We start from the raw sequence: 57,671 nt of genomic DNA, 5'->3' as shown, positions 1-57,671 counted from the left end.
TCGACGCAGCCGACGGCGGGGGGTATCACCTGCTGGTGCACGGCCATCGCCGCCTTGATCAGGCCAGCCACCCCGGCCGCGGCCTTGGTGTGACCGATCATGCCCTTGATCGAGCTGATGGCCGCCAGTGACGCCCCCGGGTCGGCGGCCCGCCGGGCCTGCGAGAGTGCCTTGAGCTCGGTGGCGTCGCCGACCGGGGTGCCGGTGCCGTGCCCCTCGAACAGCGGCACGGACTCGATGCCGAAGCCGGCCCGCTCGTACGCGCGGCGCAGGGCGAGCTGGTAGCCGGCGACCTCGGGCCGCGTGATGCCGCCTTTGCCATCGGAGGAGATGCCCCATCCGGCAACGGTGGCGTAGATCCGGTGGCCGGCCCGCAACGCGTCGGACTCGCGCATCAGCACCACCATCCCGCAGCCCTCGCCCGGCCAGAAGCCGTTGGAGCCGCGGTCGTACACGCGCATCTCGCCGGTGGCGAGCGCGCCGGTGCGGGCGAAGCCGATGATCTCGAACGGGTCGATCGACAGGTCGACGCCGCCAGCGACCGCGACGTCCACCTCGCCGTCCACCAGGGTCTTGCACGCGGTGGCCACCGACAGCAGTGAGGAGGAGCAGGCGCCGTCGACGGTGTAGCCGCCGCCCTTGAAGTCGAAGTGGTTGCAGATGCGCCCGGCGATGGTGTTGGACAGGCCGCCAGCCAGGGTGTCCTCGTCGATCTCGGGGAACGGGTTCTTGAACGTCGCCTCGAAGCCGTCCAGGAAGGAGCTGAGACTGTCGTCGTCCCAGTCCTGCTCCTTGAGCGCGGCGGCCACCATGCGCCGCACGTACGGCCAGCGCAGCCGCAGCTGGTTGGCCCGGGAGAACTCGCCGGTGAGGGTGTTGCCGACGACCACACCGGTGCGTTCGCGGGGCAGCCCCTCACCCATGGGGAAGCCGGCGTCGGCGAGCGCCATCGCGGCGACGTCCAGGGCCAGCCAGTGGGTGAGATCCGTGGAGCGGTAGGTGCTGCCGGCGACTTTGTAGGCGATCCGGTCGAACTTGTAGCCTTCGATGACCGCCGCGTTGCGGGCGTAGAAGCGGTCCGGGGTGCGCGGGTCCGGGTCCCAGTAGTCTTCCAGGCGCATCCGGACGTCCGGCAGCCGGCGGAACGCCCGGCGGCCCGCAAGGGCGTTCTCCCACAGCTCTCGGGGTGAGGTGGCGTCCGGGTACCGGCACGCCATCCCGACGACAGCGATCCTGCTCACAGCTTTCTCCTTCGGTACGCGCCGGTGTCGATCCGGCCCACTCGGCGGCGGACGGACGGACCTCTGGTTCGGCGGCTGTCCGGACGCGAGCCCGGACGGGGCGGCGAGGCGACGCTCTTCAGCGCCGGTGCCGGAACTCCTCGGCGATGGCCAGCCGCCACGATTCGTAGGCGGGGTGGGTGGCGCTCGGCTGGGCGCGCGACAGCGCGGCGTCGGTCACCTTGGCCGCCTCGGTGGTGCTCATGCCGCAGAAGACCGAGGTGGCCACCTCGTTGTGCGGGACGAGCAGCCCGGCGCGCACCCGGGCGCCGGCGGCGAACGCGCTGCCCTGTGCCAGTTGGCCCTGGTGCCGGCCAGCCGCGTAGTGAAAGCGGACCAGTTCGGCTTCGGTCGCCCCGCCGGCGTAGGTGGCCGCGAGACCGGCGCCGGCGTACAGGTCGGCGCGCCGCTCGGGGGCGAACCCGCCGATCAGCTCACCGACCCGGTCCACGTCCGTGCCGCCGACGAACCACAGGGCCCGCCCGATGCCCTGGTCGATGGCACGGGCGGCGTAGCCGGTGCGGTCGTCGCCGGGCCACGGGAAGCGGGCCGGCTGGTACGCCGCGTACACGTACCGGGCGGTGCGGAAGTACGCCTGGTGGAATCCGTAGCCGTCGAGGACCAGCCAGCGCAGCAGCGGGTCGGGGGCGTACAGCCGGTTCCACCGGAACCGGGGCAGCCGGGCCATCGCCCAACCCACGCCGACGTAAGCCATGTAGGCGTGCGCGTCGCCCCGCCCGGCCAGCAGGTCGGCGACGTGCCGCGGGCGGCCGACGCGCAGCCCGTCGCGCATCGCGAGCGCCATCGCCGCGCCCTCGTACGCGAATCCGCGAAATTGCGTTGGAACGGTTTCCAGTCGAGGTTCTGCGGCAGCGGCGTGGGGTGCCTCAGCCGCGTATCCGTAGCCCTCGAGAAACGATGACCCGACGGTTTCCAGTAAGCTCTTCGCGGCATCGTTCGTCACGGTGAAGCCGCGCACTTCCATCCTGGTCTCGCGCACGTTCGGCGTCAGGATGCGGCGGCGCAGGGCACGGAGAAGACGCATGTTTTCCCCCAGCAGAGTGGGTGTGACAAAGACGCGAAAACGTCAATCCTGATGGTGGCAAAAAGGGAACGTGAGGTCTTCTTCAAAGGTGCGGACTGAAGGCCCCGCCGGCCGGGTCCGGGCCGACCGACGACCCGGTCGCCACGGATGGCGGCCGGGTCGTCGGCGGGGACCGGGGGCTCAGTCCCTGGTGGACAGCGTCGCCGGCGCGAACCGGGAGCGCACCGCTCGCCGCCACGCCTCGTACGGCTCGACGTCGCCCGCCCGGTCGAGGGCGGCGGCCACATCGTCGGCGAGGGTGGCGGCGGCCTCGACGGAGCAGTCGCCCAGCGCGGTCATGGCAGTCCGAGAGTGCTCGGGTACGTGACCGGCGTGGCAGCGGGCCTTCGCGGCGAACGCGGCGCCCTGGGCGAGGTCCGGGGCGTACCGGCCGGCGAGCCGGCGCAGGGCGGCAAGCGCGTCCGCGTCGGCGCCGCCGGCGAACGTGGCGGCCAGCCCGACCCCGCTCCAGAGGTCGGCGTGCCGCTCCGCGGCGAAGCGGTCCACGGCTGCCGCCACGTCGTCGGGGCGTGCCGTGTGGATGAACCACAACGACCGTCCGATCCCCTGGTCGACAGCGCGCGGGAAGTAGTCGGCCCGACCCAGCCAGGGGTACGGCGCCGGGCGCTCCTGCCGGCGCACGTACCGGTCGATTTCGAAGTAGGCCCTGTCGAAGCCGTACCCGTCGACGGCCAGCCAGCTCATCGTGGGGTGGTACGGCGACCCGGTGAGGTCGGGCAGCACCGCGCGCCAGCGCATCCGGGGCAGCCGGGCCATCGCGAACCCGATGCCGATGTAGGCGAGGAACAGGTGCGGCGCACCCGGGCCGAGCAGCAGGCTGCGGGTGCGCCCGCCGCGCCGGGGACCGATCGCGTCCAGCACGGTGCAGGCCATCGTCGCGCCCTCGTACGCGAAGCCCCGCAGCTCCTCGTCGACGAGGCTGAGCCGCCGTTCCAACTCCCACTCGTCGCGGGTGTCGATGCCCCATTCGAAGCCGCAGATCACCGACTGCGGGATGGCCTCGAGTCGTCTGGTCACCGGGGCCGGCCCGACCGGGAAGCCCCGCCGGGCGAAGGTCACCTCCGCCAGCGACGGTGCCAGGACCAGCCGCCGGAGGGAACCGAGTGTGGTGGGCATTACTCTCCCCCTGTCTGCGATGGCGTCCGCATCCCGCGCGGGCGGACGCCGATTCGGTGGTGCCGGGACGGCCTGGCGGGACGGTCAGCGACCGGGGGTCCGGTCACCACCGCGCGGCGGCCCGCGCCGACGCCCTGCCGGCAGCAACGCGACCAGTGCGCCCAGCACGAGCACCAGGTCGACCAGGGCCAGGGCCAGGTTCCAGCCGTCCCGGCGCAGGTGCTGGTGCCCGGCCGGATCCGCCGGTGGCGCGGGTGCCACGGCGACGCCCGTGCCGACGACGAAGCCGGCGTTGCCGGTCACCTCGCGACCGTCGGTCAGGCTCACGTGATATGCGTACCGGTAGCGGCCCACACCACCATCCACTGTGGACACGATGAGCCGACGGCCGTCAACCGTTGGCGGGCCCTGGCTGACCGGACGGCCGTCGGGGCCGATGACGGCCAGATGCACCGTCTCTGTGGACAGGTCGTCGCTGAAGGTGAGCGACACGCTGGTCGGCGCGACACGCAGCGGTGTGTCCTCGCCGGGCTGCGCACCGACCAACCGCAACTGCGGCTCGCGACCGGCGGCCAGCAGCACGGCGATCCCGAGCACGACGGTGAGCACGACGGCGGCGAGCACCCGGGCCGGGGACAGGGACGGAACCCGGTCAGCGACCGGCGTCGCCCGGATCATGCCTGCGCCGCCACCGGGCGGCAGGAGCAAACCATCAGCCGCTGCTCCGCCGGGCTGGGCCGCAGGTGCAGGTAGATGGCCACGATCATCGGCAGGAAGACCACAGTGTTGTAGAACAGGTGCAGCTCGACCCGGGGCAGCACCAGTTGCAGGATGCTGGTCGGCACCGAGCGGCCGAACAGGTGGTGGCCGGTCTGGGCCTGCAGAAGCAGCAGCAGGTGCTCGATGTGGTGCCAGAACTGGATGACCAGGGCGGCCGTCCACCAGCTGCGGCTGCGGCCGACGAAGCCGGGGCGCAACACCCAGAGGCCGATGAGCATGACCAGGGCGTAGCCGTAGTGCAGCCACTCCGAGGTGACCAGCCAGGGGTAGGCCAGCCCGAGCACCCCGCGGGACTGCGGCACCGGCCAGCCCAGCACCCAGATCTGGTATGCCTGGGACAGGTGTTCGGCCCAGTGACCGATGACGACGACCATGAACGCGTTCAGGGCGAAGCGGTGGTGGGCTCCGTTGAGGCCCCCCGGACGACCGTCGGTGTCCGTGAGGGCCACTCCGTAGCTGGTCATTCTGCCTCCTCTGGGGATCGCATACGTCACCCGCACGTGACCCTGCACGAGTGCCTTCCCAGACTGCGGGTCGGGCCGTCCGTACCGCGTCTTCGACCGTGCTCAGGTCCGGGACGCCCGGCGGCGACGTGTCGGGCGCCCACCTCCTGGGCCACCGCGAAACTGGCCCACGCCACCGCCTCCACCAGGCTGCGGTCGTCCGGGCGGTGCCGGCGGAATTCGCCGATCACCTCCTCGTCCACCTGGTGCGAGGCGAACGCGGTGAGCAGGGCGAGCCGGCCGGCAGCGCGGTCCGCCTCGGGCAGCCCGTCGACCAGCAGCTCGCACCAGCGGCGGCTCAGGCCGGTGTCCTCGCCGTGCCAGCCGGCGAGCCGCTCCTCGATCAGGTTCCGCACCACCGGGCTGAGCGCCCGCTCCCCGGCGGCCTCGAAGGCCGCGTAGGCCCGGCCGGTAGCGGCGGCCACGTGCGGGTTGCCGGCCGCCCAGCCGGCGGAGGCGGGCAGCGGGGCGTGCGGCAGCAACGGAACCGACCGGCCGGGCTCACGCGGGTCGTGCAGCGTCGGGTGCAGCACCCGGCTGATGCCGCGCTTCAGCCGGCGCCGTGCCCGCGGGTTGAGACCGGGCGGCAGAAGGAAGTTGGCCAGGAAGACGTTGACCATGCGGCTGATGTAGTGGAAGCCCACCACCACTCCGACCAGCTCGGGCCGGGCGGGCTCGTCGAACGGGAACGGTGGTGGGTCGGCGGTGTGCGCGGATCGCGCCCAGCGCGCCGCGAGGCGCAACTGGTCGTCGGCCAGCTCCTCGACCCGGTCGGCCACCACGGCCTCGGCGTCGGGCTCCCCGGCCAGGTCGTACAGGCCGACGCTGTGCATGTCGACGCAGTACGGGCAGATGTTGGCGACCGACACGGTAGCGGCCACCGCCTCCTTCACCGAGCGGTCCACCACGGTGGTGGGCAGCAGCGGCTCGCGGCTGAGCATCCAGTACGCGGCGAGCAGCTCCGGGACGATCGAGTGCGGCAGGGCCGGCGTCACCACCAGTCGCATCTCGTCCGCGATCTGCGCGTAGGTCTCCGCCACCAGCCCGCTCGCCTCGGTCGTCGGCACCGGATCGACGTACTTGACGTGTCGCCGAACCACCGACGACGCCACCCGCCCCACGATCATCTCGCCTCCCGCGTCACCTGGCGCCGGCTCGGGGCCGGCGCGGACGACGCCGCGTCAGGACGGCGCCACAGCCAGTATTCGGCGACGGACCCGGGCCGCAAACGCCGCGCGCCTGATTGCGCACGCGGCAAGAAGGCCATCTCCTACGTGGACAGCACCGCAACGTCGGAGGTGCGGGGCGATCGACCCCGTCGGCAGGATGAATCCGCACATTCACGCTGGTCGCCGTGTCGGCAGGGGCCCGCCGCGACGTCGACCCGTGTCCCTTTCCGTTAGCGGCGCACGCCGGCCCGCACATCGAACCGGGGTACGCCGCCCCCGACTGCCACAGAAAGAGGGCAGCTGTGCACGCCGACACCAACGACTCCGACCAGGTGCGGGTCATGACGATCGAAGCGTTCGCCGACACGATCGTGCCGGGCGAGCGACGGTGGCCGGATGACCGGGCGGTCTCCGGCGCGGCGGCCGGCGGCGGAGCCGTCGCGGCCGGCGCGCTGGAGCTGCTGGAGCATCCGGCCAGCGGGTACGCCGCGGTGCTGGAGCCGCTCGCCGCGGCGCTGAACGCCCACGCCAACCGCTACGCCGAGGAGCGGGGCCACCGGCTGGACCCCGAGGTGCCGCCGTTCGTGGCGCTCGCGCACGAGGACCGCACCCGCCTTCTCCAGGAACTGCTGGCCGTGGGCCATCCCGAAAAGGAGATGTGGGTGGGCCTGGCGCTGTTCAGCAACATGGCCTTCGACAGCGCGGCCCACACGAACACCCACGGAGCGCTGGCCGCCGGGCACCCCGGCCTGCTCACCATCGGCTACCACCGGCCCGACGCCGACGGCCTCTGGCGATTCCCCGAGTACTCGTACGGACGCCCACTCGCGTCGCTGCACCCGCACACCACGTCCACCGGGAGCCCGGCATGAACAGCACCGAGAGCACCGACGTCCTCGTGATCGGCAGCGGCTTCGGCGGCGCGATCCCCGCGTACCACCTCGCCGCCGGCGGCGCCCGGGTGGTGGTGCTGGAACGAGGGCCCTGGCTCAGCGGCGACGAGTTCGACCAGGACTTCGAGCTGGGCTCCTCGTACACCCGGGTCTTCGACTTCGTGGTCGGCGACGGGATGAGCGTCCTCGGCGGCAACTGTGTCGGCGGCGGCAGCGTGGTCTACTTCGCGACCATGCCGCGGGCGCCGCGGTTCGTCTTCGAGCGGCGCGGCGGGATCGGGCGCCCGATGTGGCCGGCGGCGATCAACCGCGACACCCTGGACCCCTGGTACGACCGAGTCACCGAGGCGCTGCCGGTCACCCGGTACGACTGGGACCAGGTCCCCTACGCCGGCGGCCTCTTCGCGGCCGCCTGCGCGCACGCCGGCCGCACGGCCAACCCGGTGCCGTCCGCGATCGACCTGGAACGCTGCACCAACTGCAACTGGATGATGGCCGGTTGCCGCTTCGACGCGAAGCGTTCGCTACTGCTCAACTATCTGCCGGCGGCGCTGGCGCACGGCGCGGAGATCCGCCCGCTGCACGAGGTGCAGCACCTCTCCCGCACCGACGACGGCGGCTACCGGGTGCACTACAGGATCGTCGACGACGAGGACTACCGGGTGCTGCACGACGAGGGCTTCATCGAGGCGAAGGTCGTCATCGTCGCGGCGGGCGCCGGTGCCACCCCGGTCCTCCTCCGCCGCTCGGAGCCGGAGCTGGGCCCCATGCCGCCGGCCGTCGGCCGGTACTTCTCCGGCAACGGCGAGCGGCTGAACACGGCGGTCTTCGACGAGGACCGGGTCCGGACGGTGCTGGGCCTGAGTCGGCCGGGCGGGCAGGCGTACGCCGCGAACCAGATCGGGCGCGGCCCGACCGTGGCGAGCTGGGACCGCCTCGACCCGGATCTGCCGGAGTTCGACCGGTACTCGCTGGAGCAGCTCTACTTCCCGCCCGGCCTGGGCACCATCCTGGCCCAGGTCCCGGACGCCACGGGTCCGACCTGGTTCGGTGCGGAGAAGAAGGAGCTGCTGCGCCGCTGGCAGTCCTGGCTGACGATCTTCACGATGTCCGAGGACGACAATGAGGGTGTCTTCGGGCCGCCGCCGGCCACCGGCAACGCCGAGCGGATTTCCCAGCAGATGCTGGGCCGCGGTCCACTGCGCTACGTGCCGACCGCCAACACGCTGCACGGCTGGGCGGCCGCCGACGCCGACGTGCGCGACATTCTGGAGCGCGACGGGCTGGCCCGGGTCATGCCGTGGACGAACGACGTCGTCGGGGCGTACACAGTGCACCCGCTGGCGTCGTGCCGGATCGGTGACGACCCGGAGACCTCGGCGCTGGACGACCGGCACGAGCTGCGGCGCCACCCGGGCGTCTTCGTCACCGATGGTTCGGCGGTGCCCGGCGCGCTGACCGTGAACCCGGCGCTGACCATCGCCGCCCTCGCCGAGCGGGCCATCCCGGGCATCGTCCGGGCTCTGCAGGAGCGCGGCGTGCCGGTGACCTACCACGGTGGGCTGCCCGAGGGCTCCACCGTGTCCGCCCGCCCTCCGGCGCTGCGCGGCTGACCGACGACGGCCGACGGCCGGGGCGGACGGACCGTCGCCCGGCGGCGGAGAAGGAGAAGCGATGGGAAGACTGCTCGCCCGGGCCATGGGGAACCCCGGTCTCGCCCAGGTCCAGCACATCAGGCCGGTCAAGCCGAGCGCCGCCCGCGGAACTGTGGACGAGGTCTACCGGCAGGTCGTCGACGACTTCGGCATGCTCGCACCGCCGATCGCCCTGCACTCGCCCGCCCCACCGGCACTGGCCGCGAGCTGGCTGATGCTGCGGGAGACGCTGCTGACGGCCGGGCCCGCCGAGCGGGCGGCACGGGAGGCGGTGGCCGCGGCGGTGTCGCACAGCAACCGCTGCCCGTACTGCGTGGAGGTGCACGGCGCGACGCTGACCGGGCTGGTGGGCCGGGCGGGAGCGCCGGCGGTCGTCACCCGGGGCGCCGTGGGGTTGGCCGACCCACGGCTGCGCGAGCTGGCAGCCTGGGCCGAGGCCAGCGGCTCGCCCGACCCGGCCCGCCGCCCGCCGCCGCCGTTTCCCGCCGCCTGGTCCGCCGGGCTGATCGGGGTGGCGGTCACGTTCCACTACCTCAACCGCATGGTGAACGTCTTCCTCACCGAGTCGCCGCTGCCCGCACTGCCCCCGGCGGTACGGGCCGGCGCGCGGCGGGTCGCCGCCGGGTTGTTCGGCGCGCTGGCCCGCACCGACCGGCCGCCCGGCCGCTCACTGGCGCTGCTTCCGCCCGCCGCCGCCACCCCACCCGACCTCGCCTGGGCGGCGGGCAACCCGTCCATCGTCGACGCACTGGCCCGCGCCGTCGGGGCGGTCGACGGGTGCGCCGCCACCGCCGCGCCCGAGCCGCTGCGCCGGCTGGTGCGGGACCGGTTGGCCCGCACCACCGACGGGACACCGGGGCCGATCGGCCGGCCCGAACTGGACGCGCTCGTCGCGCCGCTGGCCCCGGCGCAGCGGCCCGCGGGGCGCCTGGCGTTGCTCGTCGCGCTCGCGTCCTACCAGGTCACCGACCGGCTGATCGACGAGGTCCGGGCGGGCGGCCACGACGACGCGGCGCTGGTCGCGCTGAGCGCGTGGGCCAGTCTCACCGCGGCCCGGCAGGTCGGCGTGCGGCTGCACGAGGATCTCCGCCGGAGCGGCGGCGGGCAGAGCACGTCGGGAGAAGACACGACTGCCACGCCCCCGCCATCCTGGGACTGACCGCGCCCGTCCCGACGGTCCGGACGCGCTGGCCACCGGTCGCGCGCCGGACCCCGACCGAGAGGAACGAACAGGTGGCTGAGCAGCAGGATGTGATCGCGGCCCTGGCGGCCGACGGCGACGAGATCGACCAACTGGTGGCGGACCTCTCCGACGAGCAGTGGCAGTTGGCCACACCAGCGGTCGGGTGGACGATCACGCACCAGATGGCACACCTGACCGCCACCTTCCACCTGGCCGGGCTCGCGGCCGCCAACCCCGACGGGTTCACGGCGATGGCCGGCGGGCTGGGCCCGGACTTCAACGCCAACGTCGTCGCGGCGATGGCGCCACACCTGCACGACACCCCGGCCGAGCTGCTGGTGAAGTGGCGTCGGCAGCGCGCCGAGACCGAGCGTGCGCTGGCGGCGGTGCCCGCCGGGCAACTGGTGCCGTGGCTGGTCCGCCCGCTGCCGGCGCCGGTGCTGGCAGCCGCCGGCATGATGGAGCTGTTCGGTCACGGCCAGGACATCGCGGACACGCTCGGAGTGCGCCGCACCCGCACCGACCGCCTGCGGCACCTGGTGGAGTTCGCCGTCCGGACCTGGGACTTCGGGTACCACGCACGCAAGCTGACCCCGCCGGACACGACCTTCCACTTCGACATCGTGGCGCCGTCGGGCACCCGCTGGCAGTTCGGGCCACCGGACGCCCCGAACTCGGTCTGGGGTCCGGCCGAGGACCTGTGCCTGCTGGTCACCCGCCGTCGCCACCGCGACGACCTGGGGCTGCGGGCGATCGGGCCGGAGGCCGACCGCTGGCTCGACCTCGCCCAGGCGTACCGGGGGCCGGCCGGCACCGGTCGTACCCCGGGGCAGTTCGCCGTCTCGGCCGCATGACCCCGGCCGGGGCGACCCGGTCGGCCCGACCTGTCACAGCCAACGAGCACATCGAGGAGGCAATGGTGTTGGCGACCGGTGTCCCCACCAGGGAGGAAGTCGTCCGGCGGGCCACCGCCGCGACGCGGGCGCTCCGCGATCGGGCGGAGTGGACCGAGCAGAACCGGCGGTTGCCGGAGGAGACGATCGAGGTGCTGGCCGAGGCTGGTGTCTTCAAACTGCGGGTCCCGGCCCGTTACGGCGGCTACGAGGCGGACACCCGCACGCTGGTCGACGTTGCCGTCGAGCTGGCCCGCGGCGACGGCGCGGCGGCCTGGGTGGCCTCCGTCTACTGGATTCCCACCTGGATGACCTGCCTCTTCCCCGACGAGGTGCAGGACGAGGTCTTCGCCACGCCGGATGTGCGGATCTGCGGCACGCTCAGTCCCACCGCGACGGCCAACCGCGCGGACGGCGGCATCGTGGTGAACGGCCGCTGGGGATTCGTCAGCGGAGCGCTGCACAGCCACTGGCAGGAGATCATCGCCGTCCAGATGGACGCCGAGGGCGGTCCGATGCCGGTCATGGCCCTCGTGCCCATGTCGGCGCTGACGATCGTCGACGACTGGCACACCGCGGGCCTGCGCGGCACCGGGAGCGTGAGCACGATCGCCGACGACCTCTTCGTGCCGGCCGCCCGAGTCCTGCCGCTGGGCGCGGTGCTCCAGCAGCAGTCCGCGAGCCGACGCAACGCCGAGGCGGCGATCTACCGTCCGCCGCTGCTGCCGGTGGCGTCCGCGTCGTCGGTCGGGTCCGTGGTCGGCCTGGCCCAGGCCGCCTGGGACATCTTCACCGAGCGACTGCCCGGCCGGAAGATCACCTATACCGGGTACGACGCACAGGCCGAGGCGCCGGTCACCCACCTGCAGGTCGCGGACGCGGCGCAGCGCCTCGAGGAGGCCCGACACCACGCCCACCGGCTCACGGACCTCGTGGACGGCAAGGCGAACGACGCCGGCGAGTGGAGTGTGGAGGAGCGTGCCCGGGCCCGCGCCGCGCTCGGCGCGGCCTGCCGACGGGCGCGGGAGGCGGTCCGGATCCTGGCCGACGCCAGCGGCGGCTCCTCCGTCTACGACTCGGTGCCGATGCAGCGGGTCCTGCGCGACGTGCAATCCGTCAACCTGCACGCCCTGATGAACCCGGACACCAACGCGGAGCTGTACGGCCGGGTGCTGTGCGGCCTCGAACCGAACACGCTCTACCTGTGACGGCGACGCACGCGCCCGCCGCCACCGACCATGGAAGGGAGTAACGAGATGACCTCCACCACATCCGAGTCGGCCGCTCCGTCGGACGCCGAGCAGGCCGCCGTCGCCGCCGTACCCCAGCGCATCGTCGAGGCCTGGGCGGAGCACGACGCCGACGCCTTCGCCGCCCAGTTCGCCGAGGACGGCACGATGATCCTGCCGGGTCTCTACTGCAAGGGGCGGACGGAGATCCGGGACTTCATTGCCACCGCCTTCGCCGGGCCGTACCGGGGCACCCGGGTGACCGGTCAGCCGTTCGAGGTGCGGTTCCTCTCCCCCGACACCGCGCTGCTGCTGACCGAGGGCGGCGTGCTGGCCGAGGGTGAGTCCGACGTCGCGCCGGAGCGGGCCATCCGGGCCTCCTGGCTGCTGAACCGCCAGGAGGGACGCTGGTTGCTGGCCGCCTATCAGAACAGCCCGGCCCAGCCCGGCTGACCGGCACGCACCAACACCGACCGGGGGCGTCGCCATCGCGACGCCCCCGGTTCGCGTCCTCTCCCGCCCGCCGCCCCGCCCACGACGACACCGCGCCACCCCGCCGGGTCGGCGTGGTGGCGCGGCGGGGACGGATCGTCAGGACAGCGATGGCACCGGCGCGGTCAGCCGGACCGGCAGGCTGCGGTGCCCGTTCATGATGAACGTGGGCAGCGGGCTCAGCTCGTCGGGAGCGACCGCCAGGGCCATCTCCGGGAAGCGGTCGAAGAGGCTGGACAGGCCAACCGTGGCCACCAGCCGGGCCACGCCGGCGCCCAGGCAGTAGTGCGGCCCGTGCCCGAAGGACAGGTGCTCCTTGTCGGCGCGGGTCACGTCGAACTCTCCCGGGGCGCCGGCGTGCAGGGCCGGGTCCCGGCCGACCGCCGCGTAGTTGACCAGGATCGGATCGCCGGCCGGGATGGTGACGCCGCCGAGGTCGATGTCCTCCACGGCGTACCGCAGCGGCAGGTGCGCCAGCGGCGACTCCACCCGCAGCGTCTCGTCGATGACGTCGTCCCAGCTCACCTCTCCGGTGCGGACCAGGTGCAACTGATCCGGGTGGGTCAGCAGGGCGGTGATGGCGTTGTCGAAGAAGTTGATGGTGGTCTCCGAGCCGGCGCCCAGGATGGCGAAGATGGTGTCGGTGAGCTCCGCCTCGGTGAGCCGGGTGCCGTCGACGTCGCGGGCCGCGATCAGGTCGCTGGTGATGTCGTCGCCGGGGTTGCTGCGCTTCTCGGCGATCAGCTCGACCATCGCGGCGCGCCAGTCCTGGAGGATCTGCTGGGCCTGCTGCGGCGACACAGTGGTGTCAACCATCATGTCGATCGCCTTGGCCGTCTCGACCCGGGCCTCCTCGGACATGCCGATGAGATCGGCGACCAGCCGGGCCGGCAGCGGGTACGCGAACTCGGCTCGCAGGTCGACGACCTCGCCCGGCGCACGGGCGGCCATCCGGTCGATCAGCTCACCGGTCAGCTCGACCACGCGCGGGCGGATCAGCTCGGTGCGCCGCGGGGTGAACGCCTTGCCGACCAGCCGGCGCAGCCGCACATGATCCCGCCCGTACGCGGTGACCATGTTCTCCATGGCGATCCAGCTGATCATCTCCCAGTCCGGCGGGATCTCACCGTTGATGAACGCCGGCCAGTGGTTGCGGGCGCTCTTGGTGACCCGCGGGTCGGTCAGCACCCTCTTGATCGTCGCGTAGCTGTTGAGTGACCAGGCCAGCACCCCACCCGGCAGCTCCACGCGGGTCGCCGGGCCCTGTGTCCGCAGGGTGTCCGCCTCGGCGTGGATCCGACTTCCGGTGGTGTCCAGCCTGACGGGGCAGCGCTGTTCCATGCGTTCCTCCATGGTGTCCTCCGTGGACCTCGTTCGACGGGGCCGGAGCGGCGGAGGCCCGCGCCGCTGCGGCAGGGTCCCGGCCACGGACGGCCGGCGGACCGGCACCCGGGTCAGCGCAACGGCCGGAAGAAGGCCCGGATGTCGCCGACCAGCAGGTCGGGCTGTTCCATGGCGGCGAAGTGGCCGCCCCGGTCGAACTCGGTCCAGTGGGAGATCGTCGGGTAGTCCCGCTCGGCGAACCGGCGCACCGGCTGGAAGATGTCGTGCGGGAAGACCGCCACCCCGACCGGCGCCCGCACGGGCGGCGGAGGCGCGCCCGCCGCCGCCGCGCGCACCGCCGCGGCACCCTCGTAGTAGAACTGGGCCGACGAGCCGGCCGTGGCCGTGAGCCAGTAGGTGGAGGCGACGGTCAACATTTGGTCCCGGTCCACGGCGTCCTCGGGCGCCTTCGCCGAGTCCGTCCACTCGCGGAACTTCTCCACGACCCATGCCAGCTGCCCGACTGGCGAATCGGTGAGCCCGTACGCCAGGGTCTGCGGGCGGGTCTGCTGGATCCGCATGTAGCCGGAGAGCTCGGTGTCGAAGCGGCCCAGCAGCGCCAGCCGCCGACGGTCGGCCTCGTCCAGGTCGGCCAGCTCGGCCGGGTCGCCGGGGAACGTCATCAGCATGTTCACGTGCGCCCCGATGAGGCGCTCCGGGTACAGGGCGCCGAGCACCAGGGAGATCACCGAGCCGGCATCGCCGCCCTGGGCGGCGAACCGCTCGTAGCCGAGCCGGCTCATCAGTTCCCCCCAGGCGGACGCGATGCGCGGCACATCCCAGCCGGGACCGGGCAGCGGCCGGGAGAAGCCGTAACCGGGCAGGGCGGGGATCACCAGGTGGAACGCGTCGCGGCGGTCGCCGCCGTACGCCGCCGGGTCGGACAGCGGCCCGATCACGTCCAGGAACTCCGCCACCGACCCCGGCCACCCGTGCGTGATCAGCAGCGGCACGGCGTCGGGCTCCGGAGACCGTACGTGCAGGAAGTGCACGGGTGCGCCGTCGAGGTCGGTGCGGAACTGCGGGTACCGGTTGAGCCGGGCCTCCGCGGCCCGCCAGTCGTACTCGGTGCGCCAGTACTCGGCCAGCTCCCGGAGATAACCGAGCGGGACACCCCGCTCCCAGCCCACGTCGGGCAGCTCGTCGGGCCACCGAGTGGCGGCGAGGCGACGACGCAGGTCGTCGAGGTCCGCCTCCGGAACGGCTATGCGGAACGGCTGCATGTCTCCCCCATCTCCTGGTTCGCGGTCGAAGGGTGTCCCCGGCGCTCGCCGGCGGCACTATCGGATTCACGGGCCACCAGGTAGCGGGCGATGGTGGCCAACTTTTCCCGGGTCTCGGTCAGTTCCCGCGCTGGCAGCGAGGTGCCGACGATGCCGGCGCCCGCCTGCAACCAGGCATGGCCGTCGCGCTGGTACACGGTCCGCAGCGCCACCGCCGCGTCCATCGCGCCGTCCGCGTCGTAGGTCAGCACCGCGCCGCCGTACAGGCCACGGGCGCACGGCTCCAGCTCGTGGATGACCTCGTACGCGGCCCGCTTCGGCACACCGGAGGTGGTCACCGCGGGGAACAGCGCGCCGAACGCGTCCCAGGCGTCGCCGGCCGCCGCCAGCGGGCTCCGGACCGTGGAGGCGAGGTGCTGCACGGACCCGCGTTCGCGGACGGCCATGAACTCCGGGACCTCCACCGGCCCGCCGCGGCACAGCTCAGCCAGCTCGTCAACCGCCACCTTCACCGAGATCGCGTGTTCGTAGACCTCCTTGGGGTCGGTGAGCAGCTCCCGGCGCAGCGACTCGTCGAGCTCCCCACGGCCGGTGCGCGCACGCGTGCCGGCGACCGGCTGGGTGGTCACCCAGCCCTTTGAAACCTCGACCACCGTCTCAGGGCTGAAGCCGGTGGCCTCCAGACCCCCGAGGCGCAGCAGGTACGAGCGGGCCGGCGTGTTCGCCCGGCGGCCCAGCTGGTAGGTCGCCGTCAGGTCGACCGGAAAAGTGACCGCCACCCTGCGGGACAGGATGACCTTCTGCAACCGACCGGAGCGGATCGTGCGGATCGCCCGTTCCACCGCGTGCCGGTACGCCTCGGTGTCCCAGTCGTCCACCGGGGTCGGACCGGCGGGCAGGCGGACCGGCGCGGCGCTCTCCAGCTCGGCCTGGAGCCCGTCCAGGTCGGCCACATCGAGCGCCCGCAGCAGCGTGCCGGTGGTCTGGAAGCGCACCTCGACGCGGGGAATCATCAGGTGCAGGAACGGCTCGTCGTCGAGCAGCTCCGTCAACCCGTCCCGGGCCGCGGCGAGCTCGAACCCGGCCCAGCCGTAGCAGCGCCAGGCCTCCACCGGCACCTCGTCAAGCAGGGCGGACAGCCCGCGCAGCGCCGCGCCGGAGAAGGGCAGGGTCCGCTGGCCCTCGTCGGTGCGCAGCACCAGTCGGCGCCGGTCGGCGATCACCTCCGCGACCGGGTCCACGGCGACCGCGTACCCTTCGGGCCCCTCGTAGCACACGTGGTCGCGGCCCTGCCGGGCCGCGACGAGCTGCCCCGCCGCGGCCAGTGGATCGTCGACCGGCGCGATGGTCCGTTCGTGGTACTTCCGATGACCAGCCATCTACTCCTCCAGGAAGTCCGGCCTGGCGGCGCGGGCGACGCGGCACCGATCCGAGAGACGCGGTGTCGGCGTGAGTCGGGGATCGGCCCGGGGTGATGTCAGCGGCCACCCACCGCCGATACCTACGACGGCGCGGTGGCCCGATCCGTCCGCCGGCCGCGCGGGAATCCGTTGACTGGCAAGGGGATTGCGGCAGCCAGCAAGCGTTCCGACCATATCGGCGCCGCCCCGGCGGCGGCTTCTCCGAAGGTGCGCAACGACGAGGCGGTCGGGGCAATTCAGGAGGTGAAGCGCCCGGACCGGCGGTGCCACGATCGGGCTGTGGACCTGCCGGCGGGCGGGTCCGGTGCCGTGGCGGCGCGGACGCCCGCTCCAGCAGAAAGGTGAGCTTATGGGCACGCACCCCGCGCCGGGCGGCGCTTCCGCGTCCGGCACCGACATTTCCTCGGTGGAAGAACAGATCACCGTCATCTGGCGGGAGGCGCTCGACGTGCCCCCGGGCTCGGAGCACGCCACCTTCTTCGAGCTGGGCGGGCAGTCGATCACCGCACTGCTCATCATCGCCTGGATCGAGGACGAGCTTGGCATCACCTCGGTCGGGGTCGACCAGCTCTTCGACGACCCGGACCTCGACACGTTCATCCGTCAGGTCTTCGTGACCCTCGAACCCGCCACCTGACGTCAGAGTGCGCCACCCCCGGAGAGGGAGAGACCGATGATGCCCGACACCCCGTTCCCGCTCTCGCTGGAGCAGGAGTTCCTCCGCCTGCAACACCTGAACGACGGCTCCGCCGGCGCCTTCGGCCCGCGTCCCATCTCAAGCGGTGGCTGGCGGCTGACCGGGGACCTCGACCTGCCCGCGTTCACCGCCGCCCTCGACGACGTGGTCGAGCGGCACGAGGCGCTGCGCACGGTGCTGCTGCACGACGAGGACGGCTGGCGGCAGCAGGTCCTGCCGCCCGGCTCGCCGACGGTGGTGGTCCGCGACCTGCCCGACGACGGCAGGCCGCGCCACGATCGGGCCGAGGACTTCCTCAACGAGATCGAGGGCCAGACCTTTGACATGAACCAGGTGCCGGCCTTCTGGGTCCACGTGGGCCGGTTGGCCGAGGACGACTCGATCGTCGTGCTGGTGGCCCACCTGCCGGTGGTGGACGTGTGGTCGCTCGGCCTGGTGATGCGGGACATCGTCGAGCTCTACGCGGCGCGGCGCGGGGGCCGGCAGCCCGACCTGCGCGAGGCGCACCAGTTCCGGGAGTACGTTTCCCGGCAGCAGGCCGGTTCGGACGAGGTGTCCGCCGCCGCCTCCTTCCGGTACTGGCGGGAACGCCTGCGCGACGCCCGGCCGGTGACCCTGCCGACCGACCGACCGCCGGCCGTGGGCGCCCCGGCGGGCACCCGGTGCGACCGGTTCGCACTCGGTCCCGACCTGGGCACCGCGACGCTGGACTTCGCCCGGTCCCTGCGGTGCTCGCCGTTCATGGTGCTGTTCGCCGCGTACCGGGTGCACCTGCTGGCCCGGACCGGGATCACCGACGGGGTGATCTGGACGCTCACGTCGGGGCCGGGACGGCGGCGCCGGTGGATGGCCGACACCGTCGGCTACTTCGTCAACCTGTTCCCGCTGCGCACCGACCTGACCGGTTGCCAGACCTTCCGCGACGTGGTCGAGCGGGTCCGGGAGAGCTGCATGTCGGCGTTCACGCACGAGGTGCCGTTCGTCCGGCTGGCCACCGAGGTGGCCGACGAGATCGCCGCGCTGGAGGAGGGCGACCGGATCGCCGAGCGGGCCCGGCCCGGCTTCCAGATGTCACCGAACCCGTTCGTGCTGCGCGAGCAGGGCACCGGCGGGGTCGGCTGCACGGCCGCCCAACGGCGTGTCTCCCAGCCGGTCGGACCGGACATCCCGGACGACGCGATCCTGTGGACCGCCGAGCTGAGCCCGACCAACGAGCTGCTCTTCGCGGTGAACAGCAGCGTCGACCGGTTCACGGAGTCCTCGATGGACGCCATGCTGGCCGATTTCACCCACGTGCTGCGCGCCGGGGTCGCCAACCCCGAGCTGCCGCTGGCGGATCTGGGCGCTCCGGCCGTGCCCGCCGCATCCGGCAAGTGACCGACCAGACCGAAGGGACTCCTGTGATGACCGCTGACCTTCCCGCTGGCATGCGTCTGGTCGAGGTGACCGAGGAACGGTACGGCGAATGGCTCGACAACTGGCTTGGCGCGTTCGCCTCGCCGCCCGGTGACGATCCGGAGGTGGTCGACTTCTACCGACGCACCCACCCTCCGGACCGGGCCATCGCCGTCACCGACGACGCCGGTTACGTGGCAACGAACGCCTCGCTGCACCGGGACCTGGTGCTGCCAGGCGGCCGGACGGTGCCGCTCGCCGCCTGCACCGGCGGATCCTGCCACCCCACCCTGCGGCGCAAGGGGCTCATGAAGGCCACCCTGCACCGACTGCACGAGCGGGCGGTCGAGGAGGGAAAGCCGATCGCCGCCGGGGGCGTGTCCGAGTGGCCCATCTACTGGCGCTTCGGCTACGGCCCGGCCACCTGGTACAACAGCCTCAACATCGACGTGCGGGGGGTGGGCTGGCGCGACGACGCGCCCGACGGCGACCTGCCCGTACGACGGGTCTCCGGCATTGAGGCCCGGGATCTGGCCCAGTCGGTGTACGAGCGGCAGGCGGCCAGGACCCCGGGCGAGGTGATACCGCCGTCCTGCTACTGGGACCGGCTGGCCATGGACCCGACGAACCCCCGCCTGGAGCAGATGCTCGCCGTCGGCGGCGGCGGTGCGCCACGGGCCTGCGTCGCGGTGGGTGACCGGGGCTTCGTGTCGTACCGCATCACCTCGGACTGGGCGCCGGAGACGACGCCGCGCAACATGCTCCAGGTCATCGACTTTCTCGCCGTGGACGCCGAGGCCGCCGCCACGCTCTGGCGCTACCTGCTCTCCGTCGACATGGTGGCCACCATCCAGGTGTGGTACGCCCCGGTGGACAACCCGCTGGCGTGGTGGGTGACCGACGCGCGCAAACTGCGCGCGCAGCGCCACGACGGCGTGTGGCTGCGCCCGCTGGACGTGCCGACGCTGCTGGAGGCGCGCGGCTGGGCCGGCGACGGGGCCTTGACGTTGCGCGTGCACGACCCGGAGGGCCACACCGACGGCACGTTCCGCCTCGACGTCGACGCGGGGCAGGCCACCTGCCGGCGGAGCACCGCCGAGCCGGACCTGGAGATGCACGTGGCGGCCGTCGGCGCGATCCTGCTCGGCGGCACCACCGCCACCGACCTGGCCCGGGGTGGCCGCATCGTCGCGCGGGACACGCGCTGCGCACAGCTCTGGGACACCATGGCCACGCCCGAACGGGCCCCCTACATCAGCTACTTCTACTGATTCCCCCGGTCGCGCGCCGGCGCCCGGCCTCCGCCGGCGCGACGGGGCGTGGCGCCGGCGGGTCGTCGACAGCACGAGGAACGGGTAGCGATGAACGACAGACGGGGCAACGGCGTCCGGGCGGTCACCTCTCGGGCCCAGCAGGGCCTGTGGTTTCTGGAGAGGTTGGCCGCGCAGCCGCCGACGCACACGGTGTGCCGCACGTACCAGGTGCACGGCCCGCTCGACGAGGACGCCCTGTGCGCCGCGTGGCGGACCCTGGTCGACCGGCACGAGGCGCTGCGGACCCGCATCGTCGAGCGGGACGGCGTCCCGTGGCAGGCGATCGACGCCGGCTCCGACGCTCCGGCGCTGGTCGACCTCACCACCGTCGCCGAGGCGGAGCGGGCGGCGGCCGCGCAACGGCTGCGCACCGGCCTGGCCGGGGCCGTGGTCGACCACGCCGACGGCCCGCTCAGCCGGTTCACACTGGTCCGGCTCGGCCCCGAGGAGCACGAGGTGCTGCTGGTGCTGCACCGGCTGGTGGCCGATGACAGCTCGGCCCGCATCCTGGTGACCGAGCTGGGCGAGTGCTACTCGGCGGCGGTGCAGGGCCGCGAGCCCGCCCTGCCGTTCCTGCCGTTGCAGTACCGCGACTTCGCGCGGTGGCAGCGGGAGCAGGCGACCGGCCCGACGTACGGGCGGCTGGCGCAGTGGTGGCGGAACGCGCTGACCCCGCCACCGCCGACGCTGTCGCTGCCCGCCGACCGCCCGCCCGCAGCCGATTCGGGGTACGCGGGCGGGGCGGTGTCCTTCGACTGGGGTGAGGAGACCGCTGGCCACCTGCGCGAGGTGTGCGCCGCCGAAGGCACCGTCCCGGCCGTGGTGCTGGCCGCGGCGTTTCACGCGCTGCTGTTCCGGCACACCGGCGAGCAGCGGGTGACCGTGGGGCACCCGGTGGCGGTGCGGCCCCGCCCGGAGTTCGCCGGGACCGTGGGGCCGTTCCAGAACCCGCTGGTGGTATGCGTCGACTTCGCCGACGCCCCCACCTTCCGGCATCTGCTGGCCCGGGTGGCCCAGGCCCGCCGGGCCGCGCTCGACCACGGGGAACTGCCCTTCGCCGACGTGGTCGCCGAGGTGGACGTGGACCGGGACGCGCAGCGGCCACCGCTGCTCGACGCGGCGTTCAGCTGCCCGGAGTCGCCCGAGCCGGACCCCGTGCTCACCGGCGCGATCGTTCGCCGGCTGCCCGTCCGCGCCGGGGCGGTCCCGGTGAGCCTGTCGTTGGAGGTCGACACCGTCGAGTCGGCGGTGACGGGCACGCTGGCGTACCGGGCGGACCTGTTCGAGCCGGAGTCGGCACGGGCGCTGCTCGGCCAGTTGCGTACCCTGCTCGACGCCGCGCTCAAGGACCCCGGCCAGCCGGTGGCCGCGCTGCCGCTGGAGACGCCGGAGCAGCTCCGTGCCGCGGCCCGGGCCGCCGACCGGATCGAACCGGTCGCCGCCGGTTGGCCCACCGTCGCCGCGGCGGTGCACTCTCGCGCCGAGCGGGACCCGGGTGAGACCGCGGTGGCCTGGCAGTCGGAGGCCGTCTCCTACGGCGATCTCGCCAGCCTCGCCAGCTCCACCGCCCGGGGGCTGCGGCGCCTGGGCCTGGCGGCGGGCGCGCCGGTGGCGGTGCGGATGCCGGCCGGGCCGCGCCAGGTGGCAGTGCTGCTGGGCGTCCTCGACGCGTGCGCGCACCTGGTGTGCATCGGGGCCGGGGAGGCGGGTGAACGGGGTCGGCTGATCCTGGGCGACCTGCGCCCGGCCTGTCTGCTGGTGGAGGGCGACCCGGACGACGACGAGCTGGCCCGCTGGTACCGCACCGAACTCGACGGGCAGGCCGTCGCGGTGGACACGCTGCACCGCGCCGACGCGGAGGACGACCCGCCGGTACCGGCCGGCCCGGACGCGTCCGACCTGGCGTACGTCGCGTACACCTCGGGGTCGACCGGCATGCCGAAGGGGATCCCGCACACCCACGCCGGCTTCGCGCAGTTCTGCCAGTGGATGGCAACGCACTTCGCGATGGAGCCGGGCAGTCGGGTGGCCCAGTGGGCGGCGCCCGGATACGACGCGGCGCTCTGCGAGATCTTCGCCGCGCTCGGCGCCGGCGCGACCCTCTGCCCGGTGCCCGACCGGGTGCGGGTGGACCCCCGTCGGCTGGTGCGTTGGCTGGCCGACGAACGGATCAGCCACTTCCAGACCGTGCCGAGCTTCGCCCGGGAGGTTCTGCGGGCCCTGGTGTCCCGGGGTCACGGCGACGCGCTGCCGGCGCTGCGGCACCTGCTGCTCGCCGGCGAGCCGCTCCCCGGCGAGCTGGCCGGGGAACTACGCCGGGCGCTGCCGGCGGCCCGGTTGACCAATCTGTACGGCCCGACGGAGATCGTGCTGGCGACCTGGCATGAGGTGACCGGGCCGGTACACGGGACGGTGCCCGTCGGTGAGCCGATCCCCGGCCGCCAGGTGCTCGTGGTCGACGACCAGGACCGGCCCTGCCCGGCGGGGGTCACCGGTGAACTGGTCGTCCGCAGCCCCTACGTCACGCCCGGCTATGTGGGCGCGGAGGCGCCCGCCGACGCCTTCACGCCGCTGCGCGCCCACCAGGAGTTCGGGTTGCCGGACCACGGCTGGTACCGCACCGGGGACCTCGGACGCCGGCGGCTGGACGGGTTGCTGGAGTTCCGCGGCCGGCAGGACTTCCAGATCAAGTTCTTCGGCACCCGCCTGGAGCTCACCGACGTGGAGACGGCGCTGGCCGCCGCGGACTCGATCGCCGAGTGCGCGGTGGTGCCGGTACGCGACCACAGCGGCCTGGTCGTGCGCCTGATGGCGTACGTGGTGGCCCGGGAGCCGGCGGACGGCGCGGGCGCGAACGACCTGACCGCCGCCTGGCGGGCCCGGCTGCGACAGCGGTTCGGCAGCCTGATGCCGCCGGTGAGCTTCCGCGCCCTGCCGACGCTGCCGCGCAACGTGGGCGGAAAGGTCGACCGGCGTCGACTGCCGGCGCCGACGTCGCTGCGCGCGCCCGGTGACCGCCAGCCCGCCACCCCGACCGAGCGGATCCTGGCGGGCGTCTGGGCCGAGGTGCTCGGCACCGACGAGGTGGCGCCGGAGGATTCCCTGTTCACCCTCGGCGGGCATTCGCTGCTGATCCCGCCGCTCCTGCACGAAGTCCGGGAGCGGACCGGCGTCAGCGTTTCGGCCCGCCGCTTCCTCGCCGACCCGACGCTGGCCGGGCTCGCCGCCCTGGTGGACGCGGAGACGCGGCCCGACGACGGTGCCCGGACGCAGAGGGAGGTGAGCGGCAGCGCCTGACCGCCCCGCGCGGGGACGACGCTACGAATCCCCGAACCGCCCAGCCCGACGACATATGAGGTGGAGAGACGTGACCCTGGTGGAGACAACGCCCGTCGAACTCGACGGCCAGAACGTGGACATCGCCGGCATCCGGCGGATCGCCGAGGAACAGGCGCCGTGCGTCATCGCCCCGACGGCCCTGGAGAAGGCCGCGGCGAGCAGGGCGATGTTCCAGGACATCGTCGAGCAGGGCATCCCGGTGTACGGCATCACCACCGGGTACGGCGACCTGGCGTACATGATGGTGGACAACGCCATGGAGATCGAACTCCAGCTCAACCTGGTGCGCAGCCACTGCGCCGGGGTCGGGCCGATCTTCGCCGAGGACGAGGCACGGGCCATGGTCGCAGCCCGGCTCAACGCGCTGGCGCGGGGCTACTCGGCGGTCCGGCCGGAGCTGCTGGAGCGGTTGGCCCTGCTGCTCAACCAGGGCGTCACCCCGGCCATCCCGGAGATCGGCTCTCTGGGCGCCAGCGGCGACCTCGCCCCGCTGTCGCACATCGCCGCCGTGATCATCGGCGAGGGGTACGTGCTGCGCGACGGCCGGCCCACCCCGACCGGCCCGGTCCTGCGGCAACTCGGTGTGGAGCCGTTGCAGCTACGGTTCAAGGAAGGGCTGTCGCTGATCAACGGCACCTCCGCCATGACCGGCCTCGGCGCCCTGCTGGCCGGCCGGGCGCTCACCCAGGTCCGGCAGGCCGAGATCGTGACGGCGCTGGCGCTGGAGGCGTTGCAGGGCTCGACCGGCGCTTTCATGGCCGAGGGGCACGAGCTGGCCCGGCCGCACCGGGGCCAGATCGACAACGCCGCCAACATGCGCGCCCTGCTGGCCGGCAGCGGCCTGGCGCTGGAGCACCGGGAGATCCGCCGTCAGGTCGAGGAGCAGAAGCAGCAGGGGGTCAGCGTCCAGCGCGGCGAGATCTACCTGCAGAAGCCGTACACGCTGCGGGCCATCCCGCAGGTCGTCGGCGCGGTGCGGGACACCGTCTACCACGCCACGGGCATCGTGACGACCGAACTGAACTCGTCCAACGACAACCCGCTCTTCTTCGAGGGCAAGGAGGTCTTCCACGGCGCCAACTTCCACGGTCAGCCGGTGGCCTTCGCCATGGACTTCCTCACCATCGCCCTGACCCAGCTCGGCGTGACCTCTGAGCGGCGGACCAACCGCCTGCTCAACCGGCACCTCAACGGCGGCCTGCCGGAATACCTGGTAGCCGGTGAGCCGGGTCTGAACAGCGGCTTCACCGGCGCCCAGTACCCGGCGACGGCGCTGGTCGCGGAGAACCGGACCATCAGCCCGGCGAGCACCCAGAGCATCCCGTCCAACAGCGACAACCAGGACGTGGTGAGCATGGGCCTGATTGCCGCCCGCAACGCCCGCCGGGTGTTGCGCAACAACGACCTCATCCTGGCCGTGGAGTACCTGTCCGCCGCTCAGGCGGTGGACCTGCGGGGCGTCGCGGACCGGCTCAGCCCGGCCGGGCGAGCGACCCACGACCGGATCCGGTCCCTGGTGTCCACCCTGGACCGGGACCGCTACATGAGCGACGACATCGAGACGATCGCGGCCGCGCTGGCCCGGGGCGAGTTCGTCGACGCCCTGCCCGACCGCGGCGAGGGCCTGCGGTGAGCCGCCGGAGCCTCGGCAGGAGGAGAGAGCGATGACGGATGTCAAGATCGTCGATCGGGCCGACTGGTTCGCCGCGCGGCGGGCCTTCCTGGAGCGCGAGAAGGAGGTGACCCGGGCGCGGGACGCGCTCAACGTGGACCGACGCGGGCTGCCGATGATGGTGGTGGACCAGGAGTACGTCTTCGAGGGCCCGGACGGCGAGCGGACGCTGCCGGAGCTGTTCGAGGGCCGGCGGCAACTGCTCACCTACCACTTCATGTGGCCGCTGGAGGGGCACGACTGGTGCCCGGTCTGCTCGCTGTTCATCGACAACATCGGTCACCTGGCACACCTCCACGCGCGGGACACCTCACTGGCCATCGTCTGTGCCGCGCCGCAGTCGGACATCGTGCCGTTCAAGCGCCGGATGGGTTGGGACATCCCCTGGTACACCACCCGGGGCGACGCCTTCTACCGGGACTTCACGCTGGACGTCGGCACGGACGAGCCGGAGCTGCCCGGGGTCAGCGCGTTCCTGCGCGACGACGACGGCCGGGTGCTCTACGCGTACTCCACACACGGGCGCGGCAGCGACATCCTGAACAACACCTACAACTACCTCGACCTGACCCCGCTGGGCCGCCAGGAGGAGGGCATGGCGGACACCATGGGGTGGATCCGCCACCACGACCGCTACGGCGATGCCACTGCGGGCTCCTGCCACGGCTGACCGGGAACAGTGCCGCCACGGCCACGTCGGATCGACCGACGTGGCCGTCGGGCGTGTGCACTTGACCCGTTCCGTCCAATATTGACAGTCTGCTACGACCGGCCCACGCCCCGTGGGTCGGGCCAGCGAACCAAGAGGAGACCGGATCTGATGGATCCCGAGACCTTCCGTACGCGGACCACCCGGCACCCCGGCCCCGACGAGAAGCCGCTTCTGCGCTTCACTCACGACTACCCGGACCCGCCCGAACGCGTCTGGCGGGCGATCACCGATAGCGAGGAGCACTCCTCGTGGTTCGGCTTCTCGGTCGTCATGGAGCCGGTCGAGGGCGGGAACGTGACCGTGACGTTCTCTCCGGAGATGGTGGAGCGAGCCCGGGTCGTCGAGATCGACGAGCCGCGCCGGTTCGTGTACGCCGGCAAGGGCGACGTCTACCGCTGGTTGCTGAGCCCACACGGGGACGGCTGCCGGCTGGTGCTGGAGAACGTGGTCGGCGACCCGGGCCACCTGGCGCAGAGCGCCGCCGGCTTCCACCTGGCCCTGGACAAGATGGGCGAGCTGCTCGACCGGGAGGCCGGCCGCCCGGCCCCGCACGGCGGCGAGCCGTCCTTCGACGACCTCGTGAAGCACTACTCGACGCTGCCCGAGCAGCAGAACTGACCGGTTGGCCGCGGCGGGCGCCCCGAGGGCGCCCGCCGCGGCCGTGCTTCCCCTCCTCGGTCGGCACGCTCAGAGATGCGTCCTCGGTCGCCCCACCGGCATGATCGAGAGAAGTCCCACCAGCCTGCGGTCCGATGTCCGGCCCCCGCGTCTGCGGGCCGTCCGCCGCTGCGCACCCCGCCCGCAACGGGCGAGGCGGTGGGACGGCCAGCCGGCGGGAGGAGGCCACAGTGACAGGTGGAGTGGGCGGGCCCGAGCCCAGCCGGACCGGCCTGGTGCCCTGGCCGCCAGAGGCGGTGGCCCGGTACGTCGCCGCGGGTTACTGGGAGGGTCGGCCGCTGGGCGCGTGCATCATGGCTGTGGCCGACGCCGTGCCTGACGCGGAGGCGCTGGTCAGCGGGAACGTCCGGCTGACCTACCGGGAGCTGGTGGAGTGGGCCGACGGCTTGGCGCTGCGCCTGCACGCGCTGGGCCTGCGCCGGGACGACCGGATCGTGGTGCAGCTCGACAACCGTTGGGAGTTCGTCGTGCTGACGCTCGCCTGCCTGCGGCTGGGCGTGCTGCCGGTCATGGCGCTGCCGGCGCACCGCCACCACGAGATGTCCCACCTCGTCCGGCAGGCCGAGGCTCGGGCGGTGGTGGTGCCCGCAGAGACGGACCGTTTCGACCACCAGGAGATGGCCCGGCGCATCGCCGCGGGGCAGCCGGGCCTCTCGCATGTGCTCGCCGCCGGCGCTCGGCCCGCGCCGGGCTCGGTGGACCTGCGGGCGCTGTGCCGGCCCGCCGAGGACCCGGCAGCGGCGCGCCGGCAGCTGGACGCCGCCGCGCCAAACAGCCGGGACGTGGCGCTCTTCCTGCTGTCGGGCGGCACCACCGGCCTGCCGAAGCTGATCGCCCGGACCCACGACGACTACGCGTACAACGCCCGGCGCAGCGGCGAGGTCTCCGGCTTCGGCCCGTCCACCGTGTACCTGGCGGCGCTCCCGCTGGCCCACAACTTCCCGCTGGCGTGTCCCGGCATCCTCGGCACCCTGCTGGTCGGTGGCCGGGTGGTTGTCGCCCCGTCACCGTCGCCGAAGAAGGTCTTCGACCTGATCGAGCGGGAGCGGGTCACGGTGACCGCCGCGGTGCCGACCATCGCCCAGAGCTGGCTCGCGTTTCAGGAGTCCGGGCCCGGATATGACCTCGGTACGCTGCGGGTGCTCCAGGTGGGCGGCGCCCGGCTGGCCGACGAGGTGGCCTGGAGGGTCCGGCCCACCCTCGGTTGTCAGCTTCAGCAGGTCTTCGGCATGGCGGAGGGGCTGCTCAACTACACCCGGCTGGACGACCCCGACGAGGTGGTGTGCCACACCCAGGGCCGCCCGATCTGCCCGGACGACGAGATCCTGGTGGTCGACGAGGAAGGCCGGACGGTGCCGGACGGCATCCCCGGGCTGCTGTTGACCCGCGGGCCGTACACCCTCCGCGGCTACTACCGGGCCGAGGGGCAGAACCGGATCGCGTTCACCGCCGACGGCTGGTACCGGACCGGTGACGTGGTGCGTCGCCGTCCCGACGGCAACCTGGTCGTCGAGGGACGCGACAAGGACATGATCAACCGGGCGGGCGAGAAGATCTCGGCGGAGGAGGTGGAGAACTTCGCCTACCAGGTCCCGGGCATCGACCTGGCCGCCGCCGTGGCGATGCCCGATCCCGAGTTCGGCGAGCGGGTCTGCCTCTACGCGGTGATCCGGGCCGGTGCGCCGGTGCAGCTGTCCGGCGTGCAGGCGGTGATGGAGCGCGCCGGAGTGGCCCGGTTCAAGCGGCCGGAGCGGCTGGTCGAGGTGGCCGCCCTCCCCCGCACCAACGTCGGGAAGGTGGACAAGAAGGCGCTGCGCGAGGACATCCGGCGGCGGCTCGCCGCTGAGACGCCGGACGACGTGCCGCCGACCTGAACGCCGGTGAGCCACACGGAACGGGCCGGTCGCGTCGCGACCGGCCCGTTCGGCGTACCCGCCCGACGACTCAGCCAGCCGCCGGCTCGATGGACAGGGCGTGCCGGAAGATGTTGTTCGGGTCGTACTTGGCCTTGATGCGCTGCAGGCGGGGATAGCTCTGCTTGTAGTAGAGGGTGCTCCACGGCACGCCGGACCGGTTCCAGGCCGGGTCCTTGCTGTCGATGTCCGGGTAGTTGATGTAGCAGCCGTCGTAGCGGTCGTTGGACACCGGCATGCCGCCGGTGTCGGCGAAGACCCGCTGGTAGAAGCGGCGCACCCAGTCCACCGACTCCTCGTCGTCGGCGGCGTTCGGCCAGGAGGCGGAGAACCAGAGCTTGAGGATCGAGTCCCGCTGCGGGACCGCGGTGGCGCCCGGCCGAACCGCGTTGACCTGGCCGCCGTAGCCGGCGAAGTAGACCAGGCACTGCCCCTTGTAGGCCGGGTCCCGCAGGCCCCGGTACAGCTCCACAATCTGCCAGTCGGCGAGGGGCTTGCGCAGGTAGCTGCCCTTGGACTTGGTGCGCGGCGGGATGGTCTGCGGGAACTCCAGCGTCGCGTTGGCCAACCAGAGGTCGTCGGTCGTGCTGATCTGCGGTGCGACGCCGACCCCGTCCGATACGGCGGCGATGTACTCGTCGAGCATCCTGCGCGCGTCGGGCATGGTGGCGTCGGTGCGGATCTCCAGGTAGATGGCCTGCTCTTTCTCCGTGTTGAGGTGCAGCGCGCTGTGCAGACCCTCGAACGGGTCGCCGGGGGCGCTGTGGGCGGCGTGCCACGCGTTGTGGTTCTTGACCAGCCGGACGAAGCCCTCCTGGGTCAGCCCGTCCCACGGGTAGGAAGCCCAGGTCATGAAGAGGGTCGGCGGCGGGGTGGGCAGCAGCTTGCCCGGGTCGTCGCCGGTGGCGCCGGGCGTGCGGAACAGGTATTTGGTGACGAACCCGAAGTTGCCCCCGCCGCCACCCGTGTGCGCCCACCACAGGTCGCGGTGCGGGTCGTCGGGACGGCCGGTGGCCAGGATGGTCCGGGCCCGACCGGACCGGTCGACGACGACCACCTCCACGCCGTAGAGGTGGTCGACGGAGAGGCCGAACTTACGCGACAACGGCCCGTACCCGCCGCCGCTGATGTGGCCGCCGACACCCACCGGCGGGCAGACGCCGGCCGGCACGGTGACCTTCCAGCCGAAGTAGAGCTGCTCGTACATCTGACCGAGGGTGGCGCCGGACTCCACGACAAACGCCCGGTGCCGCCGGTCGTACCAGGTCTGGTTCATGGCCGACACATCGACCAGCACCCGGAACGCCGGGTCGCCGACCAGGTTGTCCAGGCAGTGGCCGCCGCTGCGGACGGTGATGCGCTGCCCACGGCCGACCGCCTGCTCGACCGCCGCACGGACCTGCTCGGCGGTGTAGGTCAGGTGGACCGTCTCCGGGGACGAGATGAACCGGGGGTTGAACGAACGAAGCATGAGCTGCGCGTACCGCGGATCGTCGGAGTGAATGGCGACCAGCGGGTCGACAGCGGTCGCGGGGTTGCCACCGGCCTGGGCGGGCGTGGCACCCAGGCCGGCGAGACCGACGGTGGCGCCGGATAACGCGGCAGTCGAGCCGAGGATCTGCCGACGTGACATGACCATGGAAGCACCTGCCATCTGAGGGGTCCGGGCCGTCCCGACCCGTCGCGTGGCGGACCGGACCAGGGCGAAGATCATCTGTGCCTATGCTTCTCGCCCGGGGACGACAGTGCATCTTCCAGATTGCCGTCCTGGCCGCAGACGCGAATTGCGGGCTCAGTCGCCGACGGTGGTCTGCTCGACCGGCCGGGCCGGGGCCGGCGCCACGCCCCGCGCCTGAGTGAGGACCCGCCACATCATGCGCGGGCGCATCAGGTCGGTCGGGGGGTCGACCAGGCCGGCCACCCGCATGAAGCTCCGGGTCACCGCGCCGTCGCGGACCGCGGCGGCCTGCACGCGGGACATGTACGCGTTGGCTATCCGGACCTTCGGCGGGCGCGGCCCGACCACCCCTGGGAAACTCAGGTCGCTTCCAGCGGAGATGTCCCACGGCACGTCGACCACCCGGGCGGCGTCCCGGAAGAACTCCCCCGGCCGGGGCGCCAGACCCGTCCGGAGGTGCTCGCGCAGGGTCAGCGCCTCCAGGGCGGCCACCGTCATGCCCTGGCCGTACACCGGGTTGAAGCTGCACAGGGCGTCGCCGAGGACCAGGAACCCGGCCGGGAGGCGGTCGAGGCGCTCGTAGTGCCGGCGCACGCTCGCCGGGTAGCGGAAGGACACCGGGTCGTCCAACGGTTCGGCGTCACGGATGACGTCGAAGATGTCCGGCACCGGCAGGGACCGGACGAAGTCCAGAAAGCCCCGCTCGTCCGCCGGCGGGTGGTCGCCCAGCACACCGGTCAGCGACAGCACGCTCCGGCCGTCCTGGATCCGGGAGAAGAACGCCCCCCGGGGGTGCGAGGGGGTGGAGACCGGGTTGATCGACAGGTCCCCGTGCAGGATGCCCTCGTCGCGCAGCCGGTAGTGCCGGGTGGTGTACACCAGGTCGATCGGCACCCGGGTCTCCGCCGGCCGCCGATAGCCCAGTTCGGCCAGCCAGACCGGGGCGCGAGACCCGCGCCCGGTCGCGTCCACCACCAGGTCGGCGGGGATGACCTCCTCGTCGGCGGCGCCGGCCGGGTGCACCCGGACACCGGTGATGCGGCTCCGGTCCTCCGTGGTGACCAGGCCGACGATGTCGCAGCCGTCGCGCAGTCGCAGCCCGGGCAGCGCGGCGACCGCGTCGCGCACCTGGGCCTCCAGTAGCGGCCGGGACCCCGAGACACAGACCAGTCCGGTGCTCGCCCGCCGCAGTGGCCTGCCGTTGAAGAACCAGCGCAGCTCGCCCAGGTCACCCGTCGGCACGCCAGCGGCGACCGCCCGCGCGGTGAACCCGGGGAACAGCTCGTCCAGGATCTGCTGGCCCCGGGCGAGCAGGCCGTGCACGTGGCGGCCCTGCGGCACGCCCCGGCGTGCGCCGCTCCCGGCCAGCTCGTCTCGGTCGACGATCGTCACCTCGTCATACGCGTCCGTGAGCACACGGGCGGCGAGCAGGCCCGCCATGCTCCCGCCCAGCACGACCGCCCGCGATCCCCGGCTCACCGCCACAAGTGCCTCCTCGGCGTCTCCTGCCCGCCGGACGGTGGTACGACACACCGGACCGCCCGCTGACCACCCGACCGTCGCATCCGCCGCGCCGGCCGCGCACCTTCCGAATTGCGCGCGTTCGCCACCCGACGGCTGGTCGCTCGGCACCGACCCGGGCTGCGCATTCTCGGAGATCCGCCGGTATCCGGCGTGCGGCCATCCTGGACAGGCGGACGAGTGGGCGGGGCCGTCGGAGGGAGACCGTATGAAACCGCCAGGCCTGCTGCGACGCTGGCCGCCGACCACCTGGCCCACGCCGGAGATCAGTGGGACCGTCGAGCGCGACACCAACGGCCTCGACGGCTGGCGAGGCCTGCCCAGGGCGCAGCGACCACCCTGGCCCGACGAGGCGGAACTGGCGGTCGTGATGCGGCAGCTCGGCACCGTGCCGCCGCTCGTCACGCCGGCCGAGGTCGACGAGCTACGCGACCGGCTGGCCGTCGCGGCCGAGGGCCGCGCGTTCCTCCTCCAGGGCGGCGACCCCGTGGAGTCCTTCGCCGGCAACACCGAGGCACGCCTGGTCGCCAACGCCGCGACCCTCGCCCAGATGGCCCTGGTCCTGGCGTACGGCGGCTCAATGCCGGTGGTCAGCGTCGCCCGGGCCGCCGGCGGATACGCCCACCCGGCGGCCGCGCCGATCGACCACGCCGGACTGCCCAGCTGGCGGGGCGACCTGATCAACGACCGCACGCCCGCGGAGGCGGCCCGAGTCCCCGACCCGCAGAGACTGATCCTGGCCTACGCCAACGCGGCGGGCGCGATGAACGTGCTGCGCGCCCACTTCACCGGGGACCTGGCCGACCTCCAGTCGGTGCACCGCTGGCAACAGGGATTGCTGGACGACGTCGACCCGGCCACACCGCACCTCAACGCCGCCCAGGAGCTCGGCCGCGCCATGGCCTTCATCCGGGCGTGCGGGGTGCCGGACGCCGCGGCGCGCCCACATGCCCGCCCGTACAGCTCTCACGACGCTCTCGTGCTGGAGTACGAGCGCCCACTGGTCCGGGCCGCTCGGGGCCGGCGGTACGGCCTCTCCGGCCACCTGCTCGGGCTCAGCGAGCAGGTGGGCCGCCTCGACGGCGCCCACGTGGACCTCGTCGCCCGGATCGCCAACCCGGTGACCGTGACCCTGGGGCCGGACACGCTGCCAGAAGCCACCGTCGAGCTCTGCGAACGGCTCAACCCGGACAACGTCGCCGGCCGGCTCACCCTCACCTGCCGGATCGGCCCCGGCCGGGTCGACGAGTCGCTCCCCCCGATCGTGGAGAAGGTGACCGCGGCCGGGCACCGGGTGCTGTGGCAGTGCGACCCGATGGCGGCGCCCGGGACACCGTTCGCCCGGATCCTCGAGGGCGTACGCGGGTACTTCGCGGTGCACCGCGCGCTGTGCACGCACCCCGGTGGTCTGCGCGTGGCGCTCGACGGCGACCGGCCGGGCACGCCGGCGGGCGGCGGACGGGGGCTCGGGCGGGACCGGGCGCTCGACCTGGCGTACCAGGTGGCGGAGCTGCTGAAGGGGTGAGCCGGCGGGGGTCAGCGGCCGGTCAGCGACTCCCGGACCACCCGCAGCAACTCGTCGCGGTGCTCGCGCAGGTAGAAGTGGCCGCCGCTGAAAAGCCGCAGCCGGAACGGACCGCTCGTGTGCCGTTGCCAGGCGGTCAGTGCCGAGGGCGGCGCCTGGGGATCGTCCAGGCCGCCGAGCGCGGTGACCGGGCAGCTCAGCAGCGGCCCGGGGCGGTGCACGTACTCGTCGTTGACGGCGAAGTCGGCCCGCAGGACCGGCAGGACCAGCCGCATCAGCCGCGCGTCGCCGAGGACCTGCGCCGGGGTGCCGCCCATCTCCCGGATCCGGTCGATGAACTTGTCGTCGGGGAGCAGGTGCGCGCCGGGCCAGGGCCGGGGCAGGTGCGGCCCCGGCCGGGCGGAGACGAACACGTGGGCCGGCGCCGGCCGGCCTCGGGCAGCCAGCCGGCGGGCGAACTCGTATGCGACGAGGGCGCCCATGCTGTGCCCGAAGAGCGCGAACGGCTCGTCCAGCAGGCTGCCGACGCCCGCCTCGACGGCGGAGACGAGGGTGCGGACGTCCCGAAAGGGCGGCTGCCCGAGCCGCGCCTCCCGGCCGGGCAGCTGGACAGCGCAGACCTCGATGTCCGGCCCGGTTCCCGCCGGCCAGGAAGCGAAGACCGAGGCGCCGCCGCCGGCGTACGGGAAGCAGATGAGCCGCAGCGCGGCCCCGGGGAGCGGCCGGGGACGGACCACGCCCACCTCCCCCGCCGGGCCCGCGACGGCGTCCACCGCCGCCCCGTCGGGCGTCACGGCGTCTCCACGTGCAGGTGGCCGGGGATCGGCGGTACGTCGGTGAGGTCGCACTCGAGGCGCAACCGGTCACCGTCGCGGCCGATCTCCCGGAACCGGTTCATCCGGTAGGTGACGTGCATCATCCGGTTGCGGCCGTTCGGCACGAACTCGGCGACCAACCGCACGCCCGCGTCGCGGGCCAGCCGGCGCAGGAACGTGATGACGACGCCGCCCACACCCCGGGACATCACCCGGCAGGACATCAGCAGCAGTTTGATCGTCCACACCCGACTGTCCTGCTCGATCAGGGTGAGACCGATCGTCCCGTACGGGCCGTAGCGGTCGGACAGCCGCGCCACGTAGAGCCGGTGCCGGGGCGAGGTGCGGAACGCGTCGAGCTGCGCCATGGAGTAGGTGTAGCCGGTGGTGTTGAGCTGGTGCGTGCGCACGGTCAGCTCCTCGGCCCGGAGCAGGTCGTCCGGGCCCGCCTCGGCGATCGTCAGGTGCATCCGCAGGGTGGCCAGGAACTCCTCGGTCGGCCCGTCGAAGCGGCTCTCCACCTGCTGACGGATCAGGTCGGCGCGGTACATGTCGCGGCGCTGCCGGGCGTCCGAGGTGACCACCTCGGGGCTCAGCTCGGGGCGGTCGGCGAGCGTGGCCGCCTCCGCGGCGTCGATGCAGCGCACCTCGGGCAGGGCGTGAGCGACCTCGGCCCGCTCGAAGCCGTCGTCGTCGACGAAGGCGAGCGCGTCCAGGCCGATGTTGAGGGCGTCGGCGACGGCCCGTACGGACGTCGACTTGGCGCCCCAGCCGATCTGCGGGTGCAGGAAGTACTCGGCCACGCCCAGCTCGCGCAGCGCCGCCAGCGCGGCGTCCGGATCGTTGCGGCTGGCAATCGAGTGCAGGACACCGCGTTCGTCGAGCACGCGCAGCACCTCGGCGATGCCCGGTCGCAACCGCACCTCGCCGTCCTCCAGCAGCACCCCGTCCCAGACCGTGTGGTCGAGGTCCCAGACGACACACTTGATCATTTTGCCGGCCGGCGCCCCGGTGGGCGGCGGTACGACCTCGGAGCTCATCGGATCGCTCCCTTCACATCCTGGGGGCGGGGCTTTACACCACCCGCCGGTCGGGGCCGCAGCTGGTACGCCGACTCCGCGATGGTGATCTGCTGAAGCTGCGTGCTGCCCTCGATGATCTCCATGACCTTCGCGTCGCGCAGGTACCGCTGCACCGGGTACGCGTCGCCGATGCCGCGCGAGCCGTGGATCTGCACGGCGTCGTCGGCCGCGCGGGCCGCGGCGGTGGAGGCGAAGTACTTGGCCAGCCAGGTGGCGTGCACCGACTCGGGGTCGCCGCTCTCGCGCAGCCAGCCGGCCTGTTGGCAGAGCAGCCGGGCGGCGTTGGTCCCGGTCACCATGTCCGCCAGCATCCGTTGCACCAACTGGTGGCGACGCAGCGGCTGGCCGAACTGCTCCCGCGTGTCCGCGTAGGCCAGGGACGCCCGCAGGCAGGCCTCCGCCAGCCCGACGCAGCCCCACGCGACGCTGTAGCGCCCCAGCTCCAGGGCGCTCGCGGCCACCGCGGACAGCCCGAAGCCCGACCGCCCTACCAGGTTCTCCGCCGGGATCCGGCAGTCCGCCAGCCGCAACTCGGCCAGCATCGAGGCGCGGGTGCCGAGCGCGCCGGTCTGCGGCACCACTGTCAGCCCGGCGCGCTGCCGCTCCACCAGGAATGCCGCCGGCCGGTCGGCCAGCCGGGCGAGGACCAGGAAGAGGTCGGCGTACTGGCCGAAGGTGATCCAGTGCTTGTGCCCGTCCAGCGCGTAGCCTCCGGCCACCGGGCGGGCCTGGGTGGACACCCCCGCCAGGTCGCTGCCCGCACCCGGTTCCGTCACCGCGAACGCGCCCAGGCACGCACCCCGGGCCAGCTCCGGCAGCCAGCGGGCACGCTGCTCGGGGCGGCCCCACCGGACCAGCGCGTACGACACCATGCTGTGCACGGTGAGCAGGCTGCGTACCGAGGAACAGGCCCGGCCCACCTCCTCGTGCAGCAGCCCGAAGCTGATCGCGTCGAGACCGACGCCGCCGTAATCGGCGGGGATCACGGCGCCGAGGTGCCCCGCCTCCGCGAGACCGTGCACGACGGCGCGGGGCAGCTCCTGCGCGCGGTCCCAGCCGTCGGCGTACGGAACCAGGTGGTCGTCGGCGAACGCCGCGAACCGTTCCCGCTTCCGCTGCTGGTCGGGGGTGAGCTGGACCCTCATCCGCGTACCGTCGCAATCCGGCGCTCGACCAGGGCCACAATGGCGTCGACGCTGCTGAAATTCTCCAGCTCCAGGTCCGCGTCCGCCACCGGGCAGTCCAGCTCGCCCTCGACGAACAGCACGAGCTGCATGACGAACAGCGAGTTGACGTGCCCGTCGGCGAAGATGTTCTCGTCGTCGGCGATCTCCCGGTCCCGGATGTACCGGGCGAGGAACGCGCGGACCTGCTGTCGAATGTTCTCCATCATCCTCGCCTCTCCGCTGGCGCCGGCCGGTCGCCGGCGTAGGAGTAGAAGCCCTCGCCGCTCTTGCGCCCGTGCAGGCCCGCCTGCACCATCCGGCGCAGCAGCGGGCAGGGGCGGTACTTGCTGTCGGCGAACGCCTCGTGCAGCCCCTCAATGGACTGGACGATGGTGTCCAAACCGATCAGGTCGGCGGTTTCGAGCGGGCCCATCGGGTGTCCGAAGCAGCCACGGAAGAGCCGGTCGATCTCAGCGGCGTCAGCGACCCGCTCCTGCAGCAGGAACGCCGCCTCGTTGATGGTCAACATGAGCACCCGGTTGCTGACGAAGCCCGGCGAGTCGGCCACCACCACGGCCTCCTTGCCCAACCGCTCCAGCAGGGAGCGGCCGCGCTCGATGGTCTCGTCGCTCGTGTGGTGGCCCCGGATCACCTCGACCATGGGTCGCAGCGGCACCGGGTTCATGAAGTGCATGCCCAGCACCGCCTGCGGCCGGCGGGTCAGCCCGCCGAGGGCCGTGATCGCGATGACCGAGGTGTTCGCGGCCAGCACCGTGTCCGGCCGGCACACCTCGTCCAGCCGCTCGTACACCGGCTGCTTGACCGCCCAGTCCTCGGTGACGTTCTCGATGACGAAGTCGACCTCGGCGAGGGCGTCCAGGTCGGTGTGCCAGGCGATCCGGTCCAGCACCGCCGCCCGGTCCCCGCCGGTGCCCGCGAGCAGCCGCCGCAGGCGTACGCCGTCACCGACCGCGCGCCGGGCCTGGTCCAGGATCTCGGTGGTTCGGTCCACCAGGACCACCCGCAGCCCGGCCTCCGCCAGCGCCTGCGACACACCGGTTCCCATCACGCCGGCGCCCACCACGCCGACCGTCTCGATGTCCCTCATCGGTCACCCTCCTCGGCTCTCGGTCAGTACGGCCGAGCCGATCGGCGCCGGCTCCCGGTGGAGCGCGTCGGCCAGCTCGGCGACGGTGCGCGCCTCGAACAGCAGGCTCAGCGGCACACTCAGCCCCAACTCACGGCCGATCCGGTTGACCATCTCCAGCCCGAGCAGGGAGTGCCCGCCCAGCTCGAAGAAGCCGTCGTCGACCCCGACCCGGTCCACGCCGAGCAGGTCCTGCCAGATATCGACGAGCCGCGCCTCCACGGCGTCCCCCGGCGCCCGGTACGGTGTGGCCAACGTCGGCCGGGGATGCGCCGCCGGCCGCTCGGTCGCCGCGTCGGCCACCCGGCGACCGGCGATGTCGGCGAGCACCGCGTCGAGGTCCTTGGCCACCACGGCCACCTGCGGGCCGATGCTGGCGGCGAGCAGCCGGCGGAAGGCGTCGGCGCCCTCGGCGGGCCGCAGACCGGTGGCCAGGTGCGCGCCGAGCAACCCGGCGCCGCTGCCGGCCGGCCCGCCCGGGAGCCGGAAGTCGCCGATCTCCGGGCCGCTGCCGGAGCGCGCCGCGTCCAGGGTCCGCCGCAGGTCGGCAACGCGCTTCAGGACGAATTCCCCGATCTGGACCAGCACCCGGCCGTCGGCGTCGTAGAGCGTGATCTGGGCGGTGCTGGTCTCCCGGTCCGGCCGGTCGTCCTCCCGGTACACGTGGTGGCTGAACACCCGGCGGGGCAGTGGCCGCCAGCACCGCAGCCGCCCGTACGAGATGGGGATGCGGAACGTCTCGGCGAGGTGGGTGCCCACGAAACCGGCGGCAAGGTCCATCAGCGACGGGTGCATGTGCAGCCGATCGAGGTCGGCGGCGTACCGGTCGGGCAGGACCAGCTCGGCCAGGGCCTCCCGCTCGCCCTGCCACACCCGACGCAGGCACCGCGAGCGTCCGCCGAAACTCATCAGCGCGACCGGTTCGGGTAGCCCGAGGTCTCGCAGCCGGCCGTCGGCGATGAGCCGCTCGACGGGCCGGTCGGGTGGCGGGTGCCCGGCCAGCGTTGCCACCTGGCCGGTGGCGTGCACCTGCCAGGCCGGCCCGTCCGTGTCCCCCGCCCGAGGGTGCGGGCTGACCACAGTGAACCGGACCGGTTCGGCCGCCCGGTCGAGGACCACCCGCAGCTCCCGCCGGCCCGACCGGCCCAGCACGGCCGGGGTGTGGAACCGCACGTCCGTGAGAACGGCAGAGCCGGCGCCGGTGAGGTCCGCGTACGCCGCCCGGGCCAGCTCCAGGTGACCGGTCCCGGGCACCACGGCGTCGCCGAGCATCCGGTGCTCGTCGACCAGCCAGGAGTCGGTGGCGTCCACTGTCGCGTCGTACACGGCGTGTCCGTCGGTGAGTTCCGGGCGGGCGCGCAGCAGCGGATGATCCACCGGCTGCGCCGGCGCGGCGGCCGGGTCGGCGGCGGCGAGGTGCCGCTGGGCCATCCCGACCTCCTGCCAGGCGTCCCAGTTCACCGAGACCACCTCGGGTCCGGGCTCGCCGGCGGCGTGCTGGGCGAGGGCGTCGAGGAACGCATTCGCGGCCACGTAGTCGACCTGACCGATTCCGCCGCTGAGGGAGAGGGTGGACGAGCACAGCACCACCGTCCGGGCGCCGATGCGCCGGGCCAGGTCCACGACGGCGAGGCCGCCGCGCACCTTGGGGGCCAGGACCCGCGCCGCGGCCGCGGGATCCTTGAGCTGGATCAGGCCGCCACCGGCCACGCCGGCGGCGTGCACCACGGTGTGCACTGGGCCGAGTGCGGCGACAGCGTGCCGTGCCGCCTCGTGGAGCTGGCCGGGATCGGTGACGTCGGCGGTCAGCACAGCGATCCGGGCGCCGAGCCGCTCCAGCTCGCGGACCGCGCGGATCCGGTCCGCCGTCGCGTCGGTGGGGCGCGTCGCCAACCACTCGTCCCACCTCTGCTTCGGCGGCAACGCGGTGCGGGACAGCAGGGCCAGGCTGGCGTTCTCGGTCCGGGCCAGTTCTCGGGCGAGCGACAGACCGACGCCGCCCAGCCCGCCGGTCAGCAGATAGTTACCGCCGCGAACGGGGCCGCCGGCCGGGGGCAGCGGCACCGTCTGGTAGGTCGGCCCGAAGCGGTGCCGGCCGCGCAGGACGACGGTGGCCGGCCCGGCCGGATCACACAGCTCCTCGCGCAGCGCGACCGCGACCTCCTCCGGCCCGCCGCCAGAGAGGGTGACGTCGAGCGCGCGGCAGCGCAGGTGTGGGTGTTCCAGCGGGAGCACCAGACACACCCCGAGCACCGTCGCGGCCAGCGGCGATCCGGCCTCCGCGCCGGTCACCCGACGCAGGTCGGCGGTGACCACTGCGAGGTCGACCGGTTCGTCGTCGGGACGGCCGGCGAGCGCCTGGGCGAGCGGGAGCAGACTGCGAAAGCCTCGCTCGTTGGCGTCTCGTTCGCCGGTGCCCGGGCCGATCCCGACCGTCCACAGGTGCACGATCCGGTCGGGCCGCCGGCCGGTCCGGGTCAGCTCGGCGAGGAGCTCCGGGTAGTTCCCGTCCGCCGCCGGCATCGCGTACCGGCCGTCGGCCAGCCGGCGCAGGCCGGGGGCGTCGTGTTCGGCACGCTGCACCACGGTCACCGAGTCGGCGCCGGGCGTCACCTCGGCCGCGAGGGCGGCGCCGAGACCCCGGTCGTCGGCGAGGACCAGCCAGTGCCCGGTGCTCGCCACTGGGTCGCGCCGGGGGCGTGGCGGCAGCGTCTCCCAGGCGGGGACCTGGAAGAAATCCGCCACGTCGTGGCGACGGGTCAGCGCTGGCGGCACGCGGTGCGACCGCGACCCGGCCGGGGCCACCGCCCAGTGCCGCCGACGTTGGAAGGGGTACGTGGGCAGCGGCACCCGGCGCGGCGGCCGGTCCGCCGGCACGGGCGGAGTCATCGTCACCCCGGCCAGCCACACCCGGCCGGCCGCCCGCAGGAAGTGCACCGGCTCGGGGTCCCGGTCGAAGACGCCGGGCAGGCTCGACACCGTGACGCCCGTGGTGCCCGCCCGCGTGGCGAGGCTGCCCAGGGCCTGTCCCGGGCCCAGCTCGACGACCACCCGGTCGGGATCCGCGCACAGCTCGACGATCCCGTCGGCGAACCGGACCGGCCGGCGCAGGTGCGCCACCCAGAACGCCGGGTCGGTGGCCTCGTCGCCGGTGACCCAGGTACCGGTCACGTTCGACACGTAGGGCACGGCCGGTGGGCGTCGCGCCACCGAGGCGACCAGGTCGGCGAACTCCTCGACGACCGGATCCATGAGCGGGGTGTGGAAGGCATGGCCGGTGGGCAGCCGCCGCACGGCCCGGCCACCGGCGAGCAGGCGTCGCTCGACCTCCGCGACCCCCTCCGGCGTGCCGGCCAGCACGCACAGGGTCGGACCGTTGACCGCGGCCACGTGCACACCCGGCACCAGATCGGCGGCGAGCTCGGTCTCGGCGGCCGGTACGGCGAGCATCGCACCGGCCGGGAGCCGGTCGATGAGCTGTGCCCGGCGTACCACCAGGCGCAGCGCGTCGGGAAGGGTGAACACGCCCGCCAGGCAGGCGGCCACGTACTCGCCGAGGCTGTAGCCGATCAGCGCGGCGGGCCGGACCCCGTGAGCGGCCCACAGACGGGCCAGCGAGTAGCCGGTGACGAAGGCGGCGGGCTGAGCGTAACGGGTGCGGTGCAGCGGCTCCGGCTCCTCCCCGGCGGCGGCCGTGCCACGCCCGAGCAGCCGCCGCAGGTCCGCCGGGCCGGCCGCCAGCGCGTCCGGAGTGGAATGCAGCAGGGTCCGGATGTCCCTGTCGAGCAGCGGCGCGAGCAGTTCGGCGCACTCGTCGACGGCGGCCCGGTAGGCCGGCTGGGTGCGGTACAGCTCGTAACCGAGCCCTCGGCGCTGGTCACCCACGCCGGGCACGAGGAACGCGACATCCGGCCGGGCGTCGCCCGGCGCGCCGCTGAGCACCCGGCGTGGGTCCCGGGCGCTGAGCGCGGCGGCGGCCTCCGCCGCGTCGGCGGCGACCACCACCCGCCGGTGGCCGAAGGGACGCCGCCCCTGCCAGAGGGTGTGCGTGACCGCCGCGAGGTCCACCTCGGGACGGGCGGCCAGGTGCGCGGCGACCGCGTCGGTGCGCTCCTCCAGTGCCGGGGCGCCACGGGCGGAGAGCGCCAGTAGCCAGGGACCCGCCGCGGCCGGCGGCGGAGGCGCGTCCGGCGGCGGGGCCTCCTCGAGCACCACGTGTACGCCGGTGCCGCCCATGCCGAACGAGCTGACACCGGCCCGGCGGGGATGGTCGCCGCGCGGGAGGGCGGTCAGGCCGGTGTTCACCACGAACGGGGTGGCCCTGAAGTCGATGCCCCGGTTCGGACGGACGTGGTGCAGGCTGGGTGGGATCTGCCCGTGTCGGAGCGCCTGCACCGCCTTGATCAGTCCGGCGACTCCGGCCGCCGCGTGGGTGTGCCCGATGTTGGTCTTGACCGAGCCGATCGCGCAGCCCGCCGCCCCGGCCGGGCCGAACACCCGGGTCAACGCCTCAACCTCGATAGGGTCGCCCAGGCGGGTGGCGCTGCCGTGCGCCTCGACGTAGCCGACCGTCGCCGGGTCCACCTCGGCCACCGCGTACGCCGCCGCGATCACCCGCGCCTGCCCCGCCACGCCGGGGGCCGTGAAGCCGGCCCGTTCGCCGCCGTCGTTGCCGACGGCCGAGCCCCGGATCACCGCGTACACGGTGTCGCCGTCGGCGAGCGCGTCCTCCAGCCGCTTGAGCACCACGACACCCACGCCGTTGCCGGGGACGGTGCCGTCGGCGTCGTCGTCGAAGGCCCGGCAGTGCCCGTCGGAGGAGAAAATCCCGCCGGGCTGGTACGGGTAGCCCGTCACCTGCTCGGCGCGGACTGTCGCCCCGCCCGCGAGGGCAAGGTCGCAGGCCCCGGCGAGCAGCGCCTGGGCGGCCTGGTGCACCGCCACAAGCGACGTCGAACATGCCGTCTGGACGGTCACGGCCGGACCGGTCAGGTTCAGCTTGTACGCCAACCGGGTCGCCACGTAGTCCTTCTCGTTGGCGATGTTGCGGGCGAACTGCTCCGCCACGTCGTCCGTGGGCGGCAGCAGCGGCAGGTACGAGTTGTAGTAGGTGCCGGCGTAGACGCCCACCGGCCCGTCGACCCGGTCCGGGTCGTAGCCGGCGTCCTCGATCGCCGTCCAGGCACACTCCAGCAGGACCCGCTGCTGCGGGTCCATGAGGTCGGCCTCCTTCGGGTTGATGCCGAAGAACTGGGCATCGAACCGGTCGATGTCCGGCAGCACCGCCTGCGCCCGGACGTACCCGGGGTCCGCCAGGGCCTGTTCGGGCACGCCGGCGGAGGCCAGCTCCGCCGCGTCGAAGTGGCTGATCGACTCGACGCCGTCGCGGAGGTTGCGCCAGAACTGGTCCGGGCCGTCGGCGCCGGGGAAGCGGCAGGCCATCCCGATGATGGCGATCTCCAGACCGGTCGCCATCAGCCGGCCTCCCCCGCCGGTGCGGCCGCGCCGTGGCCCCGCCGCTGGCGCAGCAGCCGGTCGCGACCGTCGTGCCGGCGGCGCTGCTCGTCGGCCGGCGGCGGGTCGGCCGCGCCGTCCCGGCTCAGGTGCTCGGCCAGGCCGCGCACGGTCGGATGCATGAGCAGCACCGGCACCGGCACCTCACGGCCCAGTTCGACCCGGAGGCGCTCGGCGACCTGGGCGAGCCGCAGCGAATCACCGCCGAGATCGAAGAAGTTCTCGGTGGCGCCGGGCCGTTCGGTGCCCAGCACCGCGACCCAGACCGTGGCGATCCGGCGCTCCAGGTCACTGCCGGTCGCCACCGCAGGCGTACGCCCGGCCGGGGTGTGTCGCTCGGTGAGCCGCAGCCGCTGGACCTTGCCGGTGGCGGTGCGGGGCAGCGCGGTGACCACGAAGATGCGGCCGGGCACCTTGTGGGCGATGAGCCGCCGGGCGGCGAACTCCCGCACCTCCTGTTCGCGCACGGTGACCCCGGCGCGGGGCACCACCGCCACCGCCACGTCCTCGCCCAGGGTCGGATGGGGCAGGGCGAAGGCGGCGGCCTCGGCGAGGTCGGGATGGTCGGCGAGGGCCTTGTCCACCTCGGCGAGGGACACCTTCGAGCCGCCCCGGTTGATGATCTCCTTGACCCGGGCGACCACGAACAGATAACCGTCCCCGTCGAGGTAGCCGTGGTCGCCGGTGCGCAGCCAGCCGTCCACGAAGGCCGCCGCGTTGGCCTCCGGGTCGTCGGCGTAGCCGGCCGTGACGTTGGCGCCGCGGATCGCGATCTCTCCGGCGGTGCCCGCCGGCACCGGGCGACCGGCCGGGTCGAGCACCCGGACCGGTTCACCCACCGGCAGGCCGACCGAACCCCGCCGACGGTCGCCGGGGGGCAGCGGGTTGCACGTCACCAGGGAGGCGGCCTCGGTCATCCCGTACCCCTCGACCACCGGCGCGGCGAACAGCCGTTCCAACCCGTCCAGCACGGTGTCCGGCAGCGGCGCCGAGGCCGAGCGGATGAAGCGCAGCCGGGGTTCCGGCCGACGGCCGGTTCTCGCGGCGGCGTCCAGCACCGCGCGGTGCATGGCGGGGACGGCGGTGTACCAGGTGGGCGAGAACTCGACGAGCTGGTCGAGGAAGGCCGCGGCGTCGAAGCCGGGTGGGCAGACCACCGACGCCCCCCGCACCAGGCTGGCGAGCAGTGTGCTGGTCAGGCCGTGCGCGTGGAACAGCGGCATCACGTTCAAACAGCGGTCGTCCGGCGCGAGCCGCAGCGCCCCGCCGGTGTTGCGGGCCGCCGTGAGCAGGTTGGCGTGGGTGAGCGGCACCATCCGGGGCCGGGCGATCGTGCCGGAGGTGAACAGCAGCAGGGCGATGTCGTCCGCGTGGCCGGGCCGGTCGGCCGCCGGCCGGTCGACGCCGTGCCCGACGAGCACACCCACGCCCGCCGGGTCGGACGGGCGGGTCACCAGCTCCAGCGTTCGGACCCCCAGCTCCCGGGCCGCGGCGGTGGCGGCGGTCCCGGCCGCGCCGGCCGGCACCACCAGCGCGCGGGCCGCGGACCGACGGAGGTAGTCGGAGAACTCCTCCGCGGCGTGTGCTGGGTTGAGTGGCATGCAGCGGGCGTGCCCCGCCACGGAGAGGAAGGTGGTGGCCAGGGCGGGCCCCGAGGGCAGGGCCAGCGCGACCGTGTCCGCGGGGCCGACGCCCAGCTCGCGCAACCGTTCGCCGGTGGCCAGAACCTGGGCGGCGAGGACGGCGAAGGACAGGTTGGGTTGGCCCGGGGCGCACAGGGCGACGCCGTCCGGCTGCTCCCGCGCCAGGTTCACGACCAGTTCCCGCAGGTGCTGCGATGAGGTCAGCCGCACAGCGCGTCCTCCAGACGGTAGAGGCCGGGGTTGGCCCGGCCGACGAATCGGACTGCCGCGAGCACGCCAGGGACGAAGGCCGACCGCTCGTTGATCCGGTGGGCGAGTTCCAGCTGTTCGCCCGCGCCCCCGGCGAGCAGCCGGTGCTCGCTGACGGCGTCCCCGAACCGCAACGAGGAGATCGGCGGTGCGGCCCGGGTGCCGCCCCAGGCACGGGACAGGGCCGACGCGGTCGCGCTGGGGGCGTCCACCTTGCGGGCGTGGTGCACGTCCACGACGGCGGCGTCCCAACTGTCGTCCAGCACCTCGGCGAGTTCGCCGACGAAGCGGCGGAGCAGGGCCATGACCGGGCTGAAGTTCGCCGCGTGCACCACCGGCCGCCGGCGCGCCACCCGACGCAGCAGCGCCTGATCGGTCTCGGTGAGACCGCTCGTGCCGATGACGAGCGCGCACGGGGTGTCCTCGGCGGCCCGCAGCAGCCGGACGGTCGCGGCCCGGTGGGTGAAGTCGACCACCACGGCCGGCGCGGCGGGCAGGTCGCTGAGCGCGGTGAACACGCCGGTGGCCGGCGGTCCGGCTGTGTCCCGCAGGCTGAGCCGGCCGGCCAGAGCCAGGTCGGTGGTGTCCCGAACAGCCTGGGCTAGCAGCGTCGCCATCCGGCCGGTCCGTCCGCAGACGACGGTGGGCAGGGCCATCTCAGATCCGCTCCGCCAGCAGACCCATCCGGCGGGCCAGCTCACCCTCGGCCATCCGTCGCCCGCCGAACGGCGCCTGCACCGCCGTCCGCCAGGCGGGATCGGCGGCCGGGCCGCCGGGCACGCCCAGCTCGGTGGCGAAGTCGGCGGCGACCTGTGCGGTGCGGTGGGTCAGGGTGGCGCACGCGGTGAGCACGGCCGCGGCGGCGATGCCGCCGGGCCCACCGCCGCGCAGTCCGGGGCCGAAGCGGGCGGCGGAGGCCAGCAACGCCAGCTCGATGTCCAGCCGGGTCAGCTCGTGGGCGAGGTACTGCGAGGCGACGAGCACCTCGACGGCCTGGTCGGCCAGTTCCCGCCGCAGCCGCGCCACCGCCTCCGCGGCGTGCGCCGCCGCGACCGGGACGTACGCCCAGGCGTAGGCGTCGATGGCGGTCAGCAACGGACCCGCCGGGTCCCAGGAGACCGGCCCGGACAGCAGCATCTCGTCGACGGTCACGCCGGCCACCTCAGCCCAGCCCCACCCGTCGGTGCCGGTGGTCCGCACGCCCGGAAGGTCGTGCCGGACGAGGGACAGCCGCGGACCATCGGCCGCCTCGACCAGGACCAGGGCGGCCGACGCAGCCGGGTTGCCGTAGCGGTACCGGCCGGTGAGGACGATCCCGTCCGCGCCGTGCCGGGCCCGGACCCCCGGCACGGTCAGGGACAGCGTGGCGTCCGGGGTGAACAGGGCCAGCGCGCAGGGCAGGTCGCCGGCGCGGACCGCGCCCACTGTCGGGTGGGCGACCCCGTGGAGGAGGTCCAGCAGCGGCCGTACCCCGCAGGCGTGTTCGAGCACGGCAACGGCGTCCGGCAGGCCGACGTCGGGGCCCGCGGCGAGCACCGCGCTGGAAACCGCCGCGGCGGCAGCGCCGGCCGGGGCCAGCTCGGCCAGCAGGCGGCGGACCTCCGCGCTCCGGGACGTGCCGGCGAGGGTCGGGGCGCTCATGCCCGGTCCGCCCCGTCGTCGGTGCCGGCCGTACGGATGAGCGCCACGATCCCGTCCACGCTGGACAACGCCTCGGCATCCCGCTCCGGGTCGACGACCACGTGGAACTGTCGGTCCAGGGCCTCGATGAGGTTGATGTAGGCGATCGAGTTGACCCCGGCGGCGTCCAGTGACCCGGCGCAGCCGCGCAGCTGGTCCACCGACACCGCCCGACCGGTGGCCAGGACGACCAGCGACTCCACCCATCCCCGCAGATCCGGACCGCCGGTCCGCACGTCCACCCCGGTCATCCTGTCCTCCTTCACGCTCACCGGATCCCGCCCGCCGGCCGTTGCGCCGACTCGGCGACGACGGCGCGCAGGTCGGTGAGGCGCACCTTCCCCGTCGACGAGCGCGGGATCTCCGTTACGAAACTGATCCGCTGCGGCACCTTGTACGCGGCCAGCCGGTCCCGGCACCCGGTGACCAACCCCGCGCGGCCGAGCGGCGGGCGACCCACCACCGCCAGGTGCAGCAACACCTGGTCGTCCGCGCCGGTGTCGGCGAAGACCACGGCGTCCCGCACCCCGTCGAGCTCCTTGACCACGTCCTCGATCTCGCGGGGATCCACCTTGCGCCCGGCCAGGTTGATCGGCCCGGCCAACCGCCCGGTGACGAAGAGCCGGCCGTCCTCGACATAGCCGAGATCGCCGGTGGCGTAGTAACCGTCCGCGTCGATGCGGCTCTCCAGCAGGCCCGGAGCGTTGAGATAGCGGCTGGCCATCGAACTGGTACGCAGCAGCACCTCCGGTCGCCCGCCAGAGTGGGACCGGGTGCGCAGCACCACACCGGGTAGCGCGGTGCCCAGACCCCGCCGGTACGCGGGATCCCGCTCGAAGGTGCAGGGCCCCGCCTCGGCGACGCCGTAGTAGTCGGCGATCCGCACCGCGTACCGCTTCTCGAAGCGGGCGCGAACCTCGGCCGGGAGTTCCGCGCCGGCCGAGACGGCCAGGTCGAGGCCGGCGAACCGGGCCGCCGCGAGGTCGGCGTCCGCCAGCATCCGGTAGACCAACGGGAAGGCGACCAGCCGGGTGGCACGAGAATCGGCCAGCGCCCGGACGATCTTCGCCGAGGTGGGGAGTCCCGGGTTGACGGACAGTTCGGCGCCGACCAGGAACGTCGACAGCAGCGACGTGTTGTACGCCAGCCCGTTGGTGAACGCGGCGAGACACAGGGTCCGGTCCGTCGCGGCGAGCCCGGTGCCGGCGACCCAGTTGCGGGCGGCGCTGTGCACCGCGAACCCGGAGAACTCCAGGCACTTGGGCACGCCGGTGGTGCCCGAGGTGAACCGGCAGACGGCGGTGTCCGGGAGCAGGTCCGGCACGTCCCCGTCGGCGGGCACGATGACCAGGGCGTGCGTACTACCGGCGAGCGGCACCACCGACTCGGGCAGCAGCGGGAACTGCGCCGACGACCCGGCGTCCACCAGGTAGGCGGTCACGCCGCAGCCGGACCGGATAGCGGCCAGCTCACGCTCGCCGAACGCCTGGTCGATCAGCACCGGCACCCGGCCGCTGAACACCACCGCGAGGTAGGACAGCAGGTAGTCGATGCTGTTGTGGGCGTACACGGCGACGCGGTCGGGGTTCGGGCGGGCGCGCCGGCCGAGGATGCCGTCGAGGACCCCAGCCAGTCGGGACGCCTCGTCGGCCACCTCCCGGTAGCTGAGCACCGCGGCGCCCAACCGCAGCGCCGGCCGGTCGGCGAAGCGGGCACACGCCGCGCGGAAGGTGACGTCGAGCCGGTCGTCAGACATGACCGGCCGCCGTCCCGGCGCCGGCCAGCGCCGCCGTGGGGTGCGGCGTGCCGGCCAGTTCGGCCCGGCACGCGAAGCTGTGGTTGGCGAGGGTGAGCATGGTGGTCTGGCTGCCGCCGGCCATCCGGAGGCCGCGCAACTGGGCCAGGTCACGCAGGGACGGGCTGCCCCACATGTAGCCGGCGCCGCCCTCCAGGTCGCAGCACAGCGCCGCCAGCGCGCAAGCCCGCTCGACGCAGAACCACTTCAGCTCGGCCACCTCCGGCACCGCCGGGGCCGGCCCGTCCACCCGGTCCAGCAGGTCGGCCAGGCCCGCCGCCATGAGTTCCAGGTCGGCCCGCGCGGCGGCCAGCGCGTGTGCGTTGACCGGCCAGGCCGAGAGCGCCCGGCCGCCGAGCCGCCGCCGGGTGCTGTGCTGGCCGATGTTGTCGAGCAGCCGCCTGTGGATCAGGTACGCGTCGGCAGCGATCAGGTAGCGCATCCGGGTCATCACCCGGTTCCAACGCAGCAACTGGGCGACGCCGCCGCGGGACAGCACGTGCGCCGCTGGGATCCGGACGTCGGCGAAGTCGATCCGGGCCGAATCCACCGACCGGGTGCCGAGCTTGTCGTACACCGTGCCGACCCGCACCCCCGGCCGGTCCTTCTCCACCAGCACCAGGGCCGCCGTGTTGTCCAGCCGGACGGTGACGAAGCAGAGCCCGGCAATCGCGCCGTTGACGACGTACCGTTTGGACCCGCTGACGATCACCTCGTCGCCCTCCCGACGGGCCGTCGTCGGCTCCTCGGCGGACGGGTCGGTGTCGCACTGGCAGGCCACCAGCGTGCCGTCGAGCAGCCGGGGCAGGTACCGGTCCCGCAGCTCGGGCGCGGCGTCGGTCAGCCAGTACGCCGCCACGTCGTTGTGCACGTGCATGCCGAGCAGGACGCCCGCGTCGGCCAGCGGCGCCATGGCTTCGCCGAGCACGAGGCTGCCCAGCAGGCCCAGCCCCCGGCCGCCGAGCGCGGTCGGCAGGGCTACCCCGAGCAGGCCGGCGGCGGCGATGTCCCGCCAGGCCCGCGTGGTCAGCGGTCCGTCCGGCCCGTCCCGCCAGCCGGCGAGGCGCTCGGGTGTGAACAGCTCACCGGCGGCGCGGGCCAGGTCGTGGTGCGCCGAGGTCAGCCGGGCCGCGAGGACGGTGTCGGTCAGCATGGGTCGCTCACTTCGTAATCCGATCTGTGCGGGTGCTCAGATGAGGCCCGCGGCCTTACGGCCGTGGCTGTACGCGACCGGATCCCGGTCGACCTTGCGGGCCGCCGGGTCGGCGACGCCGACCGCGAGCAGGTAGATCGCTTCCCCGCCCCGGGGTAGCCGGCCCAGCCGGGCGGCGTGCGCCTCGTCGAAGCCGCCGACGCAGGTGATGCCGACGCGTTCCCGGGCGGCGTTCACGCACATGCGCTGCGCCACGTGGGCGGCGTGGAAGTGCACCTCCGCCAGACCGGCCCGGCCCTGCTCGCGCAGCAGCGAGCGCAGCGGCGTGTGCAGCAGCACGAGCGCCCCGGCGTGCCGCAGACCGTCCTGCCGCTGGCAGGTGGCCAGCACGTCCTCCTCCTCCACCGGGCCGCCGCCCGCCGGCTGAAGGGCGTACCGACGGGCAGACCAGGCGTACGCGCCGGGGGTGAGGCCGGTGACCGCACGCGCCACCACGCGGACCCCGACGCCCGCCGGGGCGGATTCGGCGAAGTCGGCGGCGAGCTGCCCGTCCAGGCCCTCGAGGAGGCCGGCGAGCTGATCGAGGGAGACCGCCGCCGGGAGAAAACCCTTGGCCGACTGCCGAAGCACGGCCAGCGCCGCGTGGTCGCCCGGGACGCTACCGGGCCGGCGCAGCACGACGTCCGCCGACACGTCGGCCGGGGGCGGCGGCTCGGTTACCGAGACGATCCGGCCGGGACGGGCGACCGCCGCCGGCGCGTAGGCGAGGCTGATGTCCCGCAGCGCCTCGAAGTTGCGGCGCTCCGGGTCGCCCGGTGGCTCCAACCGGGCCTGCCGGCGGTCCCGCCAGACGGGGGTCACCACGCCGTCCCCGTCGGCCGGAGGGTCGGCGGCCGGGCGGTCGGTCGAGGTCTCCTCCGGGGCGGTGATCGTCACGACGGCCTGAGGTTCCCGGCAGGTGCCGGCCAGGCCCAAGGCGTGAGCGAGCCACTGGCGGCGGAACCGCAGGTGAATGGCGGCTTCCAGGCCGGCCGCCCGGGCCGCGAGCGCCAGATTCGTGGCCGCGTGACCGATGTCCAGGTAGGTGTACAGGTAGCCGCGTCGCCCGTACTTGGCCATCGAGGTCCAGGGCCGCGCGACCAGGGTGATGACGGCGCGCACCGGCGCGGGCTCGACGTCGGCAAGCCCCGCCTGCGCCACCAGCTCGGCCAGCGGCACGGGTGGCGCCGAGGAGAATGAGTTGAGCTGCCCGGAGTCCACTTCGTACAGGTAGCTGACGCAACGCTCGCCGTCGCTCAGGCCGACAAGCACCTCGAAGGGGTACAGCGCGCCGGCCGACGGCGTGGTGCGGGCCTGGACGAAGGTGCCGCCCTTGGCGAGGACGGTGCCGACCCGCTGGCCGCACCCGTGGCCGAGCACGCCGGCCAGGGCGGCCCGGATCGCCTCGTCCGTGCCTGCGGTCGGCTCGGCTTGGTCCGGGTAGCGGGCGTCGTCGCTGAGCCGGGTCGCCTCCCAGAATTCCAGCAGCGAGGTGTCGGACCGAAGCTGGGTGCGCATGGCTTCCTCCGTTCGCGGGCACGCGGTGACCGGACCGGTCCGCCGGTTCGAGACCGGCCGGGGCGGGCACCGTCCGCAATTCGGGCCGCAGGATGTCGCGGCCGGAATTCGGCGGTCATTCCGCCACCATCGTCGGCCCAACCCGCGCGGCGCGCACCTCCAAAATTGCGGAGCCCCGAAACCTGCGCCGACAACGTAATCGGCACCCTCGTGCCATCATTCCCGAATGCAGCCCGAACAATTGTGCGGAGTCTGGTGGGCGCCGCTGGCGGGTTTGCGTTCCGAGCATCTGGAGCTGTTGGACACCGACGAGCTGCGGCGCCGTGCCGGCTTCGCCAGCGACGCCGACCGGGACCGGTTCACCCTCGGCGCGGCGCTGTTGCGGCTGGCCGCCGGGGCTCGCATCGGCCTCCCGGCGCATCGGGTGCCAGTGCGCCGCCGCTGCCCGGACTGCCGTGGTCCGCACGGACGGCCCACCCTGCCCGGGCATCCGCTGCACCTGTCGGTGACGCACGCCGGTGAGCTGGTCGGGGTGGCGGTGACCAGCGCCGGGCCGGTCGGCCTCGACGTGGAACAGGAGGCGGAGCTGGACTGGCGCCGGCTGGCCCGGCGGATCCAGGCGCGCGACGAGGTCGACCCCATCCGCTCGCGGGCCGGCTTCCTACGCTGCTGGACCAGGAAGGAATCCGTGCTCAAGGCCACCGGCGACGGGCTGCGGGTGCCGATGTCGGAGGTGACGCTCGGACCGGGGCCCACCCTGCTGCGCTACCGGTCCCGGGTGGGCCCGCCGGCCCACCTCACCGACCTGCCGGTGCCACCGGGCTACGCTGCGGCGCTCACCGTGCTGGCCGCCGTCCCCGTGCGGGTGGCGCCCGAGCCGACCCATGAACTGCTCGACCGGGCCATCGACCGCGCAATCTGCGAGAAGACCCGTGTGGGCGAAGGGCGCAGAATGGTCACCGGGCACCCCACTGACGGTGGGTGAGCCACCTCGAAAACCGGCCTCGAGTCCGTTGTGCAGACCGACCGAAAGCGCCGTACTGACCTTTCCTCCGGTCAGCGCCAATTCTCCTCGCTCCTTTCAGGAAGGGTGTCAGATGCGGGTTCTCTTTGTCACCTACGCCGAACGGACCCACTATTTCCAGATGGTGTCGACGGCGTGGGCACTGCGTACCGCCGGGCACGAGGTCCGGATCGCCAGCCAGCCCGCGTTGCAGGACACCATCGTCGCGTCGGCGCTGCCCGCCGTGTCGGTCGGCCGGGACCACAGCTTCGACCAGGTGCTGGTGGAGAAGTCCGACGACGAGGGCTGGGCGGAGCGGGTGGCGAACGTGCTCATCGACCCCGCCGGCGTGGCGTACGACGACTTCGTCCGTTTCCTGCGCGAGGCGACCATCTACTCGGGACAGGTCTTCAACGACCCGATGGTCGACGACCTGGTGGCCTACACCCGGCACTGGGAGCCGGATCTGATCGTCTGGGAGATGTTCACCTTCGCCGGGGCGGTGGCCGCCCGGGCCACCGGCACACCTCACGTGCGCCTGCTCTGGGGCGCCGACGTCATGGTCCGGATGCGGCAGCACTTCCTGTCGCTGCTGGCGCAGCAGCCACCGGAGCGGCGGCAGGACCCGCTCGGCGAGTGGCTGACACAGACCGCGGAGCGGTTCGGGTCCTCGTACGACGAGGAGCTCATCACCGGGCAGTACACCCTCGACCAGTCCCCGGCCAGCATGCGCCTGCCGTTGGGCCTGCCCACCGTCACCGCGCAGTACGTGCCGTACAACGGGCCGTCGCGGCTGCCGGACTGGCTGCGCGAGCCGCCCGTGCGCCCCCGGGTCTGCATCACGGCGGGCATCTCGATGCGCGGCTTCCACGGCCACGACCCCATCCCGATCAAGACCCTCCAGGTGTTCGGCGACCTCGACCTGGAGGTCGTCGCCACGCTAGTGCCCCCCGAGGGCGAAACGATCGACCTGCCGGATAACGTGCGCCTGGTCGACTTCGTGCCCATGCACGCGCTGCTACCCACCTGCGTGGCCGTGGTGCACGTCGGCGCGGCGGGCATCGGCGCGACGGCCACTCGATGCGGGGTGCCCCAGCTCACGCTCGTGCCGGCCCAGTGGGACGCCCCGGTCCGCGCAAGCCGGATCCAGGAACTCGGGGCCGGGCTGAGCATCCCGCAGGAGGAGGTCACTCCCGAGGTGATCCGCGAGGCTGTGCTGCGGCTGGTCACCGAGCCGTCGTTCCGGGAGGCCGCCGGCCGGCTGCGGACCGAGGTGCTGGCCGAGCCGACCCCGAACGAGGTGGTCCCTGTCCTCGAACGGCTGGCCACGGCGTGCGGCCCCGCTGACCGCACCGCCGCGCCGGTCACCGACCGAACCACGCCCCGGCGGGAGGCCGGTCGGTGACCGGGGCGGCGACCACCGGGGCGTCGTCGACCACCGCTGGCGCCTGGCCCGACGACGGCCTGCGACAGTGGTACGAGGAACGGCGCCAGGCCAGCACCAGCACTGTGACGCAGGTGCCGCTGGACGCGTTGCGGGGCTGGAGGACCGATCCCGCTACCGGCGACCTGGGACACCGCAGCGGGCGGTTCTTCACGGTGACCGGGCTGGACGTGCGCGGCGAGGGCGGGGCGGTGCCGGGCTGGCAGCAGCCCATCATCTCCCAGCCGGAGATCGGGCTGCTCGGCCTGCTGGTACGCCGCAAGGCCGAGCTGGAGTGCCTGGTGCAGGTCAAGATGGAGCCCGGCAACGTCAACGGGGTGCAGGTCTCGCCGACGGTGCAGGCCACCCACAGCAACTACACACGGGTCCACGGCGGTGCCGCGACCCCGTACCTGGAGCATTTCGTCCGGCCGGCACGGGGAACCGTGGTCGCCGACGTGCTGCAGTCCGAGCAGGGCTCCTGGTTTCTGGGCAAGCGCAACCGGAACATGGTGGTCGAGGCGGTCGGTCCGGTCCCCGAGCAGGAGAACTTCCGCTGGATCACCCTGCGCGACCTGCAAGTGCTGATGGGGCTCGACAACGTCGTCAACATGGACAGCCGTACGGTGCTGGCCTGCCTCGCGGCGGTGCTGCGGCCGTCGGTCGAGCCGACCGGCGACGCGTTCGCCGATCTGGTGGCCCAGGGTTTCGCCCCCACCGCCAGCGCGGTGGAGCGCGACATCGACGTGCTGAGCTGGCTCACCGCGCTGCGCAGCCGTCGTCCCCTGGTCGCCCGGCGGATGGGTCTCGCTCCGGTGCACGGCTGGCACCGCGACCGGTACGCGATCGACCACGACGCCAGCCGGCACTTCAGCATCATCGGCGTGGACGTGCGGACCGCCGTACGGGAGGTGCCCGGCTGGAGTCAGCCGTTGCTGCGGCCCCGTGGCCGGGGCGTCGTCGCGTTCCTCGCCCGGCCGATCGGCGGTGTGCTGCACCTGCTCGCCCGTGCGGCCGTCCAGCCGGGCCTGCGCGACGTTCCGGAACTCGGCCCCACCGTGCTGTGCCGGCCGGAGAACTACGCCCATCTGCCTGCGGTGGACCGGCCACCGTTCCTGGACGCGGTGCTGACGGCGCCGCCCGAACGGATCCGCTACGACTGCGTGCTCTCCGAGGAGGGCGGCCGTTTCTACCACGCGGAGAACCGGTACATGGTGGTGGAGGCCGACGAGCGCGTGCCGGTGCGGCCACCGGAGTCCTTCCGTTGGGTCACGCCGCGCCAACTCGCGATGCTGCTGACGCACAGCCACTATGTGACAGTCGAGGGCCGGTCGCTGTTGGCCGCGCTCCACAGCCTCGCCGGCGCGTGCCCGTGAACCGGCACGGACCGGTCCGGCTGGGCGTTCTGGGCTGCGCGGACATCGCCTGGCGCCGCACCCTGCCGGCGGTGGTGGCCGAGCCCCGGCTGCGACTGGTCGCCGTGGCCAGCCGGGACGGTCGGCGCGCGCAGCGGTTCGCCGACCGGTTCGGCGCCGCCCCGGTCACCGGATACGACCGGCTACTCGACCGCGACGACATCGACGCGGTGTACGTGCCACTGCCGGCCGGACTGCTGCCCCGCTGGGTCGACGCCGCCCTGGCCGCCGGTCGGCACGTGCTGGCCGAGAAGCCGCTGGGCCGGACTGGCACGGAGGCGCACGAGCTGATCGGCCGGGCTGCCGCCCGGGACCTGGTCCTCATGGAGAACGCCGCGTTCCAGCTGCACCCGCAGCACGACGCTGTCCGGCAGCTGGTGGCCGCCGGCGAGATCGGCCCGCTGCGCACCGTCACCAGCGTGTTCGGCATCCCGCCGCTGCCACCCGAGGACGTCCGGTACCGGCCGGAGCTCGGCGGCGGCGCGCTGCTCGACCTCGGCTTCTATCCGCTGCGGGCAGCGCAGATGTTCCTGGGGCCGGAGTTGCGGGTCGTCAGCGCCCACCTGCACCCCGGCCCGTCGGGCGTGGACGTCGCCGGCTCCGCCCTGCTCGTCGCGCCGGACGGCGTCGAGGCGGCGATCTCCTTCGGCTTCCAACACGCCTACCGCAACGCGTACGAGTTGTGGGGCGGCGAGGGCCGGATCGTGCTGGAGCGCGCGTTCACCCCGCCGCCGGAGCACCGGCCCGTGCTGAACCTGAGCGGTGCCGCCGGCGCACGACAGCGCCCGCTGCGGAGCCACCACCAGTTCGCCGCGCTGGTAGCGGATTTCGCCGCGGCGGTGACCACGCGCCGGAGCCTGCGGCAGCACCACGACGAGGTGATCGGGCGGGCGGCCCTGGCCGAGGCGGTGCGCCGGCACGCCGGGGTGGAGGTCCGGTGACCGGGCCGCGCGCCGTGGTGGTCGGCGCCACCGGCTTCCTCGGCCGGCACGTGCGTTCCGCACTCACGACGGCGGGTTGGGACGTGGTGGGTGCCGCCCGCAGCCCGGACATGCCGCGCCGGATCGCCCTGCCGTCCGCCGGGCCGCTGCGCCCCGTCCTTTCGGCGGCCCTACGCGACCTGGCACCGGCTCTGGTGGTCAACGCGGCCGGGCTGATCTGGCGTCCCGAGCCGGCGGCGATGGTGGTGGCCAACGCCGAGGTGCCGGAGCAGATCGCGTTCGCCCTGGCGGACAGCGCCATACCGGCCCGACTGGTGCATCTCGGTTCGTGCCTGGAGTACGCCCCGGTGCCGCCGCCGGTGGCGATCGACGAACACACGGTGACCGAGCCCGCGAGCCCTTACGGCCGGTCCAAACTGGATGGCAGCCGCCGGCTTGGCGCGGTCGCCGCGGCACACGGCCTCGACGTTGTGGTGCTGCGCGTGTTCAACGCGATCGGGCCCGGCATGTCACCGGTCAGCGTGCTGGGCGCCGCGCTGACCGAGCTGCGGGCAGCCCACGAACGCGGCGGGCGGGCCGAACTGCGCCTGCTGAACCTGCGGCAGTTCCGCGACTACGTCGACGCCCGGGACGTGGCGGACGCGGTGGTCGCGGCGGCCACTTCGGCGGTGGGCGACGACCGGGCGCTGAACGTCGGCTCGGGGGTGGCCCGCTCGGCCGAGGAGGTCGTCCGGGCCCTCGCCGTGGCGAGCGGGGTCGATTACGACCTCACGCTCGTGCCCGCCCCGGACGGCGCCCGGACGGCCGGCGCGAGCTGGCAGCAGGCGGATATCCGGCGGGCCCGCGCGGTGCTGGGCTGGTCGCCGCACCGCTCGCTGAGCAGGACCGTCCGGGACGTGTGGGCGTCCGCGGACGCCGACGACCCCGCCCAACGCGACTCATGGAGAGAGAAGGCGAGCAGGCATGACTGACCTCAAGGCGAGAATTCTCGATCTGGTGCACGAGTACCACCGGGAGCAGAGCACCGCAGTGGAGTTCGTGGCGGGCGAGACGCCGGTGCTCTCGTCCGGCCCGGTCTTCGACGAGACGGAGCGTGCCGCGCTGGTCGAGGCCGCGCTGGACATGCGGATCGCGGCGAGCACATACGCCGTGCAGTTCGAGCGGCGTTTCGCGCGCCACTTCGGGATGCGCAAGGCGCTACTGACCAACTCCGGCTCGTCGGCCAACCTGCTCGCCCTGTCCGCGCTGACCGCCCCGGAGCTGGGCAACCGACGGCTGCGCCCGGGCGACGAGGTGATCACGGTGGCCGCCGGGTTCCCCACCACCGTCAACCCGATCGTGCAGAACGGCCTGGTGCCGGTGTTCGTCGACGTGGAGTTGGGCACCTACAACACCACGGTGGAGCGGGTCCGGGCCGCGGTCGGGCCTCGGACCAAGGCGATCATCGTGGCGCACACGCTCGGCAACCCCTTCGACGCCACCGGCATGATGGCCCTGGCCGAGGAGCACGGGCTGTGGCTCATCGAGGACAACTGCGACGCGGTCGGCTCGCTCTACCAGGGCCGACCGACCGGTACGTTCGGACACCTGAGCACGGTCAGCTTCTATCCCGCGCACCACATCACCATGGGCGAGGGTGGCTGCGTGCTGACCAACAGCCTGGAGCTGTCCCACCTGGTGCAGTCCTTTCGGGACTGGGGACGCGACTGCTGGTGCCGGCCCGGTGAGGACGACCGCTGCCACAAGCGGTTCGGCTGCCAACTGGGCGGGCTCCCCTTCGGGTACGACCACAAGTACACGTTCTCCCAGATCGGCTACAACCTGAAGACGACCGACCTGCAGGCGGCGCTCGGGCTTCGCCAGCTCGACAGGGTGGCCGCGTTCGGCGAGGCCCGGCGCAAGAACTGGCAGCTGCTGCGGGCCGACCTCGACGGGGTGCCGGGCCTGCTGCTGCCCGAGGCGACGCCGGACAGCGACCCAAGCTGGTTCGGCTTCGTCATCACTGTGCAGCCGGGCGCGCCGTTCACCCGCAACGAGCTGGTGCTGCACCTGGAGTCCCGGCAGATCGGGACCCGGCTGCTGTTCAGCGGGAACCTGACCCGCCAACCGGCGTACCGGCAGGTCGACTACCGGGTGGTGGGCAGCCTGGAGAACAGCGACGTCATCGTCGAGAACACCTTCTGGATCGGCGTCTACCCCGGCATCACCGACGAGATGACCGCGTACGTGGGGCGCACGATCCGGGAGTTCGTGGCCGAGCGGTCCCGCGGCTGAGCCCGCTACGCCCACGGGCCCGGTCGGACATCGTCCGGCCGGGCCC

Annotated in this window: 45 protein-coding genes (1 of these 45 running past the window's edge); 21 read left to right on the top strand and 24 right to left on the bottom strand. The window is 73.4% G+C overall.

Annotated elements, in window-relative coordinates; genetic code table 11:
* The 6 genes from ACIA47_RS15425 to ACIA47_RS15400 all read right to left on the bottom strand — a co-directional run.
* A protein-coding gene (locus ACIA47_RS15425; protein WP_396708402.1) for a type I polyketide synthase crosses the window boundary here: on the bottom strand, positions 1-1,241 show its start. It extends 4,543 nt beyond the left edge of the window; the window shows 1,241 of its 5,784 coding nt (coding positions 1-1,241); its start codon is at positions 1,239-1,241; its stop codon lies beyond the left edge, outside the window.
* Between the two features lie 118 nt (positions 1,242-1,359).
* On the bottom strand, positions 1,360-2,325 hold the full coding sequence (locus ACIA47_RS15420) for a DUF1702 family protein (protein WP_396708400.1): 966 nt from the start codon (positions 2,323-2,325) through the stop codon (positions 1,360-1,362).
* Positions 2,326-2,505: 180 nt separating this feature from the next.
* Entirely contained in the window at positions 2,506-3,501 is a 996-nt protein-coding gene (locus ACIA47_RS15415) for a DUF1702 family protein (RefSeq protein WP_396708398.1), read from the bottom strand.
* Between the two features lie 84 nt (positions 3,502-3,585).
* Complete coding sequence (locus ACIA47_RS15410) at positions 3,586-4,179, bottom strand: copper resistance protein CopC (RefSeq protein ID WP_396708396.1); 594 nt, start codon at positions 4,177-4,179, stop codon at positions 3,586-3,588.
* Positions 4,176-4,745, bottom strand: coding sequence for a hypothetical protein (locus tag ACIA47_RS15405; protein WP_396708394.1), 570 nt, complete (start codon positions 4,743-4,745; stop codon positions 4,176-4,178). Before ACIA47_RS15405 ends, ACIA47_RS15410 begins: the two co-directional genes overlap by 4 nt.
* Positions 4,746-4,771: 26 nt before the next feature.
* Complete coding sequence (locus ACIA47_RS15400; protein ID WP_396708392.1) at positions 4,772-5,911, bottom strand: carboxymuconolactone decarboxylase family protein; 1,140 nt, start codon at positions 5,909-5,911, stop codon at positions 4,772-4,774.
* A 383-nt stretch (positions 5,912-6,294) separates the two neighbouring features.
* Here ACIA47_RS15400 and ACIA47_RS15395 point away from each other — a divergent pair, with 383 nt between their 5' ends.
* From ACIA47_RS15395 to ACIA47_RS15370, 6 genes are all read left to right on the top strand, one after another.
* Complete coding sequence (locus ACIA47_RS15395) at positions 6,295-6,825, top strand: DUF5987 family protein (protein ID WP_396708390.1); 531 nt, start codon at positions 6,295-6,297, stop codon at positions 6,823-6,825.
* The gene (locus tag ACIA47_RS15390; protein WP_396708388.1) at positions 6,822-8,459 is read left to right on the top strand and encodes a GMC family oxidoreductase N-terminal domain-containing protein; all 1,638 of its coding nucleotides are present in this window, start codon (positions 6,822-6,824) and stop codon (positions 8,457-8,459) included. The genes ACIA47_RS15395 and ACIA47_RS15390 overlap by 4 nt, the downstream gene beginning before the upstream one ends.
* A gap of 61 nt (positions 8,460-8,520) precedes the next feature.
* Positions 8,521-9,660, top strand: a complete 1,140-nt coding sequence (locus ACIA47_RS15385) for a carboxymuconolactone decarboxylase family protein (protein WP_396708386.1) — start codon at positions 8,521-8,523, stop codon at positions 9,658-9,660.
* A 74-nt stretch (positions 9,661-9,734) separates the two neighbouring features.
* A complete protein-coding gene (locus ACIA47_RS15380; protein WP_396708384.1) occupies positions 9,735-10,538 on the top strand; it encodes a TIGR03084 family metal-binding protein in 804 nt (267 codons plus the stop codon).
* Between the two features lie 62 nt (positions 10,539-10,600).
* Complete coding sequence (locus ACIA47_RS15375) at positions 10,601-11,785, top strand: acyl-CoA dehydrogenase family protein (protein ID WP_203126111.1); 1,185 nt, start codon at positions 10,601-10,603, stop codon at positions 11,783-11,785.
* Positions 11,786-11,833: 48 nt separating this feature from the next.
* Positions 11,834-12,259: an SgcJ/EcaC family oxidoreductase gene (locus ACIA47_RS15370; RefSeq protein WP_203126093.1), complete on the top strand. Its 426-nt coding sequence runs from the start codon at positions 11,834-11,836 to the stop codon at positions 12,257-12,259.
* Between the two features lie 138 nt (positions 12,260-12,397).
* Here the strand turns inward: ACIA47_RS15370 and ACIA47_RS15365 are convergent, their stop codons facing one another.
* From ACIA47_RS15365 to ACIA47_RS15355, 3 genes are all read right to left on the bottom strand, one after another.
* Positions 12,398-13,639 (bottom strand): cytochrome P450, encoded by a 1,242-nt coding sequence (locus tag ACIA47_RS15365; protein WP_396708787.1) that lies wholly within the window; start codon positions 13,637-13,639, stop codon positions 12,398-12,400.
* A 113-nt stretch (positions 13,640-13,752) separates the two neighbouring features.
* Positions 13,753-14,904: an epoxide hydrolase family protein gene (locus tag ACIA47_RS15360; protein WP_396708381.1), complete on the bottom strand. Its 1,152-nt coding sequence runs from the start codon at positions 14,902-14,904 to the stop codon at positions 13,753-13,755.
* Entirely contained in the window at positions 14,886-16,283 is a 1,398-nt protein-coding gene (locus ACIA47_RS15355) for a salicylate synthase (protein ID WP_396708379.1), read from the bottom strand. Before ACIA47_RS15355 ends, ACIA47_RS15360 begins: the two co-directional genes overlap by 19 nt.
* Positions 16,284-16,674: 391 nt before the next feature.
* Between ACIA47_RS15355 and ACIA47_RS15350 the strand changes: the two genes are divergently transcribed.
* The 8 genes from ACIA47_RS15350 (at position 16,675) to ACIA47_RS15315 (ending at position 28,005) form a co-directional block, all read left to right on the top strand.
* Positions 16,675-16,962, top strand: coding sequence for a phosphopantetheine-binding protein (locus tag ACIA47_RS15350; RefSeq protein ID WP_396708377.1), 288 nt, complete (start codon positions 16,675-16,677; stop codon positions 16,960-16,962).
* A 36-nt stretch (positions 16,963-16,998) separates the two neighbouring features.
* Positions 16,999-18,399 (top strand): condensation domain-containing protein, encoded by a 1,401-nt coding sequence (locus ACIA47_RS15345; protein ID WP_203126100.1) that lies wholly within the window; start codon positions 16,999-17,001, stop codon positions 18,397-18,399.
* Between the two features lie 26 nt (positions 18,400-18,425).
* On the top strand, positions 18,426-19,688 hold the full coding sequence (locus ACIA47_RS15340) for a GNAT family N-acetyltransferase (protein ID WP_203126101.1): 1,263 nt from the start codon (positions 18,426-18,428) through the stop codon (positions 19,686-19,688).
* Between the two features lie 90 nt (positions 19,689-19,778).
* Entirely contained in the window at positions 19,779-23,027 is a 3,249-nt protein-coding gene (locus ACIA47_RS15335; RefSeq protein WP_396708374.1) for an AMP-binding protein, read from the top strand.
* A 70-nt stretch (positions 23,028-23,097) separates the two neighbouring features.
* Positions 23,098-24,702, top strand: coding sequence for a tyrosine 2,3-aminomutase (gene cmdF / locus ACIA47_RS15330; protein ID WP_396708372.1), 1,605 nt, complete (start codon positions 23,098-23,100; stop codon positions 24,700-24,702).
* 31 nt (positions 24,703-24,733) lie between these two features.
* Positions 24,734-25,411 carry a DUF899 domain-containing protein gene (locus tag ACIA47_RS15325; RefSeq protein ID WP_396708370.1) on the top strand — a complete coding sequence of 226 codons (678 nt, stop codon included), beginning with the start codon at positions 24,734-24,736 and terminating at the stop codon, positions 25,409-25,411.
* 150 nt (positions 25,412-25,561) lie between these two features.
* Complete coding sequence (locus ACIA47_RS15320; RefSeq protein WP_396708368.1) at positions 25,562-26,071, top strand: SRPBCC domain-containing protein; 510 nt, start codon at positions 25,562-25,564, stop codon at positions 26,069-26,071.
* A gap of 134 nt (positions 26,072-26,205) precedes the next feature.
* A complete protein-coding gene (locus ACIA47_RS15315) occupies positions 26,206-28,005 on the top strand; it encodes a (2,3-dihydroxybenzoyl)adenylate synthase (RefSeq protein ID WP_396708366.1) in 1,800 nt (599 codons plus the stop codon).
* Positions 28,006-28,075: 70 nt separating this feature from the next.
* On the opposite strand, the gene ACIA47_RS15310 is transcribed toward ACIA47_RS15315, so the two are convergent.
* Both ACIA47_RS15310 and ACIA47_RS15305 read right to left on the bottom strand, forming a co-directional pair.
* Positions 28,076-29,683: an FAD-binding oxidoreductase gene (locus tag ACIA47_RS15310; protein WP_396708364.1), complete on the bottom strand. Its 1,608-nt coding sequence runs from the start codon at positions 29,681-29,683 to the stop codon at positions 28,076-28,078.
* Between the two features lie 153 nt (positions 29,684-29,836).
* Complete coding sequence (locus tag ACIA47_RS15305; RefSeq protein ID WP_396708785.1) at positions 29,837-31,162, bottom strand: FAD-dependent oxidoreductase; 1,326 nt, start codon at positions 31,160-31,162, stop codon at positions 29,837-29,839.
* 289 nt (positions 31,163-31,451) lie between these two features.
* On the opposite strand from ACIA47_RS15305, the gene ACIA47_RS15300 reads away from it, so the two are divergent.
* A complete protein-coding gene (locus ACIA47_RS15300) occupies positions 31,452-32,768 on the top strand; it encodes a 3-deoxy-7-phosphoheptulonate synthase (RefSeq protein ID WP_396708362.1) in 1,317 nt (438 codons plus the stop codon).
* Positions 32,769-32,779: 11 nt separating this feature from the next.
* On the opposite strand, the gene ACIA47_RS15295 is transcribed toward ACIA47_RS15300, so the two are convergent.
* From ACIA47_RS15295 to ACIA47_RS15235, 13 genes are read right to left on the bottom strand one after another with little or no spacing between them, the layout of a single operon-like run.
* Positions 32,780-33,562, bottom strand: coding sequence for a thioesterase II family protein (locus ACIA47_RS15295; RefSeq protein ID WP_396708360.1), 783 nt, complete (start codon positions 33,560-33,562; stop codon positions 32,780-32,782).
* The gene (locus ACIA47_RS15290) at positions 33,559-34,623 is read right to left on the bottom strand and encodes an HAD-IIIC family phosphatase (RefSeq protein ID WP_396708358.1); all 1,065 of its coding nucleotides are present in this window, start codon (positions 34,621-34,623) and stop codon (positions 33,559-33,561) included. The genes ACIA47_RS15295 and ACIA47_RS15290 overlap by 4 nt, the downstream gene beginning before the upstream one ends.
* Positions 34,620-35,810: an acyl-CoA dehydrogenase family protein gene (locus ACIA47_RS15285; protein ID WP_396708356.1), complete on the bottom strand. Its 1,191-nt coding sequence runs from the start codon at positions 35,808-35,810 to the stop codon at positions 34,620-34,622. Before ACIA47_RS15285 ends, ACIA47_RS15290 begins: the two co-directional genes overlap by 4 nt.
* A complete protein-coding gene (locus ACIA47_RS15280) occupies positions 35,807-36,055 on the bottom strand; it encodes an acyl carrier protein (protein ID WP_396708354.1) in 249 nt (82 codons plus the stop codon). Before ACIA47_RS15280 ends, ACIA47_RS15285 begins: the two co-directional genes overlap by 4 nt.
* Positions 36,055-36,939: a 3-hydroxyacyl-CoA dehydrogenase family protein gene (locus ACIA47_RS15275; protein WP_396708352.1), complete on the bottom strand. Its 885-nt coding sequence runs from the start codon at positions 36,937-36,939 to the stop codon at positions 36,055-36,057. The genes ACIA47_RS15280 and ACIA47_RS15275 overlap by 1 nt, the downstream gene beginning before the upstream one ends.
* A 3-nt stretch (positions 36,940-36,942) precedes the next feature.
* Complete coding sequence (locus ACIA47_RS15270; RefSeq protein WP_396708350.1) at positions 36,943-42,453, bottom strand: SDR family NAD(P)-dependent oxidoreductase; 5,511 nt, start codon at positions 42,451-42,453, stop codon at positions 36,943-36,945.
* Positions 42,453-44,345, bottom strand: coding sequence for an AMP-binding protein (locus ACIA47_RS15265; RefSeq protein ID WP_396708348.1), 1,893 nt, complete (start codon positions 44,343-44,345; stop codon positions 42,453-42,455). Before ACIA47_RS15265 ends, ACIA47_RS15270 begins: the two co-directional genes overlap by 1 nt.
* Positions 44,336-45,040: a 4-hydroxy-tetrahydrodipicolinate reductase gene (locus ACIA47_RS15260; RefSeq protein ID WP_396708346.1), complete on the bottom strand. Its 705-nt coding sequence runs from the start codon at positions 45,038-45,040 to the stop codon at positions 44,336-44,338. Before ACIA47_RS15260 ends, ACIA47_RS15265 begins: the two co-directional genes overlap by 10 nt.
* Before the next feature lies 1 nt (position 45,041).
* Positions 45,042-46,025 carry a hypothetical protein gene (locus ACIA47_RS15255; RefSeq protein WP_396708344.1) on the bottom strand — a complete coding sequence of 328 codons (984 nt, stop codon included), beginning with the start codon at positions 46,023-46,025 and terminating at the stop codon, positions 45,042-45,044.
* A complete protein-coding gene (locus ACIA47_RS15250; RefSeq protein ID WP_396708342.1) occupies positions 46,022-46,315 on the bottom strand; it encodes a phosphopantetheine-binding protein in 294 nt (97 codons plus the stop codon). The genes ACIA47_RS15255 and ACIA47_RS15250 overlap by 4 nt, the downstream gene beginning before the upstream one ends.
* Positions 46,316-46,332: 17 nt before the next feature.
* Positions 46,333-47,820 carry a class I adenylate-forming enzyme family protein gene (locus tag ACIA47_RS15245; RefSeq protein ID WP_203119283.1) on the bottom strand — a complete coding sequence of 496 codons (1,488 nt, stop codon included), beginning with the start codon at positions 47,818-47,820 and terminating at the stop codon, positions 46,333-46,335.
* Entirely contained in the window at positions 47,813-49,012 is a 1,200-nt protein-coding gene (locus ACIA47_RS15240) for an acyl-CoA dehydrogenase family protein (RefSeq protein WP_396708339.1), read from the bottom strand. The genes ACIA47_RS15245 and ACIA47_RS15240 overlap by 8 nt, the downstream gene beginning before the upstream one ends.
* Before the next feature lie 36 nt (positions 49,013-49,048).
* A complete protein-coding gene (locus tag ACIA47_RS15235) occupies positions 49,049-50,569 on the bottom strand; it encodes a nitroreductase family protein (protein ID WP_396708337.1) in 1,521 nt (506 codons plus the stop codon).
* Between the two features lie 226 nt (positions 50,570-50,795).
* On the opposite strand from ACIA47_RS15235, the gene ACIA47_RS15230 reads away from it, so the two are divergent.
* From ACIA47_RS15230 to rfbH, 6 genes are all read left to right on the top strand, one after another.
* On the top strand, positions 50,796-51,554 hold the full coding sequence (locus ACIA47_RS15230; RefSeq protein ID WP_396708335.1) for a 4'-phosphopantetheinyl transferase family protein: 759 nt from the start codon (positions 50,796-50,798) through the stop codon (positions 51,552-51,554).
* A gap of 112 nt (positions 51,555-51,666) precedes the next feature.
* On the top strand, positions 51,667-52,977 hold the full coding sequence (locus ACIA47_RS15225; RefSeq protein WP_396708333.1) for an activator-dependent family glycosyltransferase: 1,311 nt from the start codon (positions 51,667-51,669) through the stop codon (positions 52,975-52,977).
* Positions 52,974-54,371, top strand: coding sequence for an NDP-hexose 2,3-dehydratase family protein (locus ACIA47_RS15220; protein ID WP_396708331.1), 1,398 nt, complete (start codon positions 52,974-52,976; stop codon positions 54,369-54,371). Before ACIA47_RS15225 ends, ACIA47_RS15220 begins: the two co-directional genes overlap by 4 nt.
* On the top strand, positions 54,362-55,351 hold the full coding sequence (locus ACIA47_RS15215; RefSeq protein WP_396708329.1) for a Gfo/Idh/MocA family protein: 990 nt from the start codon (positions 54,362-54,364) through the stop codon (positions 55,349-55,351). The genes ACIA47_RS15220 and ACIA47_RS15215 overlap by 10 nt, the downstream gene beginning before the upstream one ends.
* A complete protein-coding gene (locus ACIA47_RS15210; RefSeq protein ID WP_203119306.1) occupies positions 55,348-56,322 on the top strand; it encodes an NAD(P)-dependent oxidoreductase in 975 nt (324 codons plus the stop codon). Before ACIA47_RS15215 ends, ACIA47_RS15210 begins: the two co-directional genes overlap by 4 nt.
* The gene (gene rfbH, locus ACIA47_RS15205; protein WP_396708327.1) at positions 56,315-57,625 is read left to right on the top strand and encodes a lipopolysaccharide biosynthesis protein RfbH; all 1,311 of its coding nucleotides are present in this window, start codon (positions 56,315-56,317) and stop codon (positions 57,623-57,625) included. Before ACIA47_RS15210 ends, rfbH begins: the two co-directional genes overlap by 8 nt.
* Positions 57,626-57,671 lie beyond the last annotated feature (46 nt).

This window comes from Micromonospora sp. NPDC051227 (assembly GCF_044455385.1).
Taxonomy (GTDB): domain Bacteria; phylum Actinomycetota; class Actinomycetes; order Mycobacteriales; family Micromonosporaceae; genus Micromonospora.
The sequence above is the reverse complement of the archived record's forward strand: the minus strand, read 5'-3'. Positions and strand labels throughout refer to the sequence as shown.

Coding starts and splice junctions, on each gene's coding strand:
- ACIA47_RS15420 (WP_396708400.1), bottom strand. CDS start 2,325: ATGCGTCTTCTCCGTGCCCTGCGCCGCCGCATCCTGACGCCGAACGTG.
- ACIA47_RS15415 (WP_396708398.1), bottom strand. CDS start 3,501: ATGCCCACCACACTCGGTTCCCTCCGGCGGCTGGTCCTGGCACCGTCG.
- ACIA47_RS15410 (WP_396708396.1), bottom strand. CDS start 4,179: ATGATCCGGGCGACGCCGGTCGCTGACCGGGTTCCGTCCCTGTCCCCG.
- ACIA47_RS15405 (WP_396708394.1), bottom strand. CDS start 4,745: ATGACCAGCTACGGAGTGGCCCTCACGGACACCGACGGTCGTCCGGGG.
- ACIA47_RS15400 (WP_396708392.1), bottom strand. CDS start 5,911: ATGATCGTGGGGCGGGTGGCGTCGTCGGTGGTTCGGCGACACGTCAAG.
- ACIA47_RS15395 (WP_396708390.1), top strand. CDS start 6,295: ATGACGATCGAAGCGTTCGCCGACACGATCGTGCCGGGCGAGCGACGG.
- ACIA47_RS15390 (WP_396708388.1), top strand. CDS start 6,822: ATGAACAGCACCGAGAGCACCGACGTCCTCGTGATCGGCAGCGGCTTC.
- ACIA47_RS15385 (WP_396708386.1), top strand. CDS start 8,521: ATGGGAAGACTGCTCGCCCGGGCCATGGGGAACCCCGGTCTCGCCCAG.
- ACIA47_RS15375 (WP_203126111.1), top strand. CDS start 10,601: ATGGTGTTGGCGACCGGTGTCCCCACCAGGGAGGAAGTCGTCCGGCGG.
- ACIA47_RS15370 (WP_203126093.1), top strand. CDS start 11,834: ATGACCTCCACCACATCCGAGTCGGCCGCTCCGTCGGACGCCGAGCAG.
- ACIA47_RS15365 (WP_396708787.1), bottom strand. CDS start 13,639: ATGGAACAGCGCTGCCCCGTCAGGCTGGACACCACCGGAAGTCGGATC.
- ACIA47_RS15360 (WP_396708381.1), bottom strand. CDS start 14,904: ATGCAGCCGTTCCGCATAGCCGTTCCGGAGGCGGACCTCGACGACCTG.
- ACIA47_RS15355 (WP_396708379.1), bottom strand. CDS start 16,283: ATGGCTGGTCATCGGAAGTACCACGAACGGACCATCGCGCCGGTCGAC.
- ACIA47_RS15350 (WP_396708377.1), top strand. CDS start 16,675: ATGGGCACGCACCCCGCGCCGGGCGGCGCTTCCGCGTCCGGCACCGAC.
- ACIA47_RS15345 (WP_203126100.1), top strand. CDS start 16,999: ATGATGCCCGACACCCCGTTCCCGCTCTCGCTGGAGCAGGAGTTCCTC.
- ACIA47_RS15340 (WP_203126101.1), top strand. CDS start 18,426: ATGACCGCTGACCTTCCCGCTGGCATGCGTCTGGTCGAGGTGACCGAG.
- ACIA47_RS15335 (WP_396708374.1), top strand. CDS start 19,779: ATGAACGACAGACGGGGCAACGGCGTCCGGGCGGTCACCTCTCGGGCC.
- ACIA47_RS15325 (WP_396708370.1), top strand. CDS start 24,734: ATGACGGATGTCAAGATCGTCGATCGGGCCGACTGGTTCGCCGCGCGG.
- ACIA47_RS15320 (WP_396708368.1), top strand. CDS start 25,562: ATGGATCCCGAGACCTTCCGTACGCGGACCACCCGGCACCCCGGCCCC.
- ACIA47_RS15315 (WP_396708366.1), top strand. CDS start 26,206: ATGTCCGGCCCCCGCGTCTGCGGGCCGTCCGCCGCTGCGCACCCCGCC.
- ACIA47_RS15310 (WP_396708364.1), bottom strand. CDS start 29,683: ATGGTCATGTCACGTCGGCAGATCCTCGGCTCGACTGCCGCGTTATCC.
- ACIA47_RS15305 (WP_396708785.1), bottom strand. CDS start 31,162: ATGGCGGGCCTGCTCGCCGCCCGTGTGCTCACGGACGCGTATGACGAG.
- ACIA47_RS15300 (WP_396708362.1), top strand. CDS start 31,452: ATGAAACCGCCAGGCCTGCTGCGACGCTGGCCGCCGACCACCTGGCCC.
- ACIA47_RS15290 (WP_396708358.1), bottom strand. CDS start 34,623: ATGAGCTCCGAGGTCGTACCGCCGCCCACCGGGGCGCCGGCCGGCAAA.
- ACIA47_RS15285 (WP_396708356.1), bottom strand. CDS start 35,810: ATGAGGGTCCAGCTCACCCCCGACCAGCAGCGGAAGCGGGAACGGTTC.
- ACIA47_RS15280 (WP_396708354.1), bottom strand. CDS start 36,055: ATGGAGAACATTCGACAGCAGGTCCGCGCGTTCCTCGCCCGGTACATC.
- ACIA47_RS15275 (WP_396708352.1), bottom strand. CDS start 36,939: ATGAGGGACATCGAGACGGTCGGCGTGGTGGGCGCCGGCGTGATGGGA.
- ACIA47_RS15270 (WP_396708350.1), bottom strand. CDS start 42,453: ATGGCGACCGGTCTGGAGATCGCCATCATCGGGATGGCCTGCCGCTTC.
- ACIA47_RS15260 (WP_396708346.1), bottom strand. CDS start 45,040: ATGGCCCTGCCCACCGTCGTCTGCGGACGGACCGGCCGGATGGCGACG.
- ACIA47_RS15255 (WP_396708344.1), bottom strand. CDS start 46,025: ATGAGCGCCCCGACCCTCGCCGGCACGTCCCGGAGCGCGGAGGTCCGC.
- ACIA47_RS15250 (WP_396708342.1), bottom strand. CDS start 46,315: ATGACCGGGGTGGACGTGCGGACCGGCGGTCCGGATCTGCGGGGATGG.
- ACIA47_RS15245 (WP_203119283.1), bottom strand. CDS start 47,820: ATGTCTGACGACCGGCTCGACGTCACCTTCCGCGCGGCGTGTGCCCGC.
- ACIA47_RS15240 (WP_396708339.1), bottom strand. CDS start 49,012: ATGCTGACCGACACCGTCCTCGCGGCCCGGCTGACCTCGGCGCACCAC.
- ACIA47_RS15235 (WP_396708337.1), bottom strand. CDS start 50,569: ATGCGCACCCAGCTTCGGTCCGACACCTCGCTGCTGGAATTCTGGGAG.
- ACIA47_RS15230 (WP_396708335.1), top strand. CDS start 50,796: ATGCAGCCCGAACAATTGTGCGGAGTCTGGTGGGCGCCGCTGGCGGGT.
- ACIA47_RS15225 (WP_396708333.1), top strand. CDS start 51,667: ATGCGGGTTCTCTTTGTCACCTACGCCGAACGGACCCACTATTTCCAG.
- rfbH (WP_396708327.1), top strand. CDS start 56,315: ATGACTGACCTCAAGGCGAGAATTCTCGATCTGGTGCACGAGTACCAC.